The sequence below is a fragment of the Lyngbya confervoides BDU141951 genome, from assembly GCF_000817775.3.
In the GTDB taxonomy this organism is placed as follows: domain Bacteria; phylum Cyanobacteriota; class Cyanobacteriia; order Thermosynechococcales; family Thermosynechococcaceae; genus Lyngbya; species Lyngbya confervoides.
In genome coordinates, this window is sequence record NZ_JTHE03000121.1 from 1 (window position 1) to 53872 (window position 53872).

Sequence of the window (53872 nt, forward strand, 5' to 3'; positions counted from 1 at the left end):
GTTGCGGCACTGGGAGAACGTCATCCCGCTGTTCGATTATCCGATGGAGATCCGCAAGGTCATTTACACTACTAATGCGATTGAATCGCTGAATCGGTCCTTGCGCAAGGTGATCAAGACGAAAGCCGTCTTTCCAGATGAAGAGTCAGTATTCAAGCTGATGTACTTGGCGATGAACAACATTTCTAAACGCTGGAGCCGACCGATCAAGGATTGGCGATCCGCCTTGTCTCATTTTGCTATTCTGTTTCCAGAACGCTTTTCAATCTGACGAAAGAACCTTTACACAAAATTCAGAACACTCTCAGGCTTTTTGAGTTCACCTATACCAGTCTTATCCATTCAAGAGTTGTTGCAGCAAGTCTGACAAACTCCGTCGAACCAGCCGTGAAATGCGCTGACGCAACCTGTTATTCCACCGCTCAATAGGACTGGTTAAACCCGAATCTCCATCCACGGCAAAATGCTGCCCCTGGATGATGAACCGCACTGAACAGGGCGGGCATTGTACAATGCAACTCTTTACCCTCCATCTTCCATGCAGTCACAAGAACTCTCCTCTGCCCCCCCGAAGGCTGATCAATCCAGCCTGGTTGCCATCGCGACCCTCTGCGTTGCCCTACTAGCCGTCTCCTTTGCCCCTATTTTCATCCGCCTGAGTGAAACAGAGCTGGGGGCAAATGCAACGGTTTTAAATCGGCTGCTGGTGTTTCTGTTTGTCTTTGGCCTGGGGCGGCTGGCGTGGCAGCGACTAACCCCTGCGGCCCCAATGGAGGAGGCTCCGTCAGCGCCACCCTTGCAGCAGTGGTTGCTGTTGGGCAGCGTCGGGATTATTTCAATCATCTCCCTGGTTCTGTGGGCCATCTCTCTGCAATACACCACCGTGGCCAAATGCATGTTGCTCAATAACCTGACGCCAATTTTTACCAGTTTGGGCAGCTGGATCCTGTTTGGAAAACGGTTTGATCGCCGATTTTTAATTGGAATGGCGATCGCGCTTTCGGGGGCTATTGCCCTGGGATTTGAAGATTTATCCAAGGCCGAGGGGCTGTTGATTGGTGACCTTCTTGCCCTACTGTCAGCCGTGTTTCTGGGCACTTACTTTCTGGTGGTAGAGCAACTGCGCAGTTCTTTCTCGGCAACCACCATTTTGCTTTGGCGCTGTGCGATTGGCAGTCTGGGATTAATTCCTGTGGTTTTAGTGCGTGAGCCGCAGATGTTTCCCCGCAGCAGCGTCGCTATTTTTGCTGTGCTGGGGTTAGGCATTATCAGCGAAGGGTTTGGGCAGCGCCTGTTGGCAGATTGCATGGATCGGCTTTCTTCAAGTTTTGTGGCCTTATTTTTACTGCTTGAGCCGATCGTGAGCGCGATTTTGGCCTGGCTAATCTTCATCGAGAAGTTAAGTGCCGTCACTTGGGCCGGATTTGCCGTCGTGCTAACGGGAATTTACCTAGCTCAGACCAGTGATGCCGCAATGCATGAAGAATCCTAAAAAAATGATTAAAGGGGCATGACATGCCCCTTTTAGACAAATGGTTCCACGGATTAAAGCTTTGTTCTAAAACTGAGTTGTTAGGGGTGCAACACTAGGATGTACGACCCATTATGGGTTTTTCGTTAATATCCTTAGCCTCAAGCTCAAGATCTTTTATGAGGTGGGGGGGGATCCCAGAGGGGGGATCTTGGGCTTCCACTGCGGACAGTTCATTGCGATATTCAAGCTGCTGAAGGTCCCGCTGCTGCTGCGCCTGGTCAACCGTTTGGTTCTCAATTCGTAGACGCGTACAGGGAATCGTATCGGATAAGATAGCGCTGGCCATCATGCCCGTATGGATCTCCAGTTTGGCTTCCAGGGGAGCCTCGAAAATGAGACGCTGTCCTGGAAACACGACTCGTTCAAAATACCAGTTGGAAATATTCGTAATCCGAGCAATCTGAATGGAGCTTGTGGCATTGATATAGCTAAGGACGGCAAAACCGCGTTCACCGTCCGGTAAAGCATCTAAGGATTGAAACATGATTATTAAGAAAAAACTTTTTTCGAGTGATCCGTCGTATGTTTCTTAAGATAGCAGTTGCTTTCCAAGCGGATTGTCGCAAACAATACGAACCTTGACAGATTGCTGATCATTCTCTTAAACGCCTTGGGCTAAAAACTCGATCTCCAGGTTGGATGATAAGGCTGTGGATTCAGACATTATGCTGGGGCGGATGCCCAGAAAGGGCTGAAATCAAGGCCCAGCCAGTCAATCTGGGGCGATCGCCCCAGATTAGGGCTCTGAGGAGACCGCCCCTCCCTCCGCCTTCAGGAGCCCAATTCCCCCTTGGCGCAGCTGATTTTTTGGATTAGAGGCCAGCCCGTTGCGAGGATGAGGTGGCAATGACCGGAGACCACCTCCGGCCTTGAGCAAGTCTATCGCGGCCCTAGATGTGGTTCAAACCTTCACGATTGATGTTTGGCGGAAAACGGCGAAAATGTTTACAGCGAAGAATGAGAACCCTGGCGATTGTTTTAGTCGCTTGCTGGTTGACCCTGTCCCTATGGCAAGCTCCCAGGGTGCGCCAGCAGAGCGATGGGCAAAGCGAACTTCGTGGCATTTGGCTGACGAACTATGGCGCCCTGCTGACCTATTACACGACGCAGCTAGACGAAACAGTCGCAACCCTAGCCAAACACCATTTAAATACCCTCTATCCCGCGGTCTGGAACCGGGGGAAGGCGCTGCATAGAAGTCGAGTGCTTCAGCATGCCCAGCAAAGAGAGGCCAAGTTTCCTGTCCCCTGGGGAAGCCCGCCGGATCCTCTGGCAGGACTGGTGCATCAAGCCCATCGTCAGCACCTACGCATTATTCCCTGGTTTGAGTATGGCCTTTGGGTTCCCACCAGCTCTGCGATCGCCCAGGCCCATCCCGATTGGTTGACCACCACGCAAACCGGACGTCAGACACTTGATTCCCCCCCCAGCCCTACTGGGTTGCCGCCCTGGTTACGCGCTATGCAACAGGAATGGACAGGCAGTAACCAGGCCTGGCTCAATCCCTGCCACCCAGGGGTGCAGCAGTTTTTAATTGATTTAGTGACGGAAGTGGTTCAAAACTACGAAGTTGACGGAATTCAGCTAGACGATCACTTTGGGCTCCCCCATGAATTTGGCTACGACCCGCTTACCCAAAAGCAATATCGTCAGGAACACCAGGGGCTCCCCCCTCCCCATGACCCCCAAGATCCAGCCTGGGTTGCATGGCGCGCTGAAAAGATCACGCAGCTCATGGTCAAGCTGGTAGAGGCCGTGCGCCAGATCAACCCGCAGGCGGTCATTTCCCTCTCACCCCATCCACCACAGTTTGCCTATCAGCGCTATCTTCAAGCCTGGCCGCACTGGATAGAATTGGGGCTAATCGACGAAGTGGTGGTGCAACTGTACCGTCCCACCCTGTCCAGCCTCAGGGCAGAACTGTCAGATCCGACCCTTTTATCCCTTGCATCTCGGATTCCCCTGAGCGTCGGTCTCTATACCGGTCCAATTCAAAGTCCCAAATCCATCGATCAGATTCAACAAGAGGTTGATCAGGTACGCACAGCAGGCTACCGGGGCGTCGCTTTCTTTTGCTGGGAAACCACGCTCTGGATCTTTAAAGCGAGCTCTGCTACCCGTGTCCAGCAAACCTTTGAACAACTTTTTGCCTCCCCTCACCCCCCGTCTAAATCGACCCTTTCCTAACCCGTGAGGGCACCTAATCCGTAAGAACACCTAATCCGTAAGAACACCTAACCCGTGAGGGCACCTAATCCGTGAGGGCACCTAATCCGTGAGGGCACCTAGGGGAATGAGGTTGCAGTCTAGAATTTTGCCCAGCAGCGGCTCACCGAGCTTGGTAATGACAATGGCGCGTAGTTTTGGATTGGCCTTAACATCGTTGAGAACCTGACTCTCGATGGAGTCCGTATCGCGGTTTGGATTTGCGGAATCAGCTTGGGCGTTATCCAAAAGCGTATTAAAGTCGGCACAGGAGGAAGAGTTGAGTTTTGTTGCTAGCTGGTCACTGAGCTGATTGACCAAGTCAGTGGCCACCTCTTCTGGAAGGGCCGGTTCCTGTGCCAGAAGCATGGAGGTGGGCGAGGCGAGAGTCCGGGGGGTGTCGATCTGCTCCTCCCCGGCTACGGCGGTGCTACTCAGTCCACCCAGAGACAGCCCTAAAGCGGTGATCACAACCCAGAAAGATCGCGGGTTAGCTAAAGATAGAATCGGGCGCATGGTTCATCTCTCCTTGTTCAGAATGATGCTTGGGGATGATTCCGCACACCCACAACGGCCCTGCAAAAACGGCTCTGTGAGCATGGGAGGATTCTCCACATCCTTTTATCATTCTACCGATCCTGTCCTTGATACCAATGGGATAAAGTCACTTGATAGATTTGCTGCCAGGAAAGTTGTTGCTCCTGGGCAATTCGTAAACAATCTTCATATTCAGGCTGTATATTACAGACGCGGCCATGCAGATAGGCCACCTTCACGGCCACGGTTCCGTAAGGCGTTTCGGTGGACTGCATCTCCCGCTTGAGAATGCGGCGGCTCTGATGCGATCGCCGGATACCTAAGGTGGTGGTTTCTGCAAACAAAATGGTTTCGCAAGCCTCTACCTGACTGGGCAGGCACAGGACTGAAATGAGCAGTCCGGGACGCTGCTTTTTCATTCCCACCGCCTGGGTCCACACGTCCAAGGCCCCCAAGGCAAGCAGACGATCGAACACCAGCCCCATGCCCTGGGGGTTGAGGTCATCGACTTGGGTTTCCAGCACAATGACCTCCTCGAGGGCATCCACATCGTCTGCTGGGCTTTCCCCAAGCCAGAGCCGGAGAGCGTTAGGGCAAGGTAAATGGCGTTGACCTGCTCCCAGGCCAATCTCTTGGATCTGCATAGCTGGGGGCGGTCCGAAGGTCTGGGCAAGGGTAACAGCGATCGCGGCCCCTGTGGGCGTCACCAGTTCCCCCTCGATCCCGCTGTGGTAGATCGGCACCGATCGCTGTGCCCAGAGTTCTAGAACGGCGGGCACGGGCACGGGCAGCGTTCCGTGGGCAGCCCGAACGGTGCCTCCGCCCGTGGGCAAGGCCGAGCAGTAAATCTGATCCACCTTCAGCCAATGTAGGCCCAGGCAGGTGCCCACGACGTCAATCATCGCATCCACCGCCCCCACTTCATGGAAATGAACAGCCTCGGGGGGCACCCCATGCACCGATCCCTCTGCGATCGCTAAATTTTGAAAAACCTTTAGACTCCAGGTAGTGACCTGCGGCGGTAGCTGGGCCGACGTCAGGATCTGTTGAATCTCTCCGAGATGTCGATGGGGGTGAGGGCCGCTGGTTTTCACCTGTACCTGGGTTGCCTGCTGTCCCCCACGCTGTACGCGCTTGACGGTTAGTTGATACTCTGAAGAAAGGGAAAGTTGAGCTAACTGAGCCTGGAGGAAGTCCACAGGCACTCCCACGTCAACAAGCGCTCCTAGACACATATCTCCTGCGATTCCCGTTGGGCAATCAAAGTAAACAAGCTTGGGCATGGGGGTCACGGAGACTTTTTATCGTTCACCTTATGATGGCAGATTTTAATGGCGCGTCTTTTCACCTTGCATCCAGAGAATCCCCAGCAGCGCACCGTGGATCAAATCTGTCAAGATTTGGCAGCAGGGGCAGTGATGCTTTACCCCACCGATACCGTCTACGCTATTGGCTGCGATCTCAACTCTAAGTCTGCGATTCAGCGGGTGCGGCAGCTTAAACAGCTCTCCAACGATAAGCCTGTCACCTTCCTATGCTCCTCGCTCTCGAATATTTCCCAATATGCCTATGTCAAGGATCCGGCCTACCGGCTCATGCGGCGGCTCATTCCGGGTCCCTATACCTTTATTTTGCCCGCAACTAAGCTGGTTCCTAAGATTATTCTGAATCCTAAGCGGAAAACAACGGGGATTCGCGTCCCGGATCATGTTCTCTGTCAGTCCTTACTGACCACCCTGGACCATCCCATCGTCTCAACCTCGGCACGGCTTCCAGAGGGCATGCATCACTCCTTTAGCGCCACCCGCAGTCCGGACAATACCGTGGAGCTGTTTGATGCCTTTGACCCCCTGGTCGATATCCTGGTCGATATTGACCAGGAACCCACGGACGCCCCCTCCACAATGGTTGATTTGTGCGGAGATAACCCGATTCTGCTTAGAAAAGGGTTAGGCTGGGAAAAAATAGAGGGACTTGGGATCTCAGAGTAAGAAACTTGAGAGTAAAAAACTTGATGGAGTTCGATCATCCCCAACCCCTCACTTGGTATCCCGCTTGCTGACTGCTTCCTCAACAGTGCCCCTGCGCCCCTATCGATATTCATTTCCCAATGGCCTTGTTTTACTGGTCACCCCCAACCCCGCGGTGGATGTCGTGGCGGCTCGGTTTCTGATGGACGCGGGAATTCGTCGGGAAGACGTCAACGGATGGGGACTCTCTCACCTCGTTGCTAGCGTGATCACCAAAGGCAGCGCTGCTTACTCCTCGGTGGACGTTGCCCAAATTGTGGAGTCCATGGGGGCAAGCCTCGGCACGGACACCGCCCCCGACTACGCGGTGCTGAGCCTGAAGGCCGTCTCTGAGGATTTCGAACCCCTGCTGGCTTTGGCCGCGGAGGTGATGCGATCGCCCACATTTCCAGCCCAGGAACTGGAAATAGAGCGTCAAATTACCCTGCAAGCGATTGCCGCCCGTCAGGAGCAGCCCCTTGCCCTGGCCTTGCGTCCGCTGCAGGAGGCGATCTATGGAACACATCCCTATGCCCAAAGCAGCTATGGCACCTTAGAAACGGTACAAAACTTACAGGTTGACGATTTAAGGTCGTTTCATCAACGGTATTTTCGCCCAGACAAGACCGTGGTGAGTGTGGCTGGTAATATTGACCCTGAACAGGCCTTCCGTTGGGTGGAACGCTACTGGGGAGACTGGCCCCCCCCTCAGCGGGCTGTTCCCGATCCCCCGGTGCCGCTGCCTGCAGCGAGACAAGCACCTGTGGAGATTCTCACCCCCCAACCCACGCAGCAGTCCATCATTGCCTTTGGGTATTTGGGGGTGTCAGTTCACCATCCCGACTACTGGGGATTAAAGCTGCTGCTGACCCATCTGTGCAACGGCCTGTCAAGTCGGCTGTTTCTGGAGCTACGCGAAAGGCAAGGGCTGGCCTACGAGGTTTCTGGGTTTTTCCCAACGCGCCAGGATCCAGCCTCCTGGGTAATTTATTTGGGCACCCGGCCAAGTCAAACTCAAGTGGCTTACGAACAGCTGCGACAAGAGATCACTCAGCTTGTCCAAAACGACCTTTCGAGGGAAGACCTGACGATGGCCCAGCAAAAGCTCATAGGGCAATACACCCTCAACAAACAAACCAATGCCCAACTGGCCCAGCTGTTTGGCTGGTACGAACACCTAGGCTTGGGAGAGGAGTACGATGGAGCCTATGCCAGCTGCATCCAGGCGGTGGATCTGGCGACGATCCAGCGCATTGCCGCCACCTACCTGACAATTCCCGTCTGTTCCATTGTGGGGCCTGAGGCCATTCTGGATAAATTGCAGACCCCCTAAGGGGATTCACCAGCCGAATATGAATCCACAGGCTCGGCATCAATTCGCTCCACATAGTCACCCTGAAGAAGATAGGCTCCCTTTTTAAATCGAATGCTCCATTCGTTGCCAGGCTGTCGTCCCAAAATGACTCCTTCCTCTCCGAGGCTCAAGACCGTCGGTGGGCGCAGCATGGGCATCGGCTCTGCGGTTTTAACGTAAGCGGGCAGCGCGATCAACCGCACGCGATCGCCCGTGGTCAGTTCGTCAGCCATGGAACACCCTAGTCTGGAGCGCGTTGAAAAATCAATCTTTATTTTAAGGCAATTTGCAGGCAGTCCTGCCCCTACGGTGGCTGAGGCCTTGGAGAAATCGGTTGCAGCCGCTCCAGCGGATCGAGTGAATCGAGGCAGAAAACTTGTCTTCCGGTCGCGCTGTTTCGCAAGATAGACACTGTCGCCTGTGCTATTGCCCATGAGCATCTCGCTATCTGTTCTTGGCCAGCGGATTCGTTATTTCCTACAACCCAAGCGGGTTGCTATCCTTGAGGCCTGTCTGATTGGGCTAATTTCTGGATTGGCCGCTGTCATTTTGCAGCAGGGGATTGGCCAACTCGGCAGCTGGCGTATTTATTTAGCGACGGTTGGGCCACCCTACCTAGTCCTGCCCCTGTTTGGGTTACTGGGCGGACTGATTGCAGGGGCAATCGTAGAATATCTTGCGCCCACAGCGAACGGCAGCGGGGTTCCGCAGGTGAAGATTGCCCTGGCTCAGTTACCAATGCCCTTGAATTTACGGGTTGCCCTTGTCAAGCTGCTGGTGACCACCCTAACCCTGGGGTCTGGCTTTATGCTGGGGCGTCAGGGACCCACGGTGCAAATTGGGGCCTCTCTCGCGGCTCAGCTGAGCTACTGGTTGCCCACGGTGCCGGATCATCGCCGTCAAATGATTGCGGCGGGCGCGGGGGCAGGACTGGCGGCGGGCTTTAATGCCCCCCTCGCTGGGGTGTTATTCGTGGTGGAAGGGCTGCTCCAGGATCTATCCGGGTTAACCTTGGGAACGGCAATTATTGCCTCCTTTATTGGGGCAGTGGTGGCCCGGGTAATGGGAGGGCAGGGCTTTACCGTCGGGTTATCCGAGGTGAACACGGGCTTTTCCATTCCCGAAATTCCCTTCTATATTTTATTGGGCGGGGTCGCTGGAGTTTTGGGGGGGCTGTTTAACCAGGGCATGGTGAAGGGGCTGCAACTGTCCCATCAGGGTCTAAAGCTACGGCTGATGTGGCGCATTGCCCTAGCGGGATTAATCTGTGGCATTGTGGTGAGCTGGATGCCAGAGATCTTTCGAAATAATGCCGGATTGCGCAATGTGATCAACTATGGCAATGACCTCGGCTGGCGGTTTGTGGTGGTTGCCTTTGGAGTGCAGTTCCTGCTGAGCATTGTCTCCTACAGTGCTGAGACCCCCGGCGGCATCTTTGCGCCTAGTTTGGTTTTGGGGGCGGCGGTTGGCCATTTAGTGGGTCTGGTGCAGGCACAGTTGCTCGGAACGGGGGCGGTGGTGTCCTACAGTCTCGTGGGGATGGGCGCTTTTTTTGGGGCCGTGAGCCGCGTTCCCATGACTGGAATTGTGATCATTTTTGAGATGACCACAGACTTCAATCTGGTTTTGCCCTTGATGATTAGCGCGGTTGTCGCCTACCTAGTGGCAGAGCGCGTCCAGCCAGGATCCATCTATGATCACCTCTTGACCTCCCAGCGCGATCGCCCGGCGCCCCTGCCCACAGAAAATCTGTTAGATCGCCTGGCAGCTGCGGATATTATGCAGCGCCGGGTGGAAACCTTGCCCAAGGACTTATCCCTCAAAGAAGTACGAGAAGCCTTTGCCCGATCCCACCATCGCGGCTTTCCCGTGATGCACCGGGACCGGCTGGTGGGCATTGTCACCCTTTCCGATCTGACCCCGATTCCCCGCGATCGCTTTGATGAGTCCGATCGGCTTCAGAGCATTATGACTCCGGCCCCAATCACGGTGGCAACTCGCGCCAAGCTTTCTGAAGTGCTGTATCTGCTCGACCACTACAGCCTGAGCCGTCTGCCCGTGGTGGAGGGACGGAAATTAGTGGGTATCATTACGCGGGCCGATATTATTCGGGTGGAATCTAACCATTTAAGCGGCCAAACCTATCGCTTAGAGGCTATTGCCGAACCCTCCTACGTGGTCTACCAAACGCGATCGCCAGCGGTGGGCCAGGGTCGAATTCTCCTGCCGCTCTCCAACCCCAAAACGGCTGATTTTCTGATTCAGTTAGCCATTACCCTGGCCCGCGATCGAAACTATGAGCTCGAATGCTTACAGGTCATTGTGGTGAGTGGGGAGACTCCCCTAACAGAAGCGGCCGTTGATGTTCGTGCGGCCAAACGATTGCTAGAGCGTTCCGTCCGGCGAGCGGAGCAGGCCGGTGTCCCGGTTCATACCCAAATCAAGGTGGCCCGCGAGGTCGCTCAAGCCATTCTAGAAACGGAAAAAGAGCGGCTTATCGATCTGATTTTGATGGGATGGGAGCGACGGCCCGCTCCCCAGGAACGCATTTTTGGCAATGTTGTGGATACCATCATTCGTCAAGCCTCCGGCCAGGTTTTACTGGTGTGTAACTCCCATCGGCCGGACCTTTCCCGCATCCATCACTGGCTGGTTCCCATTGCCGGTGGCCCCAATGGCAAGCTTGCCCTCAAACTGATGCCCAGTCTTTGTCGAATTGATTCTAGTCCCGTTGTGGATCTATGTCAGGTCGTTGCCAGGTCCAGCTCGCCCGTGATTGAGCTATCGGATATGGCGCTGCAGACCGAGGCGCAGGCACTCCAGATGCAGGTGCAGGGGCAGGTTCGATCCCGATCGCTGTGCGCTACGAATGTGGCCGATGCCATCCTGGAACTGGCCCGTCAGGAAAAGGTAGACGTGATTATTCTCGGGGCAACTCGCGAACATCTACTCCAGCAGGTCTTTAAGGGCAATATTCCCGAACGTATTGCCCGCGAAAGTCCCAGTATTGTCATTGTGGTCCGTAGTCCTAATTAGGGGCTGGGCAGGGTTATCGCCCCGCAGAGGCGATCGTGACGGAATCGGGCAAGACGGATGAACCGGGGGTTCGGTATGATGGAGCCGACCCCACGCCACTCGATGGACCCTGCTGATGGCTCAAGTGACTCAAAAATCGCGGTCGAGACTCATTTGGCTGGTGCTGATGCTGGTGAGTTGTTTGTGGGGACTGGGGTTAAGCGCCGTGGCAAGCTGGGCACAGTCCGCCCCGAATCTCGTCCCCTCTGCGATCCCTCAGGAAAATCTGATGGATCGGCTCACCCCGGTGCTTGAGATGGGACAATCTCGCTACTTGGCACGCTGTGGGACATGCCATCTTGCCGTCCCCCCGGCGGTCTTGCCCAGCCAAACCTGGGATCATTTAATTTCGGATTCAGCTCACTACGGCGCCACACTTCCGCCCATTTTTGAGCCGGATTTGTCGCAAATAAGACGCTATCTGATCTTTTCTTCCCGGCCACTCAATCCGGATGAGCCGACGCCGTATCGACTGCGTCAATCGCGCTATTTTAAAGTGCTCCATCCCCAGGTTGAGTTTGCCGCCCCCACAACATTGACCAGCTGCATAGGGTGCCATCCCCAGGCCAACAGGTTTAACTTTCGCCAGAGTATGGAACCACAGAGTCTCGACATACAGAATATTGAACCGCCCCTATCGAGGACCGCGCCAGCGATCGAGGGGCACGCAGTCTAACTCAAACTGGTCGAGGGCACGGGCCACCACAAAGTCCACTAAATCTTCAATGCTTTGGGGATTGTGATACCAAGCCGGAATGGCTGGCACAATTCGAGCACCTGCTTCTGCTAGGGCAGTGAGGTTGCGCAGGTGAATCAAGCTAAAGGGAGTCTCTCGAGGCACCACAACGAGCTTGCGGCCCTCCTTGAGCTGCACATCAGCAGCCCGTTCGAGCAGTCCCCCACTAAGACCCTGGGCAAGTTTGGCGACGGTGCTCATACTACAGGGAATCACGAGCATTCCTAAGGTGCGATAGGACCCGCTGGCAATGCTGGCTCCCACATCACTGGCGGCATGGCAGGTGAGCTGGCCGGTGTCTACCCCAGCTTGCGATCGCCAAAAATCCACTTGTTTTTCCGGATCGGGCGGCATCTTAATCCCCTGCTCCGCTTGCCAAACCTGATAGGAAGCCTTAGACGCAACGAGTTCCACCCTATGGTCAGCAGCCAACAGATATTTCAAGGTTCGCACCGCGTAAATTAAACCCGAGGCACCCGAGACCCCAATCACAATCGGTTTCAACTTAACAGAGGCCTCACATGATTGCTTTATTATTCATCATAAAAAGGGCTCTCTAAGAAAATCAAGGCAGGCTCGTCCTTCCAGAGCTGCGGAGTCTTGTTGGAGCGTTTGTTCTTCCAGGCGATAGCGGGAATGCTATGCACTAGACGAGACAGCAGGTATGTTTAAATATCTGTTTCCTAGACTCTTCCTATCTTTTGCTGCCGCGATCTTGCTGCCATGTTTCTAGTCATACTGCCCTGCTTAGGCTTCTTGGCTTGGATGATCCTAATCTTCAGCCTTTCCACCCCTCTAGGCGGCTGGTCCCATTCGCAATCTCTGATCGAAACGCTGCTCCGGGCTCAGTTTCAATTTCTCAGCCTGGATCAATTGCATCACATCAACCTCTGGGTCCGCAAAGGAGCACATTTTAGTGAATATGCAATGCTTACGGGCTTGGGCTATTGGATGGGGCGGGTCAGTTTCAAGCTGCCCTGGAGACGCGCCTTGATCATGGCCCTCGCCGGATCGATTCTCTACGCCATCTCCGATGAATTTCATCAGTCCTTTGTGCCCGGACGGACCGCCCAGGGGCTAGACGTTTTGATTGATAGTTTTGGAGCATCCACGGTGGTCCTCCTCCTCTACACCTGGGCACGAAAGCCTGAGGGATCGTCCCCCGATGCGGCGTCTGCCTCTTAGGATTCCTGATCACGCCTGCCGATAAAATTTCGTTGGAGTCGATTTCAAGCATGACGGTGACAGAATTTTTACATGCGGCCCTGCCCGTTCAAGACCTGGGGCGATCGCGTCAGTTTTACGAGGGAATTCTGGGGCTTTGCCCTAGCGATCGCCCCCTTTCCTTTCCGGGGCTCTGGTACAGCCTGGGTAAACAGCAGCTTCATCTGATTGAGTCCAGTCTTGCACCAGCCGATGCCCTAAATACGGAACGCTGGGGTCGGAACCGTCACCTAGCGTTTGCCGTGACCGACCTGGGCACCTGCCAACGGCAGTTGGAACTAGCCGGATATCCAGTGCAGCCTAGCGCCTCTGGACGACCTGCCCTATTTACCCAAGACCCCGATGGCCACATCATTGAGTTGAGTCAGCGAGATGCTGATGACGGCTAGTCCGGTGCGATTCTCCGCAAAACTCAAGGGCTGCGGCTCTTGCGTCCTGCGTCCTCCCTTCTCAATTTTCTCTATTCGCTGGATAAAAGCTGTGAGTGTTACCCAAAAAATTCTGACCAGCCTACTGCTGTTTATTCCCGTCTCCCTTGGATCTGCTTTATATCACCTCGATCCTCTGGTCATTTTCCTCACCTCTGCCCTGGCCATTGTGCCCCTAGCAGCCTGGATGGGAACAGCCACGGAGGAGATTGCTGTGGTGGTTGGCCCCTCCCTGGGCGGCTTACTCAACGCCACCTTCGGCAATGCCACGGAACTGATTATTGCGCTAGTGGCCCTGAACGCTGGACTCATTGAGGTGGTTAAGGCCAGCATTACAGGATCCATTATTAGCAATCTTCTTCTGGTCATGGGGCTGGCCATGCTCCTGGGGGGCGTCCGCTTCAAAGAGCAATCCTTTCAGCCGTTGATTGCCCGCGTCAATGCTTCCTCCATGAACCTGGCTGTGGTGGCAATTCTGCTACCCACGGCCATTCACTACACCTCAGTGGGCATTCCCGAACTCTCGATTCGAAATCTTTCCATGGCAGTGGCGGTGGTCTTGATGTTGGTATATGCCCTGACGCTTTTGTTTTCTATGAAGACCCATCGTTACCTGTACGATGCCGGTCTAGCCGACCACGCAACTCCAGAGGGTGAAACCTCCCCTGCCCCAACCAACCCAAAACCGCACCAGCCAAGCTTGAAGCGCTGGACCGTGGTGTTGCTCTTGGCGACGCTGGCCGTTGCTGTGGAATCGGAGCTTCTGGTGCAAAGTTTAGAATCTGCCACAGAGCAGCTCCACCTGACTCCCCTCTTCACCGGGGTGATCCTTCTCCCCATTATTGGCAACGCCGCCGAACATGTCACCGCGGTTACGGTGGCCATGAAAAATAAAATGGATCTTTCCCTGTCGGTGGCGGTGGGGTCTAGCTTGCAAATTGCGCTGTTTGTTGCGCCCCTCTTGGTGATTGCCGGTGGATTAATGGGCCAACCGATGGATCTCGACTTTAATCCCTTTGAGCTGGTAGCAGTGGTGGTGGCAGTGTTTCTTGCCAACTCCATCAGCTCTGACGGTCTTTCCAACTGGCTGGAAGGCACCCTGCTGCTGGCCACCTACCTGGTGTTGGGGTTTGCCTTTTACTTCCACCCGGCCTAGGAGCAAGGTAGGGCACCCAGGGCAATCATCCTTAGGAAGAATTCCTAGGCGATCTTCTGTGGGTGCCCTAGCTGGGGATTTTCTTTCCCTGGAAGGCTTACAGTGCTCCCAGGTAGGAAAAATCAAGCTTACTAAAATGGGTCGTAAAGGCTAAGTTGACTTTTTCTAGGCAGCGCACCAGCCAGCCCACGGCGGCCTGCTTATAGTTTTCATAGTGATTAAACAGCACTGAAATGCGTCGCTCCAGGGATGTACGGACGGATTTTTCTAGAAGCACTAACTTAAGCAGCAGCCCCACCGTTTGGGTACTGCCCAGATTAGAAATGAGATCCATAAAGATAGCGTGCTGAGGCGATCGCCGGCTTTCAATCACCAAGAAATTCAACAGCTGGGTAAAGGTGCGATTCATCAAAATATTGGTCATGGGTTGCCTGTCCTGCTCGGGCGAAATCGTGGCAAGGGTTTGTTGCAGCTGTTTACCAAATCGGCAGTGCACATATTGCGGGTCGAGATCCGCCAGCAAATATTGATAAATATCCTGCTTGAAGTCTGCGAAAGCGGTTTGCGGTTGAACCGTGCGAATAAAGCGTTGAGCACGATGACGATAGCTGCTGCTTCGACCGTTCACAGGTCCGACAAAATGTTTCAGGGTCTGCTGGAGATCCCGGTGGCTTAAAAGCGTTGGGTTTTCTACCTTTCCAGGCATGGGTAAGGGCGCCACCCCGCCCCGGTTTACGGTGGACAGGGCCATGTAGCGAGACAGGTTTTGTTCGAACTCTTTTTGCTTTTCCACCTGAGCAACACGAATGATGCGTTGCTGCTCAGGATCATCTTGTTGACTCAGCAGACAATGGGAATAGAGGTAGGGATAGCGGTGAATTAAGGTGACCAGGGGGGCTTGGTCCGAGGTGCGCCCTGGTCCCCGCACAAACTCGCCAATGCGATTGAGCTGCTGAAAATAGTCGCTCTCTGCAAATTGATAAACCAGCAAACGCAGACGATTGCCGGCATGGCCGCCTCGGCTGGCACGACTGGGGGTTTGGACCTGTTTGATCAGCTCCAGTAGATGAGACACCGCCTGCTTATCCGCCGCCGCCAGTTGCCAGCGATTGACAAGGATATGGCAACAGCGATTAAAAAAGGGCAGCAGCATGCGCGTATTGCTGTGCTGACGCAAGAGCTGTTCAAGGGCCTGACGAATCTTGGGGTCTGGATACTGTTGCCCCAGGATAAAAAGACGATGAAAGCGCTGGAGTACCTGTTCCGGCGATTCAGCTTTGACACAGGCCAGCAGATGGCTATAAATCACCTGTTCACAGCTTTCCAAACCCAAAGATTGGCTCATATCTGAAGCAACGATGAAATTCATTTTGGTTACAGCTCCTGCTGGATTCCCCTCATTCAAGCTGAATTTCGTCAGCTTCATGCCAAGATGCAGGCTAAAGGTGGACCTTTACAGAACGCATCGAGGTCATGAAGCATCGAGTTGAAAAGCCTAGGTTTCCTTTGCAATGTCTCACGCTTCAGTCAGGGGCGCGGCGCACCATTGACGGGTGAAGATGAGCAAGATGGTCAAAGGAGGCCATCCCTCAAAATGCTCAAGGGATAGGCAAAACCTTTGGTGCGATCGCACCTTCATTAAGTCTTCCTAAGCTAATATTTTCCCCCATCCTCTGAGTGTGATCCGCGTCACGGCCGAGGTGATCATATCCGCTGCAATCCGGCGGTAGCAATAGAGTCTACTCGCGTGGCTGGGGCTGAAGCGGGTGGGGATCTGCTCCCTGAACGGGTCTCCTAGGGAGAAAAACCGGAAGCGACGAGATCCAGATTTTGACGCACCGCCTCCGCTGATTTTTGCAGCGCCGCTTGCTCAGTCTCGGTGAGCTGCAGCTCCAAGATTTGTGCGACACCGTCGCGTTTGAGACAAGCCGGCACTCCCAGAAAGATGTCCGCAAGACCGTATTCGCCATCTAGGTATACCGCTGCGGGCACGATGCGCGCTTGATTAAATAAGATGGATTCCACCATCAAGCAGGCAGAGGAAGCCGGAGCAAAATAGGCGCTCCCAGCCTTCATCAAGCTCACAATTTCTGCGCCCCCATTTTTCGTCCGTTCCACCAGGCGATCAATGGTCTCGGCGCTCAATAACTCAGTAATTGGAATGCCATTGACCGTAGAGTAGCGAGGCAAGGGCACCATTAGATCCCCATGGCCGCCCAGAACCGTGGCCGTCACATCCTTAATAGAAACTCGCAACTCCAGGGCAATGAAGGTCTGGAAGCGTGATGCGTCCAGAACCCCTGCCATCCCCATCACGCGTCGAGGAGCCAGCCCGCTGACTTTCCAGGCCAGGTAGGTCATCACATCCAGGGGATTGGTCACCACCAGGACAATGGCATCTGGTGACCGAGCAATCGCCTGCTGGGTCACTTCCATGACAATCTGGGCATTCACCTTCAGCAGGTCTTCTCGACTCATGCCGGGTTTACGCGCCAGGCCTGCAGTGACCACAATGATGTCAGAATCCTGGGTCAGATCGTAATTATCGGTACCCGCAATCGTGCGATCGTGGCGTTCGACTCCCCGAGCTTCCATTAAATCCAGGGCTAGTCCCTGGGGACGCCCAGGATCAATATCGAGCAGTATGACATCGGCAATGTCCTTCTCCACTAAGCGCTGCCCCAAGGTGCTGCCCACATTCCCTGCGCCAATAATCGTGACTTTAGAAGCAGGAGCGGGATGGCAATATTGGACATTCATGGCGCTAGAGAGGGCTAGTGAGGAAAGGGCAAAGGCGGGCCATCTAAAATTGAGTTGAGATCCATCAAGGCTAGACGGCCTCTAGCTGATCAACGGGCAGCCAGACGTTGGGGGTGGGGACTTTAAATTTAACCTGGGCATAGTCACCGCGAATTTCCACCACCTCTCCGGTTCCCTCAAAGACGTAAGGCGGTAGACGGCGATCGCTGGCCAACGCTTCCACGCTGTTGGCAAATTTCTCTTCAATCAGGCGAACGGAGTTTCCTTTTTTAATAGCCATAGTCAAGCAGCAGGGAATGCAAGGATGACTTTATTGTAGGCCATTATTAAGCTGAATCCCGCTGTTTCCTAATGGCCAGCGCTATCGGCCAATCCCGAGCTGCCCAGCCAAACTCGGGGTTAAGGGAATCAGGACCGAGACCGTCAGAAACAGTGCCAGCAATCCCAGGGCGGCACGGGTGTCGTCCACCTCCAGGAGATCATTTTGAGTGGGCCGCTCTAGTTCCCGCTGCAGGAACAAAATGATAATTGCCCAGTAAAGCGCCAGGGGGTTCACCAGGGCCGCGAGAGCCAGAAAAATCAACGTAAACAAGGTGGTGCGTCCTGCAACCCGACGGCCATAAATGGCTTGGATCACCCGTCCGCCATCCAGCTGACCAGCCGGCATGAGGTTAATCGCATTAATGACCAGCCCCAGCCAGCCCACAACAAACAACGGATGAACCGCGACTAAGTCAGCTTGAATTCCGTTGCCTAAGATGACCCGAGCGAGCGAGCCCACCAAGATTGATCCCTGAAACAGAGGGGTAGGGAATGACAGCAGCACGCTGCCTTCGGGAATGGCAGGATTGGGGCTCGACAAAAATAGTCCCAGAATGACCAACAGCAGCGAAACCAGGCCTGACATAGCCGGTCCCGCAAAGGCAACGTCAAACAGCACTGGACGATTAGGGATCAGCGACTCAAATCGATTCAGCGCCCCAAAGGAGCCAATTTGGAGGGTGGGAAAAAAGAACGGAAGGCTAAATCTCACACCATGCCGACGAGCGAGGACCTGATGCCCTATCTCATGAATTAAGAGTAGCCCCACTAGCCCCAGGCCAATGGGCAACGCTTCCTTGATCCGCTCTGGACTAGAGAACAGGTCAAACCCCAACAGAAAGGCGGCAGAAGCCAGGCAGGATACGGTGGTGGCGATCGCTAAAAGGAGCGCAAATCCCTGTTGAAACAGCGACATTGGCTTTGGATCGTTGCGACTGGGGAGCACAATGACCACGGGACGATCCTCTTGGTCTGTCACCAGAAACAGACGATAGCGATCGCCGAGGGCCTCCTCTAGCGCCTCGTTGAGACGGGCGTAGGTGGTCTCCACTTCACCCCGTAGATTCCCCTTGAAGATCACGCCATCCTGGTAGGGGATAGTTTCCGTGGCGAAAAAAGAATCAATCCCAAAAATCCCCTTCATGCGCTGCAGATCTTCATTGGGGACCGGAATGAACGGTTGGGCGGAGTCTGCGCTCTCAGGGGGCTGGTCCTGGGGCGCAGATTCTGAGTTCAACGCTGAGGCGGTTTGGGGCGTTCCAGGGGCGGCAGACAGGGACGGTTTCCCCCCAGACGATCCCGAAGATTGTCGATCGATCAAACCCTCTTGGGTTGCGATCGCCCTCAGCCAGCGACCGAGGGCGATGTAAATCCCAATTGAAATCACGATCAGGGCCAGAATAACGGCCCAGTTCGGAGACAGGCCAATTCCAATTAGGATAAAAAGAATTAACCAGGGGCTCATCAAGACCACAGATTGCAGCCAAGCCACCAATCCTAGCTTGCCCATGGGCCGGGCCCGATAAAACCCCCAACCCAGGGTAGCAATGGCAAGGAGACAGAGGATAAACGTCATCATGGAGGGTGTCCGGCTGCGGGTGAACGGGGCTGGTGCGAAGGAAGGAAGGTTGCACCAGAGATTAGCCACTAGCCTATCGAATTCCCGGATCCTTGTCTTGTCCTTCCTCGAATTAATTTTGCCGCGACTATGGACATTTATCCGGGCCTCCCCTATGATTGTAGATCGCTGCCAAAAAGGATACTGATTCAACCTTGATTCAAGTCCTGGCAACCGTTGGATCGCTGTTCCGAAGCTTTAGAGCAGACTTCAATCCAGCAAGCAATGTTATGACCTCGTGCCTCACATCGCTGTGAAGCGCTGCGCTGCATGAACCAACGCTATGTTGGTGGTTTGAGCCTGTCCTAGCAAGGCCTTTCAAAACATCACCCCTTTGTTGTTCTGGAAGTTTCTTGTGTAGCAGGTAGGTTCAATATCCTGGCGCCATGGCTTTGCGAATCCCTGTGTTTTGTGTTGAGAGGGAGACCCTTTACCGTGTCAGTTGGCATACTTGGAACCAAGTTGGGGATGACCCAAATCTTCGACGACGAAGGTCGATCGATTCCCGTAACTGTTGTACAGGCTGGACCCTGTCCAGTGACTCAGATTAAGTCTGCACAGACGGACGGCTACAGTGCCATTCAAATTGCCTACGGCGATGTTGCAGAGAAGGCCCTGACCCGACCAGAGCTGGGGCATCTGCGGAAAACAGAAACCGGGGCAAAGCGTCATCTACGCGAATATCGCGTGTCCGATGCCGGCGAGTTTGAACTGGGTCAGGAAATTAAGGTGGATCGTTTCGATGCCGGTCAACTGGTGGATGTAACAGGGACCAGCATTGGGCGTGGATTTGCTGGCTACCAGAAGCGCCATGGATTCCGCCGGGGTCCGATGTCTCACGGTTCCAAAAACCATCGCCTGCCAGGTTCGACAGGAGCTGGCACAACCCCAGGTCGAATTTATCCTGGGAAGCGAATGGCAGGTCAGTACGGAAACAGCAAGGTGACGATTCGCAAGCTCACGGTGGTTTCCGTTGATGCAGATCGCAATCTACTGCTGATCAAAGGGGCGGTTCCGGGGAAAGCAGGGGCGCTCCTCAACATTTGCCCCGCCACCATCGTGGGCAAGTCTTAAGCGATTTAAGTGGATTGATCTGTTGGAGTTAAAGCATCATGGTTAGTTGTACAGTCCGGGACTGGCAAGGAAAAGAAGCTGGTCAAGCGGAGTTTGAGGTAAAAGTGGCGTCGGAGGAGACGGCAGCGGGGCTGGTGCATCGAGCCCTGACTCGGCAAATGGCCAATCAGCGCCAGGGAACCGCCTCCAGTAAGACTCGATCCGAAGTGCGCGGCGGCGGGCGCAAGCCTTGGCGTCAAAAGGGCACCGGACGGGCTAGGGCCGGGTCCATTCGTTCTCCCCTCTGGCGTGGCGGCGGCGTTATTTTCGGACCGAAACCCCGCGATTACTCTGTGCAAATGAATCGCAAGGAGCGGCGGCTGGCCTTGACCACGGCCCTGAGCAGCCGGGCAGAGAGTTTGATTGTGGTGGAAGACTTCAGCGCTCAGCTTTCTCGGCCTAAGACGAAGGAAATTATTGCAGCGTTGGGGCGCTGGGGCGTTGCGCCTGAGGCTAAAACCCTACTCATTGTGTCCGAGAAACATGAAACCCTCTACCTGTCGGTTCGCAATATTGAAAACGTCAAGCTGCTCTTGGCTGATCAGTTAAATATCTATGATTTGCTAGCGGCGGATTCTATTGTGGTAACCCAATCTGCGATCGCAAAAATTCAGGAGGTCTACGGTGGCTAGAATCAACCCCACATCCCTAGCCGATTTAATTCGGCGCCCCATCGTGACTGAAAAAGCCACGATGCTTCTGGAAAATAACCAATATACCTTCGAAGTCAATTCCAAGGCCACCAAACCACAAATCAAAGCCGCCATCGAAGAGCTGTTTGGTGTCAAGGTGACCGGAATTAGTACCCAAAACCCACCTCGAAAAAAGCGCCGATTTGGCCGCTTCATGGGAAATCGCTCTCTCTACAAGCGAGCTGTCGTCACCCTGGCCGAAGGGGATCTGATTAATCTTTTTCCGGAAGTCTAGACCCACTGGGTTTCCCTCTGAATTTTTCCATTGCAAGTTGTCCTGAGTAAATCATTATGGGTATTCGATACTATCGACCCTACACACCGGGGTCTCGCCAGAAGACCACCTCTGACTTTGCCGAAGTGACGGTGGATCGGCCAGAAAAAAGTCTGGTTAAGGGTCGTCACCGCCACAAAGGTCGCAACAATCGGGGCGTCATCACCAGCCGTCGTCGCGGGGGCGGCCACAAGCGTCGCTACCGCATCGTTGATTTCTATCGCAGCAAGCTCAACGTACCGGGCAAGGTCGCCACGGTTGAGTACGATCCCAACCGCAACGCTCGCATCGCGCTGATTCACTATCTAGATGGAGAGAAGCGCTACATTCTGCATCCCCGAAACCTGGAAATTGGGGCCACTATTCAGGCGGGTCCTGAGTCTCCCATTGAAATTGGCAATGCACTTCCCCTAGCCAACATTCCTCTGGGTACAGAGGTACACAACGTTGAGCTGGTTGCCGGTCGCGGGGGTCAGATTGTCCGGGCAGCTGGCGCGTTGGCTCAGGTGGTTGCCAAGGAAGGAGATCTGGTCACGCTCAAACTGCCCTCCGGTGAGATGCGAATGTTCCGTAAAGAGTGCTACGCCACCATTGGTCAGGTGGGCAACGTGGAGGCAAGCAACCTGTCCGTGGGCAAGGCCGGACGTAATCGCTGGAAAGGTCGTCGTCCTAAGGTTCGAGGCTCGGTGATGAACCCGGTGGATCACCCCCACGGTGGGGGGGAAGGCCGAGCTCCCATTGGTCGCAGCGGACCTGTGACGCCTTGGGGTAAGCCAGCCCTCGGATACAAGACTCGGAAGAAGAAGAAGCAAAGTAATGCGTTGATTGTGCGCCGCCGCCGTCGGTCCTCCAAGCGGGGCCGCGGAGGTCGAGATAGCTAGTCTGTTCCCACTGCAAACCTATCGTTGTCTGGATATCACCCAAAATTATGGCTCGCTCTCTAAAAAAAGGTCCTTTTGTTGCGGATCACCTCATGAGTAAGATTGAGGCCCTGAATACCAAGGGGGAAAAGCAGGTAATTAAAACTTGGTCACGAGCGTCGACCATTTTGCCCCAGATGATTGGCCACACCATTGCTGTTCATAACGGGCGGCAGCACGTTCCGGTCTACATTACAGAGCAGATGGTGGGGCATAAGCTGGGAGAGTTTGCGCCCACGCGAACTTTCCGCACCCATGTCAAAGGTGACAAGAAAGCCCGCATGTAGTGAGTGGTTCGCGCCCTAGACTGGGCATCTCTCAAGTCCAATCTCCCTCGTGAGTGAATCTTAAGTAAGGTAATGAACAGTCAGTTAAAAGCAATTACAGGGGCCTATGCCACTGCGCGGTATGTACGCATGTCTCCGCGCAAGGTCCGTCGAGTTCTTGACCAAATCCGAGGTCGGAGCTACCGCGAGGCCCTCATTATTCTTGAATTTATGCCCTATCGAGCCTGCGAACCCGTTCTCAAGCTCTTGCGGTCTGCCGCCGCTAACGCCGAGCACAATGACGGGTTTGAGCGTGCCTCCTTGATCATTAAGGAAGCCTATGCCGACCAGGGACCCTCCCTCAAGCGGTATCGTCCAAGGGCACAGGGTCGAGCCTATCAGATTCACAAGCCAACTTGCCACATCACGATTGCCGTGAGTCCGGTGAATGCGGAATAGTGGCTTGATGTAAACCATTTCGATTGCTGTTTTTAACTGCTTTTCAGTAAAAGGATTCATTGTCGTGGGACAAAAGATTCATCCAACCGGATTTCGTCTGGGTATTACCCAGCCTCATCGCTCTTGCTGGTTTGCTGACTTTGATCGGTATCCCGAACTGCTGCAAGAGGATCAGAAAATCCGCAACTATGTGTATAAAAACTTAAATAATGCTGGGATTGCGGGCGTCCGGATTGAGCGGAAGGCGGATCAGGTTGATTTAGAAGTGCGCACCGCTCGTCCAGGCGTTGTTGTGGGTCGTGGCGGTAGCGGTATTGATGCCCTGCGTCAGGGGCTTCAGAAGGAGATTGGCAGCGATCGCCCCATCCGAATCAACGTAGTGGAAGTGGCGCGTGTGGATGCAGAGGCCAGCCTAATTGCGGACTATATCGTTCAGCAACTCGAGCGTCGAGTTTCCTTCCGCCGCGTCGTGCGGCAAGCCATCCAACGAGCTCAGCGCGCCGGGGTTGAAGGAATTAAAATCCAGGTGGCCGGCCGTCTGAACGGGGCTGAAATTGCCCGTACAGAATGGACCCGAGAAGGGCGCGTTCCTCTCCATACCCTGCGGGCGGATATCGACTATTCCTATAAAACCGCTAGCACCATCTATGGAATTTTAGGCATCAAGGTTTGGGTATTCAAAGGTGAAGTGTTGCCCGGTGCCGATCTTCAACAACCTCCCCGAGAGGCGCCAAGTCGCCGTCGTCAGCAGCGTCGCCGCCAGCAGTTTGAAGATCGATCCGAGTCCAAAGAGTCCTAAATCTATTGTGATTCCTTGTTTGTGAGAGTTCTCAACCCTGTTAGTTTATTGATTCGCTACGAGCGTCCATCATGTTAAGTCCAAGAAGAACAAAATTCCGAAAACAGCAGCGGGGGCGAATGCGGGGAAAAGCCACCCGCGGCAACACGATTAGCTTTGGTGATTTTGGCCTGCAAGCCCTTGAGCCCTCCTGGATTACCTCGCGCCAGATTGAAGCCGGACGGCGGGCCATGACTCGCTACATTCGTCGCGGCGGAAAAATCTGGATTCGGATTTTTCCAGATAAACCAGTCACCATGCGACCTGCGGAAACTCGCATGGGATCAGGTAAAGGAGCCCCGGAATATTGGGTTGCGGTGGTGAAGCCGGGTCGGGTTATGTATGAGATTGCTGGGGTTCCCGAAGCCACTGCCCGAGAAGCGATGCGTCTGGCATCATTCAAAATGCCGATTAAAACCAAGTTCATCATTGCTGACAAACAGGAGGACTCCTAGATGGCACTGTCCAAAATGTCTGATCTGCGAGAGCTCTCCACAGAAGAGATTGAAACCGAGATTCAGCAGCTCAAGCGCGAGCTATTCGATCTGCGATTTCAACAGGCCACCCGCCAAACTGTTAATCCTCACGAGTTCAAGCACCGGCGACATAAAATTGCCCAGCTCATGACGCTCCAGCATGAGCGTTCAAGGCAAAGCTAGTTAAAAATATCCCCATGAGAGAGCATTCGTAGGAGAACTATTCCCTAATGGCAGTTAAAGAGCGAGTTGGCACTGTTGTCAGCGATAAAATGGATAAAACGGTGGTGGTTGCGGTGGAAAACCGTGCACCTCACCCCAAATACGGCAAAATCGTTGTCAAAACCCGTCGATTTAAAGCCCACGACCCGGAAAACACTTGTCACACAGGCGATCGCGTTCGCATTCGCGAGACCCGACCTCTTAGCCGCACCAAGCGCTGGGAAGTTGCCGACATTCTGTCCAAGGCGAATCAAGCATAGGAGTGGCGCCACATGATTCAACAGGAAAGTTACCTCACCGTTGCCGACAACAGCGGTGCGAAGAAGTTACTCTGCATTCGCGTCATTGGCGGTGGTAATCGAACCTACGGCGGCGTGGGAGACATTGTGATTGCAACGGTTAAGGATGCTATTCCCAATATGCCCGTTAAAAAGTCCGATGTCGTTCGCGCAGTCATTGTGCGCACGAAAAAAGCCATTCGTCGTGAAAGTGGCATGACCATCTCCTTTGACGACAATGCAGCCGTGCTCATTAATGCCGATGGCAATCCCCGCGGTACCCGCGTATTTGGTCCTGTGGCCCGTGAGCTACGCGACCGGAATTTCACCAAGATTGTGTCCTTGGCTCCGGAGGTTCTCTAGACAATGGTTAAGCGTCAGCAGACAAAACAAGTGCGGCATCGCATGCACGTTAAAAAGGGAGATACCGTTCAGGTGATCTCAGGCAAGGATAAGGCAAAGGTCGGTCAGATTCTTCAGGTTTTTCCCAAGAACAGCACCGTCATTGTAGAGGGCGTCAATCAAAAGACTAAGCACCTCAAGCCTCAGAAAGAAGGTGAATCTGGACAAATCACAGTGCGTGAGTACCCAATTCACTCGTCAAATGTGATGCTCTATTCCACCAAGGAAAACGTAGCCAGCCGCATTTGCTACACCTTTGATGAGTCCGGACGCAAGGTTCGTAAGCTCAAGAAAACAGGTGAAATCATTGACTAATATCTTCATCGGTTCTCTGACCCAGACCAGAGAACATCAAAAGGAGTAAGCCCACTATGTCTGTCAGACTCAAACAATTTTACTTTGATACAGCGGTTCCTAAGTTACAGGAACAGTTTAAGTATCAAAACATTCACCAGGTTCCCAAGGTTCTCAAGGTCACCATTAACCGGGGATTAGGAGAAGCAGCCTCCAATGCTAAGGCCTTGGAAGCGTCTCTCAGCGAGATTGCCCTGATCTCCGGCCAACGCCCGGTGGTCACCCGCGCCAAAAAGGCGATCGCTGGCTTTAAAATCCGCCAGGGTATGCCCATTGGGGTCATGGTCACCCTGCGACAGGACCGGATGTATTCCTTCCTCGATAAGCTAATCAACCTGACCTTGCCCCGTATTCGTGATTTCCGGGGCGTCAGTCCGAAGAGCTTTGATGGTCGGGGCAATTACACCTTAGGACTGCGTGAGCAGCTCATCTTTCCAGAGGTGGAGTACGACAGTATTGACCAAATTCGTGGCATGGACGTATCCATCACCACATCTGCCAACACAGATGAAGAAGGCAGAGCCTTATTAAAAGTATTGGGAATGCCCTTTCGGGAGAATTAGTTTATCTGAGGGGCGGTTCATAAGGAGTAACTATGGCGGTTAACGACACGATTGGAGATATGCTGACACGAATTCGCAATGCGAATATGATGCGGCATCAAACAGTAGAGGTTTCTTCTACCAAGATGACGCGCAGCATTGCGCTCGTTCTGAAGGAAGAAGGCTTTATTGCTAACTTTGAAGAAGCTGGAGAGGGCATTAAGCGAAAGCTAGTGCTGACCCTGAAATATCGCGGAAAAAATCGCCAGCCCATCATCAATACCCTAAAGCGAGTCAGCCGACCAGGACTACGGGTCTACGCCAATCGACGCGAACTGCCCAGGGTACTCGGGGGTATTGGAATTGCCATTATTTCCACATCCAGTGGCATCATGACGGACCGCGAAGCCCGTCGCACGGGTGTGGGTGGTGAAGTGCTGTGCTACGTCTGGTAGGTCTAGTAGAAGGCTTTGGAGGTTGCCTCCAGCCATAATGTCGGTTTGTTCTGGAGTAAATTCATGTCTCGTATCGGTAAACGCCCGATTCCTATTCCCGATAAGGTCACAGTTTCCATTCATGGATCAACGGTTACCGTTAAAGGGCCAAAGGGAGAGCTGTCTCGGACCCTCACGCCTCAAGTGTCCGTGGAGCAGGAAAGTGATCAGCTAGTGGTCAACCGGGTGAACGAATCCAGGGTTGCCCGCCAGCAGCATGGCCTATCACGAACCTTAGTTGCCAACATGGTCGAAGGCGTATCCCAAGGTTTTGAAAAACGTCTTGAAATCCAAGGGGTGGGATACCGTGCCGCCGTTCAAGGGAAAAATTTGACCTTAAACGTCGGGTACAGCAACCCCGTGGTGATTGAGCCGCCCACTGGAATTCAAGTGGCCGTTGAAAATAATACCAATGTCATTGTCAGCGGCATCGACAAGGAAATTGTAGGCAATATTGCCGCAAAGATTCGTGCAGTGCGACCGCCTGAACCCTATAAGGGAAAGGGGATTCGCTACGCTGGTGAATTTGTCCGACGTAAAGTGGGTAAGGCAGGTAAGAAATAATGAAAGCGTCACGTAAAACCTTGACAAATCGGCGGCACCGTCGAATTCGTCAAAAAATCCATGGAACTGCTGATCGGCCGAGACTGTGTGTGTTTCGATCGAACCAGCATATCTACGCTCAGGTGATTGATGACGACAAGCAGCATACCCTTGCTGCCGCATCCACCCTCGATTCTGATCTCAAGCAAGAGATGGCGGGCGGGAATACCTGTGAAGCATCGGCTTGGGTAGGGAAGCGAGTCGCCCAGCGAGCAACTCAGCAAGGAATTCAGCAGGTGGTTTTTGATCGCGGCGGCAACTTGTACCATGGCCGTGTCAAGGCGCTTGCAGATGCCGCAAGGGAAGCTGGCTTAGAGTTTTAACCCCCTAGAATGCCGGGTTCCTGGGCCTGTGCTCACTCCATCAGCATATAAATTTAGGTAATCAGCGATATGGCAAATCGTCGTAAAAGTAACCGTAGTCGGGAAAAAGATACGAATTGGCAGGAACGAGTCGTTCAGATTCGCCGCGTTTCCAAGGTGGTTAAGGGAGGTAAAAAGCTTAGCTTCCGGGCCATCGTCGTAGTGGGGAACGAACGTGGCCAAGTGGGTGTGGGCGTGGGCAAAGCCAGTGACGTCATCGGAGCCGTTCGCAAGGGGGTGGCAGATGGGAAGAAGCAGCTGGTGGATGTTCCCTTGACAAAGGCAAATTCCATTCCCCATCCCTCCACAGGATTTGGGGGGGCCGCCAAGGTGATGCTGCGTCCGGCTGCGCCCGGTACAGGCGTCATTGCGGGGGGCGCTGTGCGCACGGTTTTAGAACTGGCGGGCGTCCGCAATGCCTTAGCCAAACAGCTCGGGTCCGACAATCCCTTGAATAACGCAAGGGCTGCCATCGATGCCCTTGACTCCCTGCGCACCTTTGCCGAGGTTGCAGAGGAGCGTGGGATTGCGATTGAAAAACTATACGGTTAGAGGTTGACAAGGTGAGATTAGAAGACGCAATTCCCCAAAAAGGATCTAAGCATCGCCGCCGTCGCGTGGGTCGAGGCATTGCCGCGGGCCAAGGGGCCAGTTGTGGGTTTGGGATGAGAGGCCAAAAGTCTCGATCGGGGCGCCCTACCCGTCCTGGCTTCGAGGGGGGGCAAAATCCTCTCTACCGTCGGTTGCCTAAACTGAAGCATTTTCCCCTGGTCAATCCTAAAGCGTTTACAGTGGTAAATGTAGAAAAGCTGAACAGTTTGCCTAAAAATACAGAGGTTACGCTGGACTCCTTAATGGAGGCCGGAATTGTCACCGCCAATGATGGTCCGCTCAAAATTTTGGGTAATGGTGAATTAACAGTAGCCCTGACCGTTAAGGCGGCTGCAGCCTCGAAGTCTGCGATCGCCAAGATCGAAGCAGCGGGTGGCAGTTTTGAAGTGCTTTAGGGTTTGCGCTCTAGGGTTTCAACCTGTCTCCCGCGTCATCATTTCACGTTGAGTAGGGCTTGAACACGATGGTTGTAAGTCGAGGAAAAGCGCCGAGCGCGCAGGAAACATTTGCGCAAATGGCGCAAGCGGCAGGATTGCGAGGCCGAATTTTTATCACCATTGGCCTTTTAATCCTGGTGCGGTTCGGCATCTATCTACCTGTACCTGGGATTAATCGGGAAGCGTTCGCCACGGTTATTGCAGATAACCAGGTCTTTGGTTTTCTTGACTTCCTGTCTGGGCGTGGCTTTTCAGCCCTTGGCATCTTTGCCCTGGGAATTTTGCCCTTTATCAACGCCTCAATTATTATGCAGCTGCTAACGGCGGCGTTGCCCTCCCTAGAGCGGCTGCAGAAAGATGAAGGAGAGGCCGGACGACGCAAAATTGCCCAAATCACCCGCTATGTTGCCTTAGGCTGGGCTATTCTCCAAAGTACAGGCTTTGCTCTATTTGTGAATTCGGCACCGGGTGTGGCTGATAACCCCGGCCCATTTTTTATCGTGCAGATGGTGGTAGCCCTAACTGCGGGCGCCATGTTTGTCACGTGGGTTGGGGAAATCATTACGGAACGGGGCGTTGGAAATGGGGCATCCCTGCTGATTTTTCTGGGGATTGTTTCAGTTTTACCGCGTTCCATCACTCAAACCATTGATTTTGCCCAGGGCGGTGGGAGTATTGGCAGCGTGATCATCCTCCTGGCCGTTTTCCTGGTGATGATTGTGGGCATTGTGTTTGTGCAAGAGGGCACCCGGCGCATTCCCATTGTCTATGCCAAGCGTCAGGTGGGCAGACGCATGTATCGGGAGCAAACGAGTTATCTGCCGCTGCGTCTCAATCAGGGCGGTGTGATGCCCATTATCTTTGCCTCCTCCGTGCTGATCTTGCCCTTGACCATTGGCGCAAACTTTCAAAATCCCACGGTTCAAAGGATTACCAACTACCTGTCTCCCAATGGGCCAACACCCTGGGTATATGCAGCTTTTTATCTATCGATGATTGTCTTCTTCAGCTATTTCTATGCGTCCTTAATCATCAATCCGGTGGATCTATCGCAAAACCTGAAGAAAATGGGCGCCAGTATTCCTGGAATCCGTCCGGGGAAAGCCACCTCTCAGTATATTGAGCGGGTTCTGAATCGACTGACGCTGCTGGGAGCGGTTTTTCTAGGGGCTGTGGCTATTGTTCCCACGGTCGTAGAGAATGCCACGCGAGTCACCACTTTTCAAGGCTTAGGAGCGACTTCGTTACTCATTTTGGTGGGGGTGGCCATTGATACGGCCAAGCAGATTCAAACCTATGTGATTTCGCAGCGCTACGAAGGCATGGTCAAACAGGACTGAAGATTGATCGGGAGAGTCATCACCAGGAGAAGGAGGACGGCATGGCGCGTCTAATTTTATTTGGGCCCCCAGGGGCAGGCAAAGGAACGCAGGCGACCTCCTTGTCGCAATTGCTGGCAATTCCCCATATTTCCACAGGCGATATTTTTCGGGCCGCCATTGCCAACCAATCTCCCCTTGGAATTCAGGCTCAATCCTATATGGATCGAGGAGAACTGGTACCCGATGAAGTGGTCATCGGCATGATCCGAGAGCGTCTGGCTGAGCCTGATACCCAGGCAGGATGGTTGCTTGATGGATTTCCCCGCACCCTTGCCCAGGCCGACGCCCTGGATCGACTGTTGGCGGAGTTGAACCAAGGGTTTGACTCTGTGGTGAGCCTAATCGTTCCAGAAGATGCCTTGGTGACTCGCATGTTAGGCCGGGGCCGCAAGGACGACACCGAAGAGGTAATTCGGCGTCGCCTGCAGGTGTACCAAGAGCAAACAGCCCCCCTCATCGACTATTACGCTAAGCGCCGCTGCCTTAGGGAAGTGGATGGCCTAGGGGAGGTCAGTGCCGTAACGGACCGAATTGTTGCTCAAAGTCTACAACCACAAGTAAAGGAGACCTAACGATTGGCTAAGGAAGATGCAATTGAGATGGAAGGGACAGTCACTGAATCCCTCCCCAACGCGATGTTTCGAGTAGATCTAGACAATGGTTTCAATGTGTTAGCCCACATTTCCGGGAAGATTCGCCGAAACTACATCAAAATTCTGCCCGGCGATCGCGTCAAAGTGGAACTCACTCCCTACGACCTGACGAAGGGTAGAATCACCTACCGTCTCAGAAAGAAATGATGCGAAGTCGTCATTTGTGATACAATCTTACATTTGGAGTCTTAAGTAATAAAAATGAAGGTTCGTTCTTCAGTTCGCAGAATGTGTGACAAGTGTCGCGTCATTCGCCGTCGTGGGCGAGTGATGGTCATCTGTTCGAATCCCAAGCATAAGCAACGGCAGGGATAGAAACGAGCAAAGTTTTAGTGGCGATACATTCAGGAAAAGGGAGATAAGGTTGTGGCGCGCATTGCCGGGGTTGATTTACCTCGTGACAAACGAGTAGAAATCGCATTGACATACATCTATGGAATTGGTTTGAGCCGTTCCCAGGAAATTTTAGAAAAAGCCGGCGTTAATGCCGATATTCGAGTTAAGGATCTGTCCGATTCTGATGTGGCGTCCCTGCGGACTGCGGTAGACACCTATCAAGTTGAGGGAGACCTGCGTCGCTGGGAAGCGATGAACATCAAGCGGTTGATGGATATTGGTTGTTACCGAGGACGACGTCATCGTCTTGGTTTGCCCGTGCGCGGTCAGCGAACCCGTACCAACTCTCGGACGCGCCGCAGCGGAAAGCGCACCGTCGCTGGCAAGAAGAAGCCACCGAAGAAGTAGGCCTTTCCCTTCTCGTTCATCACAGTCGATTTATTTGATATTCAGGTATGGCTCAACAATCATCGAAACGGTCTAGCGGTCGTAAGCAAAAGCGGAATGTGCCCAGCGGCGTAGCCCACATTCAGTCGACCTTCAACAACACCATCGTGACGATTTCCGACACTAAGGGAGAAGTCATTTCTTGGGCTTCTGCTGGCTCTAGTGGCTTTAAGGGCGCAAAAAAAGGAACGCCCTTTGCGGCACAAACAGCGTCTGAAAGTGCTGCGCGTCGCGCCATTGACCAAGGCATGCGTCAAATTGAGGTGATGGTCAGTGGTCCGGGAGCGGGACGGGAGACCGCGATTCGAGCACTTCAGGGAGCTGGCTTAGAAATCACCTTGATTCGCGACGTGACCCCGATTCCTCACAATGGGTGCCGTCCACCCAAGCGCCGACGTGTTTAGGACAACATCATCTTAGGACAACATCATCTTCAGAAATTGGCGAGGACATGCTCGTTTGTATTTCTGGTGATGTTTAAGGTCACCACGTAATAGAGGCTATCGACTAGGGAGGACTGTAGTGGGGCAATTTCAGGTTGAATGTGTTGAGTCCGTTGTTGACAGTGATTTCAGTCAGTACGGAAAGTTTATTTTTGAGCCGTTAGACCGAGGCCAGGGCATTACCGTTGGCAATGCTTTGCGGCGTGTGCTGCTGGCGAATCTTAAGGGTGCGGCGATTACATCGGTGCGAATTGCCGGGGTGACCCACGAGTTTGCCACCATTCCGGGGGTTCGTGAAGATGTGCTGGACATTTTGCTGAACCTCAAGCAGCTGGTCCTTCGCAGTCACAGTCCGGAGCCTCAAATTGGTCGCTTGATCATGCGCGGACCCGCAACGGTCAAGTCCGGGAACTTCGAGCTTCCCCCTGATATTGAGGTCATTAACCCTGAACAGTACGTTGCCACGCTCTCCGATGAGGCGACCCTGGAGATGGAAATCAAAATTGAACAGGGAAGAGGGTATCAGCCCGTAGAGAAGAATCGAGATGAGTCATCGGCGCTTGATTTCATGCAAGTGGATGCCGTTTACATGCCGGTCAAGAAGGTCAACTACGCCGTTGAAGATACGCGGGTTGGCGGCAACCTTGAAAAGGATAAGCTGACTCTAGACGTTTGGACCGATGGTAGCTTAACGCCGCAGGAAGCCCTGGGACAGGCCGCAACAATTTTGGTAGACCTGTTTAATCCCTTGAAAGATGTCACCTTTACCCCGGTCGAGGATCAAGAACTTGAGGAGGAGGATGAGAGCAATCAAATCCCCATTGAGGGTCTGAATCTATCGGTCCGGGCCTACAACTGCCTGAAGCGGGCTCAAATTAACAGCGTTGCTGACCTGTTGGAATATACCCAGGAAGATTTGCTCGAAATTAAAAACTTTGGTGCAAAGTCTGCTGAAGAGGTGATTCAGGCACTCAAGGATAACTTGGGAATTACCATGCCCACCGAGAAGTCTAAGAAGGCGTAGCGCCCTCTGACTTGCGTTGATATCCATTTGTTGAGTTTGTTACTTTGAGAGAAAAACCATGCGTCATCGTTGCCGTGTCCCCCAATTAGGAAAGCCTGCTGACCAGCGCAAGGCCCTTCTGCGATCGCTGACCACTGAACTGATCCGTCACGGTCGGGTGACAACGACCAAGGCTAGGGCTAAGGCGGTTCGCTCTGAAGTCGAGCACATGATTACCCTGGCCAAGGACGGGTCCTTAGCGGCCCGTCGCCGGGCTCTGGGCTATATGTATGATAAACAGCTGGTCCATGCCCTGTTTGCCCAGGCTCAGGATCGCTATGGCGATCGCCAGGGGGGCTATACTCGCATTATCCGTACGATCCGGCGGCGCGGGGATAATTCAGAAATGGCCATTATCGAGCTGGCCTAGATTTTACTGAGCCGTAGGTGTGATGTCCGCTGTTTCCTCCAATCTCTCAACAAGAGTTGCCCTCGTGATTCAATACGTGGGCACTCATTTTCATGGCTGGCAGCGGCAGCCCCAACAGCGGACAGTGCAGGAATCCCTCGAAAATGCGATTTTAGCAGTGGTGGATCATCCGGTGACCGTCTGTGGGGCGGGGCGAACCGATGCGGGCGTTCACGCTGCAGCCCAGGTGGCTCACTTTGATACGACAGCTCCCATTCCGGCCAGTCGCTGGGCCAGTGTCCTCAATGCCCGGCTTCCCGATGATATCTTGGTGCGCGGTTCAGCCCAGGTATCCCAAAGCTGGAATGCTCAGTATTCGGCCAGTTGGCGGCGCTACCGCTACACCCTTTACACCGATGCCCGGCCCAATTTGTTTCTACGTCCCTTTGTGTGGCATTACTACTATGAGCCTTTAGATATTGCCCAGATGCAAGCCGCCCTGAATCCCTTATTGGGGCGCCATCATTTGTCGGCGTTTCATCGGGCTGGTTCTCAGCGTCGCCATTCCTGGGTGGAGGTGCAGGAGGTGTTCTGCGATCGCCTTCGTTTGGGGTCCTCTCACATCTCTGAATCTTTGATTCAGGTGGAGGTACAAGCTAAGGGATTTTTGTACGGCATGATGCGGCTGCTGATGGGGCTCTTGGTTCAAGTGGGCCGAGGCTTGCTTTCACCCGATGGGTTTACTGAGCTTTGGAAAAACGAGCGGCGTGATCAAGTGAAGTATTCCGCCCCTGCAAAGGGGCTGTGCCTGCTGCGGGTGGGCTATGCAGATTTCCCGTTCAAGCCAGAGGTCTGGTTTGACACCTTTCCGAGGCTGGTGCTTACCCCACCGCCCTCCGACTTGACCCAGGTTAGTCCCATGGCGTCGCCATCCTGACCTATTCTCCTTTGCCTTCTTTATTCCTCTTGATGTGAAACACCATGGAAAAGACCTATCTTCCTCAGAAAGACTCCCTCGAGCAAAAGTGGTACGTGATTGATGCCCAGAACCAGAGATTGGGACGCCTAGCCACCCAAATCGCCATGATTTTACGTGGCAAAAATAAGCCCACCTACACCCCATTTATGGATACTGGTGACTTTGTCATCGTCGTTAATGCCGATAAAGTGGAAGTGACCGGGCGCAAGCGGGAACAAAAGCTATATCGTCGTCACTCTGGCCGTCCGGGTGGGATGAAGGTGGAAACCTTTAGTCAGCTCCAAGCTCGAATTCCGGAGCGGATTGTTGAGACGGCTGTGAAGGGAATGCTTCCGAAAAATGCCCTCGGGCGTCAGCTGTTTACAAAGCTTAAGGTTTACGCCGGGCCAGATCATCCCCATCAAGCTCAGAAACCTGAAGTCCTTACCGTTAACACTATTGCTGGAGAGAAAGCCTAATGCAAGCCACTGATTCCAATCGAGTGAATTACTTTGGTACCGGACGCCGGAAGTCATCGGTTGTCCGAGTGCGATTAGTACCCGGATCAGGACAGATGACCGTCAACGGACAGCCTGGAGAGGAATACCTGCAGTTTAATCCAGCATACTTGGCGATCGCTAAAGCACCTCTGGAGTCCTTGGGGTTAGAGAACGAGTATGACATTATTGCCAACGCACGAGGGGGCGGCTTGACTGGTCAAGCCGATTCGATTCGCCTCGGCGTGGCTAGGGCGCTGTGTCAGCTCGATCCAGAAAACCGCAAGCCCCTTAAGCTAGAGGGTTATCTAACCCGAGACCCTCGCTCTAAAGAGCGCAAGAAGTACGGCCTCAAGAAGGCACGAAAAGCGCCACAATATTCAAAGCGCTAACGCTCTATTTCTGTCCACAATTTTCTATTTTGTAGCCATGGCGAAGTCTGATATTCATCCCGAGTGGTATCCAGAAGCAAAGGTTTATTGCGACGGGGAGGTAGTTATGACCGTTGGGTCCACAAAACCCGAACTTCACGTTGATATTTGGTCTGGGAACCATCCCTTTTACACCGGTACCCAAAAGATTATTGATACCGAAGGTCGAGTTGAGCGCTTCCTGCGCAAGTATGGTATGTCTGCGGAGAGCAAGTAAGTAGCTTCTGCTAGCGCTTCGGGGCGTGCCCATGCCGCGATTTCTTCACCTAGCGGATGTGCATCTTGGGTTTGATAAGTACGGGACGGTCCAAAGGACCCGAGACTTTTATGAAGCCTTCAATGATGCGTTGACTCAGTATGCCGTTCATCCAGCGGTCGACTTTGTGCTGATATCTGGCGATCTGTTTGAGTACCGCCAGGTTTTGCCGTCGGTGCTCAATCAAGCTAAGTTGTGCCTGGGTCGCCTTTCGGAAGCTGGCATTCCTGTCTTTGCCATTGAGGGAAATCACGACTATCGTCCCTACGGAACTCGCACAAGCTGGCTCAGGTATCTGGCCGATTGGGACTATCTCATCCTGCTGGAACCTGACGAAGAGGGAAGACTAGTTCCCTGGTCCGCTGAGACCAAGTCAGGCGGATACTTTGACCTGGACTGCGGGGTCCGGGTGATTGGGTCCCAGTGGTATGGTGCAGCAGCGCCCCTCGCTATCCAAACGTTGGCTCAGCAGATTGATCGTCTACCGCCTGGACCGGAGCATACGGTGATGATGTTTCATCATGGCTTAGAGGGGTACGTGTCACGCTACGCAGGCGCGCTCCGCTATCAGGATTTTTTGCCGCTGCGAGAGGCCGGAATCGACTATTTAGCCTTGGGGCATATCCATCGAGCCTACAGTGTTGAAGATTGGATTTATAATCCTGGGTCCATTGAGGCCAACAGTATTATTGAAAATCAAGAACAAAATCCGCGTGGCGTCTATTGGGTTGAGATCGATCGGAGCGGGGTCACGGCTCAACTCAAGCGGACCTATCGGCAACGACCGATTTATCGATTGAGCTACAGGCTCACGGCCCAGCAAACGCGGACAGAATTTGTCAATGCGGTGAATGCCTTGGTGCAAACTCACGCTGAGCAAGGTAGGACCCAGTCGGCAATTGTAGAGCTAAAAATTACCGGCAATGCCGGATTTGACCGTTTCGAGATTAACCTACGCGAGTGGCAGGGGCAATTACAGCAGTGCACTCAAGCCTTGATTTTTCTGCTCAAGTATGAGGTTACTGCGGTTGAATATGAAACCTACATTGATCAAGCCGATCATTTACCCCCGCGCCTAGAGATTGAGCGGACGATTTTCCAAGATTTTGTGGCGGCCCATGCCCAGTATCGGGATCAAGCTGAGTTTTTCTCCCAGGGACTCATTGATCTAAAGCATCAAATTTTATCCCAAGCTCCGGATGCTGATCTCTATCAGTTCGTAGAAACCCTTCTTCAACCTCAGTCTCCTTCATCTCAAGAAGCCCCCTCGTTAATTTCCCCACCAGAGCCGAGTTCCTAGAGGGTTAGGGCTAAATCCAGGATACGATGCGCCAGGGACAGCTTGCTTTGGGTTGGTATAACCACTGGAGGAAGCTGAGGGGTCATCCAAACGGCGCGATTGCGATCGCTTCCGAATCCTGCCTCTGGCTGATCGATCGGATTGGCCACAATCGCGTCTAAACCCTTTTGCACCAGCTTTTTCGCCGCTGGTGCCACCATATCCCCAGTTTGCGCCGCAAAGCCGATCAGCTTTTGATGGGGCTTTTTTTGCGCAGACAACATCTGTAGGAGATCCGGCACAGCTTCCAGCTCCAGGCGATCGGCGATCGCCACCTTAGGCAGCTTGGTGGGATGGTAGGTTGCAGGCTTAAAATCCGCAACAGCAGCTGCCATCAACAGCCAGTCTGCTTGGGGAAAAAGGCGTTGCAAAGCCTGCTGCATTTCAGCAGCGCTGGTAATGGTGGTCCCTTGAATTGACAATCCAATCGGCACCTCAACCCTAGGGCCGACAACCAACTGGACCGTTGCACCTCGATGCGCTGCAGCCAAGGCAAGGGAGAGGCCCATTTTGCCCGTTGAGGGGTTGCCAATGAAGCGCACCGGGTCTAGATATTCCCGTGTGCCTCCGGCGGTCACCAGAATATGTTTCCCGCTCAAGTCTCGCTTTCCCCCCGAATAGCCTAGGGACTCTAAATAGGCAAAAAGCTGTTGGGGATCCACCATCTTACCGGGTCCGACAGCGTCACAAGCGAGCACGCCAAAGTCTGGACCAATAGAATGGAACCGAGGTTGTTCCAGGAGGCGTCGAAAGTTCTCCTGCACCACAGGCTGCTGCCACATGGTTGTATTCATCGCCGGTGCCAATAACACAGGGGCACTAGAGGCTAAAACCGTGTTGCCCATCAAGCTAGTCGCAAATCCGTGACTGAGTTCTGCCAGGGTGTTTGCTGTGAGTGGCGCAATTAACAAGGTTGTGGCCCACTCTCCCAACTCGATATGGAGCGGTCGCGCCTGCGAAGGGGACCACAAGTCAGCTTCCAGATAAACAGGAGATCGACAAAGAGTAGACAGGGTCAGCGGCGTGACAAACTTAGCCCCTTGGGGGGACAAGATAGCTCGCACCGCCTCCCCAGTCTTCGCCAGAGCTGAAATCAGGGAGCAAACCTTATAGGCGGCAATACCGCCGCCAATTCCAATTAAAACGTTGTTCAACAGAGTGCGAATCCCAACGAAGGTGTTTAGAAGATCGCTCTAAACCTTTAACATGCCTAGGACTCGTCAAAGGCCTCTAGATCTAGCAGGTAAACATAGGGATCGACGAGTTCTGGCCGTTGAAACGCTAGGGCACGGAGCAAATGCCAATCCTCTAGCGCTGCAAAGGGCGTCTCATAGTCATCGTTTTCAAGTCGTTGAGCGAGGCGATTTACCTCTTCTTCCGTGAAACGTTCAAAGTTCACTGCTTCGGGGTTACCCATAACGCACCGCTCCTCTCCAGGCTGGCTGCTTTAAACCTGGGTCCACTGCAGTCGTTCACTGTACGTCCACAAGGCAAGCCCAGATCCTGAGATCAGTCTAACCTAAATTCTTCCACCCCAAGCTCACTGCCTAGGACGCCCGGTCTGAACGATTTTCTGAACGATTAAACAAGGTATCTAGGTAGACCCGGGCGGCCCGGCGATCGCTTCCGTTGTTTTGCATCAGAAACAGCGAGAGCGCCGCGACGAACACCCGATCCTGATCCCAGTCAGGATGGTCGACTAGGTAACTCTTCAGCGTTTCATGAAGCTCCTCTGGAATTTCGGCAACAATGCTGACGGCAGAGTTCATGAGCATTCGTAAACGACCCTAATGTATGGTTGGACACCCCGAACAGTTAGCACCCTTTCAGCCACCAACTTTGCTCGGGTCGCCCCATTGTCGGGGATCGATGGGGAGGGTTGTCAATGCTCTACGCCGGTAAAAAACCGGCAAAATTTCACTCCTGTCCAACGGAGTTTCAAGCAATTTCTCGAATTTTTGTGATGAAAATTAATATTAAGGCCAGATGCGGGCCTCTTGGCCTCGTAATCCCCAGGAATCAAGCGAGCCCCCACTTCACCGTAAAAGGCTGTGGAAAACGGCCGCCAAACTGTGGAAAACTTCCCCTGCCCTGTGGAAAACCTGTGGAAAACCTGTGGAAAACGGGGGCGAATCCGGCACCGCCTGACTGACTGATAAAAATATTTTATGGATTGAACCAGACCCCAAATTTTCTGCAGGGGACTTTGAATCGAACCTTGGAGAAGGCCCCTCGCTAAAGCCTTCCACTAGAGAATCCCCTTCGGATGAGAGTCCTTCACGCTTGTAAATTAAGTTTTATGAGATTTCGAGGGGCTGAGGAAGGGGGTTTGCTAGGCTCAAATTACCTTGATTTTTGCTGCTCCAGACGTTGCTATTCCGATGATTTGGCATCTGTGGGCGTAGCGAGTTGGCATTGAGGGTTGAATCAAAAGAGATAAAACAGAAGATATGATGTCCCATCCCATTTATCAGTATTTAAATCGCTGGTGCCAAGACCATGGATGGACCGACTTGTTTGTAGAGCGCTATCAGTTTTGGGCCTTCCCCCCTGGGAGTGTCATGCCGCTTCCGCTCCCAGCCCAGGCTATTGAATCTTTTTACCTGCAGCAGCGCTTGAGCGGCAAGCGTCAGATCTGCCTGGGGCTGGCGCTGGTGGCCACTGCCTTGGCCGGGGTTCTCACGACGCTTTCCCATTCGCCAATGCCCCTAATTGCCGCCTTTGCATGCGCTGCAATCGCGGTGGGTCTGTTAGACGATGCCTAGCAGTCAGGCCCCGCTCACCGGGTGAGCGGGAGGATCGTACGTCTGGCAGAGGACAACTCAGGCAAAACTCGCAAGGCAAAACTCACAGAGCAAAAAAAAGCCCCCTGCACAGGGGACTCCCAAGGAAGTTAATGGCCTTTCATAGTAACGAATCTTGGCAACAGTCTTGGCAACAGAGCATCTCATGAGAGGGATTGGATAGGCCCTTAATAGGCGTCCTGTAACTCATAAAAGTCTGGGCTGATGTAGTCCTTCCGCAGGGGCCAGCCCACCCAATCCTCCGGCATCAAGATACGAGTTAAGTTAGGGTGTCCTTCATAGACGATTCCATACATGTCATAAGTCTCTCGCTCCTGCCAATCAGCCGTCTTCCAGATCCAGTAGGCGGACGGCATGCGCGGATCTTCGCGGGGTAAAAATACCTTAAGACGCACTTCCTCGGGCTGCTGAGTACCCTCCGCAACTTTAATAAGGTGATAAACACTGACCAGATCTTGTCCTGGACCTTGATCGTATCCGGCTTGGCACTGCAAGTAGTTAAACCCCTGACGGTAGATCGCCTGAGCCACGCTTATAAAATGCGCTCTTTCCACGCGAATTTGCTCGACTCCGAGGTGATCCACTGCCTCTGAGGTATGTACCAAACCCTCCTGCGATAAAATTTGGCTCACCGGACCTGCAGTAACAAGGGCATTTTCCTCAGACTCCGCCGATCCGGATTGGGGCTGAGATGATGGTGACTCACTCATGATTTCTCTCTAGTAGACAGCTAGGACCACTCCAGTGCGCCTTTACGCCAGGCATACACCAACCCCACAATCAGGATGGCGATAAAAATTAAGGCCTCGATGAAGGCAAGAACCCCCAATTTATGGAATGCAACTGCCCAGGGATAAAGGAACACTGTCTCAACGTCAAAAATGACGAAGACCAAAGCAAACATATAATAGCGAATATTGAACTGGATCCATGCCCCCCCCACTGGTTCCATGCCAGACTCGTAGGTGGTGAGTCGTTCTGGTCCTCTTGTGCTGGGGCGAAGCAGCTTAGATGCGCTCAAGGCTAGGCCAGGAACGAGGGCACAGACCATTAAAAAGCCCAAGAGATATTCGTAACCGCTGAGAACAAACACGTTTTCTTTTGCCTAATTTTGAAACATCGCGGACATCTACTTTTCAGCCTTAAAGAGGGCTTCCCACGCATCCAACCCAGCCAGACAAGCCTCAGGGGGGCTAGAGCAATTCAGGAGTTAACTTCCAGGCTTGTGAGCTTGTAGTTGACCGGTGCAAGTCCGGGACCCCACTTCTATTCCCCCACTATACCGAAGCGCCAGATTAATCATCTGGAGCGACCTTAAGAAGTAAGTATCCCAACCCGAGGCCAACCATGACCAACGCCGGAATAATAATTGCCGTGGTAATAATTTCACTGCCCATTGTTTAGAAACCTGCCTTTAAGCCCAGTTTAAAAAATAATTGATCCTCCTAACTTGATTACTGGTTCTTGGGGCGCTCTGTCAAGCAGAATCAAACGGTTTGAGCGCTCAATGGCCCCGAGGTCTTGCCGGAGATGCTGAAGGCCGAGATCCGAGTGTCAACTCTCCATCGAGATGGTGTGGGACTATGTCATAATAGTTTACAAAGTTTTAAACTTACGGTAGCAATCGTCATGTCAGCCGAAGTTGATGTTTCCTCTCCCCTCGATCGATACGAATGTCGTGTTTGTGGTTACCAGTACGAACCCACAAAGGGGGACAATCGCAGTCAAATCCCTGGAGGGACAGCCTTTAAAGACTTACCGGAAGATTGGCTGTGCCCCGTGTGTGGGGCTGCGCCTTCAAAGTTTAAAAATGTAGGGCCAGCAGGTAAGCCCTCGGGATTTGAAGAAAATTTGCGCTATGGCATTGGCGTAAATACCTTGACGCCGGGCCAGAAGAACATTTTGATATTCAGTGTCCTTGGGGCTTTGGTTCTTCTATTGCTGAGTTTTTATGGGTTTAGCTAAGTTTTATGATCAGCTCCTTTCAAAAGTTTGTCCGCTTTGCCTTAGTCACCCTCGCGGTTCTTGCTTTTTGTACTGCATGCTCCGCTCTGCCCTCCCTTGAGTCGAGCCCCTGGGTGCCGGTGGCATTAGAAACGGACGCCACAATTCAGGACCTTAGTTTTATTGACCACAACCACGGCTGGTTGGTGGGCAACCATTCCACCCTGATGGAAACTCAGGACGGAGGACAAACATGGTCCTTGAGAACCCTGGAGACCGATGGACCGGAGTATCGATTCAACGCCATTAGTTTTTCTGGTAATGAAGGTTGGGCTGTTGGGGAGCCCTCCATACTGCTCCATACGGAGGACGGAGGTCAGAACTGGAATCGGATTTCTCTGAGTTCTAGATTGCCGGGGAACCCAGTCAAAGTGGTTGCAGTCGGTCCGCAGTCCGCGGAAATGGTGACTGATGTGGGGGCTATTTACAGCACTCAAGATGCTGGACAGAACTGGACTGCATTGGTGAAGGAAGCCTTTGGAGTAACACGCAACGTCAATCGCTCGGTCGACGGTCAATACGTTGCCGTCTCATCGAGGGGAAGCTTTTACTCGATTTGGCGCCCTGGTCAGGACTCCTGGGAGCCTCACAACCGCAATAGTTCAAAGCGCGTCCAGAACATGGGTTTCGCCCCCGATGGCAAGATGTGGATGCTCAACCGAGGTGGACTGATTCAGTTTTTAGACAATTCCACCAGTGATGACTGGAGTAATCCTGAAAATCCAGCCCCGGCCAGCGGGATTGGTCTGTTGGATATTGGATATCGTACCCCGAACGAGCTTTGGGTCAGCGGCGGATCAGGGCGCCTGCTCTGTAGCAAGGATGGAGGGGAAAGCTGGAGCGTAGATCCGTCTGTGGAGAACGTTCCCTCGAATCTCTATCGGGTTCTATTCTTTGATCAAGATTTGGGGTTTATCACCGGTCAGGATGGTACCTTGCTGCGATATGTTGAACAAGCCTAGAAGCGCTGGTCAGCTTGTGCAGAGATCCCCTGGTTTCGTATGATGAGGAAAAGCGCCTCGTTTAAGAATTGCGTCTAGAGCATCCATTTGACTCTATATTTAATTTAACTGTGTTGATTAGGAGGGCATAACATTGGCAGGTTCTACCGGCGAACGTCCATTTTCAGACATTATTACAAGCGTCAGATACTGGGTGATCCACAGCATCACTATCCCCGCACTATTTATTGCAGGGTGGTTATTCGTAAGTACAGGTCTTGCCTACGATGCCTTTGGGACACCTCGACCTGATGAGTACTTTAGTCAAGCTCAGCAGTCTGCTCCCATTGTGTCGGACCGATATGAAGGAACTGAGCAAATCACCGATTTTGTAAAAGGACTTCAGTAACAACCATGACAAGTACCCCGAATCAACCGATTTCCTACCCGATTTTCACGGTTCGCTGGCTGGCGGTTCACACGTTAGCCGTTCCCTCTGTGTTTTTCCTAGGGGCCATTACTGCGATGCAGTTTATTCATCGGTAGGAGCGTTTTGATGGAACCAAATCCGAATAAGCAGCCAGTCGAATTAAATCGCACGTCCCTCTATTTGGGACTGCTACTCGTGTTCGTGTTGGCGCTACTATTTTCTAGCTATTTCTTCAACTAATTGAACTTCAACTCATTGAATCAGGAGGATAAGTCTGTGTCTGAAGGAGGAAAAATCCCCCTCTGGTTGGTGGCAACCGTTGCAGGGACCGGAATTCTGGTGGTCCTCGGCGTATTTTTCTATGGATCCTATGCAGGGATCGGAGCGGGAATCTAAGCTGCTTTAAAGCTGGACAACCAATTAAACCGGAGGAAGCCCAATTTAAATCGAGCTTCCTCCGGTTTTTAATCTTTTGACACTCAACCCATGGAATTTAACAGGAACGGTCACAAATTTTTCTGGCCATCGACCTGGCGGTTGAGGGTTTATTACAATTGTTAATGAAGGGACGAATCGTTTCCAAACCCATATCTGAAAGCCCACCATGACTCAACCTACAGGACCAATTAAGAATCGAAATGCAATTATCTTTGGATTTTCTCCTCAGGCCGAAATTTGGAATGGTCGGTTTGCCATGATTGGTTTTATTGGTATTCTGCTGGTGGAGTTCTTTGCGCATCAAGGAATTCTGCATTTTTGGGGAATTCTGTAGGCTTTAAGGGGCACCACGCCTCTTTCAGGAGGATGAAGTCTTAGTTTTCTTGATTTTGGACCCTCAGTTCAAGGCTGTGGGGTGTAGATCCATTGACTCATTTGACATGCTGCCTATTGATCATCGTGACTGTGGCTCTTTAAATGCAGATTTGCTGAAGCTACAGCGTGAAGCCTGTCGCTATCCCGCCGGGCATGTGCAGCGTCAGCTACGGCTCACTCGGATTATTCGTCAAGTCACCGCGTCAGGTCGCCTGTGGCATGAGTCCTCCCCCTACTATGAAGATGCGTTGCAGCTAACCTGGCTATACTTTTGCCAGAATATCTGTGAGGCGGGAAGTGGCGCAGCCTATGATGCGACTCGCGGTTCAATTTTGACTTGGCTGAATCGATATCTAAAGTGGCGGCTACGGGATTTGGCCGCGGCACATCATGATCAGCTCAAGCAAGTCGATCTCTCTCAGATTCATGAACCTGTAGGTCTTGAAGTCCCGCCGATTCTGGAAGAGGTGCGATCCTGGGCCGAGAGCGATCCTGAACTAGTCCAGATTTACATTCAAGACCGACCCGATCTCAATTGTCGGCGGCTCATCTTAGAGCGTCTGCCTCCGGAGCAAAGTTGGAAACAGCTCTCGGCCCAGTTCAATATCTCAATTTCAACCTTAAGCAGTTTTTATCAGCGCCAATGTTTACCCCGCTTGCATAAGTTTGGGCAATTTCAAGGATATCTATAATAGAAGTCCATTCAAAACTTGCAATGATGTCCTCCCTGAGTTCTAGAAGCCTGTCACTCCCCATCACCCTGGCTGACAGAGCCTTTGCAGCGCGGCTGGCGTCCGATCAAACCCTGCCTGAGTTGGTCCGGCGAGTCAATGATAATGCACTATCAGTGGCTGCGGTGGCTGGTTTTTTACGGCTCATGGCGATTGAGTCTACGTCTGCCAATACCGATCTTCTCAATCCGGTGGTGCAGCTGTGCGCTGATGTAGCGGACCTGCAGGTGGTGGGACTGGGGCGTTTAGAATGTCGGGTGGTTTTGCCAGGGGCCAATCTCAGCTCTATTCCGCCAGAGGTTTGGGGCGATCGCATTGGATATGTCTTTGTGGAAATCAATCCGGCACGGTCCCAAGCTTTGATTCACGGATTTTTGAGATCTGTGAATCAAGAAACGGTCGATTTGTCTACACTTCAGCCCGTGGAAGCCCTTCTGGAATGTCTGAGCGAATTAAAGGCGCAGCGGCTGGAGTTCGTCTCTACCTCGCCGCCTGTATCCCCGCCCCGGTGTTGTCTCCAGGACTGGCTCAGGGGAATAGTGAGCCATGAATGGCAAGCGGTGGATGCCTTGATCGCGTCCACGGTTTTTACCTGGAATCTCGGGTTTCGCGGCGATCAAAATACAGCATTTGCCCCAAAACCCCGATCACTGGCTCAAGGTGCGCAAGAGAACGCTTCCCCATCGGTCAGTGGGCCGAGAGAAGGGGTGATTCGACGGGCAAAGCTGTTGGAGTGGATAAACCCCACCCATGAGGAGGATTTAGCGCTGATCCCCTCCCTCGTTTTGGTGGTGGAGGTTACTCCTGAGGCGGAGCGAGGAGCGCAAATTTGTTTACAACTGCATCCGCAAAACTCCCCCGCTTGCCTGATGCCCAATGTAAAATTTGCCGTCCTGGATGGAGCGGGGGCTGGGTTTATGCAGGCAACGTCTCGTCAGGAGGACAACTATTTGCAGCTTCAGTTTCGTGGACAACCTGGGGAGAGATTCACCGTGCAAGTGACCGTTAACGAATTTGTGAGTCGCGATTTTTTTCAGGTTTGAGCAGAATCGGCCCTCCAACTTTGCTCTGATCAAATCCATATTCTGCAGCGCAAGCCTCTCTTGACCCAGACGTAACATTCTCGCCCAGATCTCTGGGGGACCCTAGGCGCAACATCGATGGTGGTCACACAGGCAATTCTTCAATTCTCGGATGGAAACTATTCGCAAGGATTTACCGCTTCCTTGACCTGGACAGATCTGTCCCAGGGACAAACCGGCTCTAGCCAGGGGAGGTTGCCGCCCAACGAAGCGCTTGAGCAGATATACCAATCTTGGCAATTGAGCTATCGATGCTGGGGGGGATCTCATCGTCTAGAACCCCTAGAGGGAGAGCCCACTAATATTTCCCATCGCGAGAACTGTCAGCGTGACTCTCAGGCCTTGCAGGAGGCGTTTAATCAGTGGTTGAGGGCTGAGGCGTTTCGACCCATTCGTGAGATGTTGCTGCGCTTTCTCAATCCCCAGGACGGGGGGCGAATCTTAGTGCAGTCATCCAGCGTGGACCTACAGCGTCTTCCCTGGCAGAATTGGGAAATTCTGGCAAATTTTCCGCACCTGACCCTGGTGATGGTGCCAGGACGCTACGAGTCTTTGCCGTTGCACCGAACCCAGGCCCCCCAGGCGCAGGTTCGTATTCTGGCGGTGTTGAGTCCGGATGCCCACATGGATCTGCAGGGAGACCTTGCTGCTTTGAAGGATCTCCCCAGGGCTGATCTGCACCTCATTCAAGCGCCAACCCAGCAGCTGTTGACCGATTCACTCTGGGCTCAACCTTGGGATATTTTCTTTTTTGCTGGGCATAGCCGGGGCCAGGCGTCCCAGGGCGAAGTGGTCCTTGCAGCCCAACGCTGGACTCCGATTGGACTGATGCGCTACGCCCTCCAGAGATCGGCCCGTCAGGGATTACGGCTGGCGATTTTTAACTCCTGCGATGGGCTGGCCATTGCTCAAGAGTTTGTGCAGCATAAAATCCCCTTCATTATCACCATGCGCGAAGCGGTTCCTGACCCTGTGGCCCAGTCTTTTCTGCGCTATTTCCTGTTGGCCTACGCCACTGGAGAGGCGCTGGAGGTCGCCTTTGAGCAGGCTCGTCAGCGCCTGGAGGCACTAGAGGCAGATTATCCCTGTGCCACCTGGTTACCAGTCCTCATGTGTAATCCCAGCTGCCCGGCCCCGACTTGGCCGCTGCCGCCTTCCCCTGAGGATTCAATTGGTCTGCAGGACTCGCCGCAGCCCTCGAGGGACGCCGCGCAGGAGGCGATCGCCTCTGGGAGTGTGCTGCCGAAGCGGGGGCAGGGGCTATGGACAGTACTCGTTGTGGGACTGATGATATTAGCAATCCGTACCCTGGGAAGTTTACAAAGCTTAGAGCTATGGACCCTGGACCAGCTGATGCGTCGAAGGCTTCCCGAGACGGGTGATCCGCGCCTGGTGATTGTTGAGGTGGATGAGGCGGCGGTACAGCAGGCTCGCGCCGAGCAAGGATCCATCACGGAGACAGACCTCCTGCAGCTCGTTCAGACCCTGCATCGTTACCAACCGCGAGTCGTGGGGCTGGATATTTATCGAGATAATCCCCTGCAAAGCCCAGAACTCACCCAGTTCTTTGCTGACCACACTGAATTTATCGGCGTTTGTAAAAGCCCGGATCCACAGGTGGATGTATTTGGGGTTGCCCCGCCGCAAGGATTTCCCCACCATCGCATCGGTTTTAGCGATTTTCTGGAAGATGAGGATGGGGTTGTGCGTCGGCAGCTGTTGTTTATGACACCCGAATTGAGCCAAATCTGTGCCACTCCTTGGGCACTCTCATCCCAGGTCGTCTTGCACTACCTCCTGAAGATGGGTATTCAACCACGCTTCTCCCCGAGGGACAGGACAGGGCGCTTCATGCTGGGAGGCAGAAGCTTTACCCCGCTTCGATCCCATAGCGGAGGCTATCAGGGCATTGATGCCCGAGGACACCAAATTTTACTCAGTTACCGTGCGCTGGACGACCTCAAAGCTATTGCCCCCCGAGTCACCCTGAAGCAGGTGATTGCAGAGCAAATTCCGCCGCAGCTGTTCCGCGACCGCCTGGTTCTGGTGGGGGTAACAGCCCAAACCAGCAGCGATTTTTGGGAAACGCCCTACGGCGCACCTGAACATCACAGGATCCCTGGCGTGTTTGTGCAAGCGCACATGGCAAGCCAGCTGCTCAGCGCGACTCTGGACGATCGCCCGCTGCTAAGACCACTCCCCCTCTGGTTAGATGGCCTCTGGATTTTAGGGTGGGGCAGCCTAACCCTATGGAGACCCAGGCGGCCTATTCCTGCCGGTATGGGGATTGGCATCATCCTGGGGGGGCTGATCCTCATCAGCTATGGCAGCTTGTTGGGCGGGCTTTGGGTTCCTTTGGCACCCGCAGCGATCGCAGTGCTGACCGTTGCTACCGTCAGCAGGTTGGGATTTTCTCTGGGGCCCAGCGGTCGTCGGGGGAGCTGATTGCCCCCAGGCCAGGCAGAGTTTACATAACTTTATAAAAACAGCTGAACTTTTCCGTATCGACGCCCAGGGCAGATCCGCCGATGCTGAAGTTGGTCTGCGGGCTTGAGCCTTGGGTCTCGGGTTGGACCTGTAGTTTCCGCGATGCTACCAATGTTGAAACAGCTTTGGATACATACAGCTTGGATCAGCCTGGCATGGGTAGGCATGCTGTCCCTTTGGCCCTCAGCTTCGGAGCAATGGGCGCTAGAGTCCTCGCGGTCCCCCTTCGCGATCCCTGGGAGATTACGGAAAGCGGATGACCTGTTCCGTCCCACGACCCCCGGGAGTTCGGCTTCGAACCGGAGCCATTGGCTCTCCCCATCAACGACTCTGTCGAGTTCGATGATTCCTGACCGCGGACGACCCACTGGCCGGTTACGGGGCGGCAGCAGTCGCTAGAGAACTCGCAAAACGCTATCGATACAGTTGACCGCAGCCAGGCGATCAATCTGGTCCAGGGCTTGACGGAACTGGCCTTCCTGGACATGGTGCGTCACCACGACAATTTCTGCTCGGTCTTGCTGGGTATCGGTTTGCACAATAGATTCCAGGCTGACGTGGTGCTCTCCAAACGCCGTGCCAATGCTGCCAATTACCCCAGGATGATCATGGGTGATTAGACGTGTAAAAAAGCGGGTTTTAATGCCGGCAATGGGGGCAATCTCCGAATAGTGCTTGTGGGAGCAGGCGAGCAGTGGATGCATGTAGCCCTGGGTGTCTGCATCAGGATGGGCATGGATCAGCGCTGCAACGTTAATGACATCAGCCACCACCGCGCTGGCTGTGGGGCCAGCCCCGGCCCCTGGGCCGAAAAACATGACCTGTCCAAGGGGGTCAGCTTCAATCAAAATGGCATTGAACACGTCATTGACACTGGCCAGGGGATGTTCCTTGGGGACCAAGGTGGGATGCACGCGAACATCTAACATTTGGGGATCCTCCATGGGGGAAACCCCGCCGGCGGAGGGATCTACGGTTGCCTTGGCGATCGCCAACAGCTTAATGACGAATCCCAGCTTATCGGCATAGGTAATATCCGCGGCAGTGATGTGGCGGATACCTTCCCGATGCACCTGATCGAGCTTAATGCGTCCGCCGAAGGCCAGAGAGGCTAAAATCGCAATCTTATCGCCCGCGTCCAGGCCATCGATATCTGCGGTGGGGTCTGCTTCGGCATAGCCCAGCCTTTGCGCCTCTGCCAGGATTGCATTGAAATCTCCTCCAGATTCTTGCATCTGGGTCAAGATGTAGTTGGTGGTTCCGTTTAAGATTCCGGTCACGGAACGAATTTGATTACCACCAAGGGACTGTTTCATCGGTTGAATAACAGGAATGCCCCCAGCAACCGCTGCCTCCAACATGACGTAAACCCCTGCATCGTTGGCCGCGGTAAAAATTTCATCCCCGTAGCGGGCAATGACGGCTTTATTCGCGGTCACCACATGTTTGCCATGTTCAATAGCTTTGAGAATGAGCGATCGCGCTGGTTCAAGGCCGCCAATGACCTCCACCACAATGTCGATCTCAGGGTGGGTGACAATCGCTGCCAAGTCGGTGGTCAGCAGCCCTGAGTCCAGGGCCACCGATCGGGGCTTCTCGAGGGAGCGCACGCCCACGGCAGCAAGCTCTAGCCTTTGCAAGATCGGATGACGACCTTGAGGGGTCTGGAGAATCTGTACAATTCCAGTTCCCACTGTCCCTAATCCCAGCAGTCCAACTTTGAAACCCACGGCGAAGTGCCCCAATCGATCTAAATAAACATGAACTAAACGGTATCAATGCAGCGGGAACTCGTGATGGTCTACCCTTGATGGTTGACCGGACCCCGCGCATTCACCACCCTCATTGTGACATTCTCAATCGCAATCTTGAGGGAAACCTGGAGAAGAAATTCTAGAGGGTCGGGGACAGGGAGCAGGGGCAGGGAGCAGGGGTTTTGAGCGGGCGGATTCTCAAAGTCGTCCTGAAAGTTGGTTAAAATAAGCTCCGGTCTCAGGCACGGTGCAACGGCTCACACAAATTCTTATGGACTTCATTCAGGCTTCTCGAGGAACCCGCGATATCTTACCGGATGAAACTCTTTATTGGCAGCACGTGGAGGCAGTAGCCCGTCAAATTTTGCAGCGTGCGGCCTACCGGGAAATTCGCACCCCCATATTTGAGCAAACGGGCCTGTTCGAGCGCGGCATTGGGGAAGCCACCGACATTGTCGGCAAGGAAATGTACACCTTCGACGATCGCGGACATCGCTCAATTACGCTCCGGCCAGAGGGGACTGCGGGAGCCGTACGGTCCTTAATCGAGAACAAACTCTATGCCCAAGGAGGGGTGCAGCGCCTTTGGTACACCGGACCCATGTTTCGGTACGAACGACCCGGGGCCGGACGCCAGCGCCAATTTCACCAGATTGGCGTGGAGCTATTCGGGAGCCGTAATCCACGTGCCGATGCAGAGGTCATCGCCCTGGCTGCGGATTTATTACAGACCCTAGCCCTGGAAGACTGGGTACTGGCCATTAATTCTCTGGGGTCCTTTGAAGACCGCCAGGACTATCGTAGTGCCCTGGTTCGTTATCTGGAGCCGTACAAAGACGATTTAGACCCCGATTCCCAACAGCGGCTGTATCGTAACCCACTGCGCATCCTCGATAGCAAAGACCCCAACACGCAGGCCATCGCTCAGGATGCGCCTAAGCTCCAAGCCTTTTTAAGTTCAGAGTCGCGGGAGTATTTTGAGCAAGTGTTACATCTGCTGGAGGCTTTGCAAATTCCCTATCAGTTAGATCACTGCCTGGTACGAGGGCTGGATTACTATACCCACACGGCCTTTGAGTTCAAACTCGTAGAACTGGGAACGCAAGGGACTCTCTGTGGAGGAGGGCGATACGATCGCCTCGTTGCGGAATTGGGGGGGCCTGAGGTGCCAGCGGTGGGGTGGGCCATTGGCCTTGAGCGGTTAATTAGCCTATTGCAGGGGCGTCTTGATCTAGACCCGGTCAGCCCCGATGTTTACCTGGTGGCACGGGGACAGGTCGCCGAAGAGCAGTCACTGACCCTTGCCAGGGCGCTGCAGCAGCGCCATTTTGCCGTTGAGCTGGATTTGAGCGGCAGCGCATTTGCCAAACAGCTGAAGCGCGCAGATCGCAGTGGTGCTCCCCTGTGCTTAGTGGTGGGTGAAGCGGAGGCGGAAGCTCAGCAAGTGCAGCTGAAATGGCTGGCTTCTGGTGATCAGCAGATGCGATCGCAGGCTGAACTGATGGAGCAAGCGAACATCCTCCGTGAAAAAATTAATTTAGCGAAATCTCCAAAAAGGCTATAAAGTACATCCAGTTATTGGGCCGGCTCAGACAATGATTGGGTTTATAGTCTGCCCCCTGTGTGAGGTAACAGCATGATGGACAATTGGCAATTTTTTCTTCAGAAAGAGGGAGACTACGCCTGGCTACCTTTAGAAACGCCGCAAGTGGAAATTCTAGAAGGTCGCTACCAATTGATTGCCCATACCCAAGCCGTGGGGAGATCAGTCCGAATTCAGTCTCGTTACTGCTATGAAGCCGGTGACTTTCCCCAGGAAGATCTTCAAGAAACTGTTCGCGCTGTAGAGGTTTCGGGGCAAGTTGAGGTGTTACCGCTGCTCTATTTAGGAACCGGAGACTGGTTCATCACCTGTGATTTTATAGATGCCCCAGAGGGTGTATCGGAGGGTGTATCGGCAAATGCAAGGGACCGTGCTGAGACCCGTCATCATTGTCTTGAAATTCAGGTGCTGCCCCAGGAGTTTGAGGCGTTTGCGCAATGGGACCTCACGTTTCCTCCGTCCCCAGAGGAGGTCGACCCAGGGGATTCCATTCAGCTCGATCAGGCCAGAGAACCCCAGATCTCAACCTTAGAGGGTCTTCTTGACCCATCGCTAAGAGACTGGAGCGCGCAGGTAGCAGCACCGCTGGACTCTTCTTCTACTCCCCTCCCCTCAGAACCTCAGAGCAATCTGGATTCACATTCTACGCCGGTGCTGCCTGAGGTGACTCCGTTGACGCTGCCTGTGTTGCCTAAAACGAACCCCCAAGTTTATTTCCGAACAGTGGAGGCCCGGCAGATGCCCCAATGGGTTTGCGACCAGATGCCAAGGAAAAATCATCCGGGGCAGTCTCCCCAACTGCCCACTTTTGCGACGGGACGATCGGCGATCGCCTTGAGAGATCTCGATAGAGTGCGAACTTTAAACCGCATGAAGGTTCTGGCCACCGTAGTGAGTCAGCAGCCTCCCGCCTTAGAAATTTCTCCCGAAACGCTATCGGCGCGCTTGCACTCTACCCTGCATCGCCTTGCCGATTCCTGTGCGGTATCCTGAGGTGGAGTCGCGGTCGACCCCCACCTTTCCCCCAACGCAGCGGTGCCTCCGTGCGCGATCCCCAGGGAATCAACGTCACCCGACTAGACATTGAGCAAGCAATGTGTGCCTCAAGCCCATGGAGAAATCACAGTTGTCTCGGCATTTACTCCTCCAGCCAGCCAGTTGGTTGGTCTTGTGTGGGCTGGTGAGCTGCCGTTCTCTCCAGCAAGAGTCTGTGACTCCAGCTCCCTCCATCAATCCTTCCCCTGTCCTTCGGCCTAGCCCCGTGCCTGCCGCCGGGGCTCAGTCCGTTTCCTTCACGGTGGAGGTGGATAGTCCCGCAGATTTAGCCGTAAAACCAGGGGATTTTGTGAAAAAAGGGCAGCTGATTGCCCATCGGGAGGCAACACGTCTGGCTCTAGCGCAGCAGCAGAAAGCGATTCAAGCCCGCCTCGCCTCCCTGAGCAGCGACGTAGAACACATCAATCCCCAACTTGAAGAACGCTCTCTTGTTCAGGCCCAAGAGCAGCGGGCGGTAGCGCAAACAGCCCTGGAGCAATACCGCCGCGATTCACCCTGGACTGACTATGCCAGGGATACCCTACCCTTAGCGCAGGAGGAAGCAGAGCAGGCACAGCTAGAGCAAAACCTGCGCGATGCCCAGACCCGGGTAGAGGTTGCCCAGCGTCAGCTCCAGGCAACCCAGCTCAAAATCCAGGATTATCGTCAGCGTCAGGCACAGCTTCGCACCCAACTTCAGCAGCAAATGTCCCAGGTGCAGTCTAGGCTCAGAGCGCTGAGTTCAACCCCAGCCCCGACCACTGGCGTGATCACTGCTATCCAGCCGTCTCCCGGCCAGCAGAGCCCGATGCAGGTTCAAATTACGATGAGGCCAGCAGCAACAGCGCCTCAAAATCCTCCATCTCAAGATCCACCGCAACTGCCCCCAACCAATCCATCTCCTTCAACGTCGGGACAAGGGTTAACCTTTCCGGTGCTGCCGGGAGAGGGCTAGCGTTAACCGCTATACTGGGAAACCAATAGGGTCTATGACACATTTAAGATGGCAGAAATTCAATTTATCCGTGGTCAAGCTGAGGAAGTGATTCCAGACGTGAGGGTCACCCGCTCGAAGGGAGGCAAGAGTGGCCGGGCGATTTTCTACTTTGATAATCCTCAAGTTTTGCAGGAAAACAGCTTTGAAATTTTAGGGATGTTTTTGGTTGACGAAGAGGGCGAGCTGATGACCACAGATGTGAATGCAAAGTTCATCAATGGTCAACCCACAGCTATTGAAGTCTCCTACGTCATGAAAACTGCCGAAGAGTGGGATCGCTTTATTCGATTCATGGATCGCTATGCAGAGTCCCATGGGCTTGGGTTAGACCGGGCGCAGTCGTGACCGCCGAGTTTGCCTTGACTTCAGGCAACTGGACGATGTGCGGCTGAGTTTTTGACACTAACGGTTTGAAGAGATGACTGCGACACCTTCTGCTAACGTATCCGGGCGTCGCCAGGCCAATGATTGGCAACTCTTTAAGAGTATTCTTCCCTACGCCTCTCCCTACCGAAATCCGGTCGGTCTGGCGGCGCTTCTGCTCATTCCCTTAGCGCTAGCGGGTGCGCTTCAACCCCTGCTGGTCGGCCAGGCGATTTCCCTGCTCAGGGGCGAGGATTCAGCCTATGATTTTTTGAAGGCGATCCCCTTGGGGACGGGGCTGAATGTCCTCAGCGGCCTTTTGCTGGTTACAGTGGTAACTCGCTTTAGTTTACAAGCGGTTCAGGGATTTTGG

At 53.6% G+C, this 53872-nt stretch carries 73 protein-coding genes (1 of these 73 cut by a window edge); 57 read left to right on the forward strand and 16 right to left on the reverse strand.

The genetic code is table 11. The annotated features are described in order from the left end of the window. A partial coding sequence (locus QQ91_RS20940) for a transposase (RefSeq protein WP_166278119.1) occupies positions 1-271 on the forward strand: 271 nt, incomplete at its 5' end. Positions 272-538: 267 nt separating this feature from the next. After that, entirely contained in the window at positions 539-1492 is a 954-nt protein-coding gene (locus QQ91_RS20945; RefSeq protein WP_166278122.1) for a DMT family transporter, read from the forward strand. Between the two features lie 94 nt (positions 1493-1586). Here QQ91_RS20945 and QQ91_RS20950 read toward each other — a convergent pair whose 3' ends face one another. Continuing rightward, a complete protein-coding gene (locus tag QQ91_RS20950; RefSeq protein ID WP_166278125.1) occupies positions 1587-2018 on the reverse strand; it encodes a DUF1830 domain-containing protein in 432 nt (143 codons plus the stop codon). Between the two features lie 473 nt (positions 2019-2491). Here QQ91_RS20950 and QQ91_RS20955 point away from each other — a divergent pair, with 473 nt between their 5' ends. Then, positions 2492-3721, forward strand: a complete 1230-nt coding sequence (locus tag QQ91_RS20955) for a glycoside hydrolase family 10-like protein (protein ID WP_201277228.1) — start codon at positions 2492-2494, stop codon at positions 3719-3721. 81 nt (positions 3722-3802) lie between these two features. Here QQ91_RS20955 and QQ91_RS20960 read toward each other — a convergent pair whose 3' ends face one another. Both QQ91_RS20960 and larC read right to left on the reverse strand, forming a co-directional pair. Then, complete coding sequence (locus tag QQ91_RS20960; protein WP_166278130.1) at positions 3803-4255, reverse strand: hypothetical protein; 453 nt, start codon at positions 4253-4255, stop codon at positions 3803-3805. A 113-nt stretch (positions 4256-4368) separates the two neighbouring features. After that, positions 4369-5559, reverse strand: coding sequence for a nickel pincer cofactor biosynthesis protein LarC (gene larC / locus QQ91_RS20965; RefSeq protein WP_166278133.1), 1191 nt, complete (start codon positions 5557-5559; stop codon positions 4369-4371). A 48-nt stretch (positions 5560-5607) separates the two neighbouring features. Here larC and QQ91_RS20970 point away from each other — a divergent pair, with 48 nt between their 5' ends. Then, complete coding sequence (locus QQ91_RS20970) at positions 5608-6267, forward strand: L-threonylcarbamoyladenylate synthase (protein WP_166278136.1); 660 nt, start codon at positions 5608-5610, stop codon at positions 6265-6267. Positions 6268-6331: 64 nt separating this feature from the next. Next, the gene (locus tag QQ91_RS20975; RefSeq protein WP_201277229.1) at positions 6332-7618 is read left to right on the forward strand and encodes a M16 family metallopeptidase; all 1287 of its coding nucleotides are present in this window, start codon (positions 6332-6334) and stop codon (positions 7616-7618) included. Here QQ91_RS20975 and sipA read toward each other — a convergent pair. Further along, on the reverse strand, positions 7615-7872 hold the full coding sequence (gene sipA, locus QQ91_RS20980; RefSeq protein WP_166278139.1) for a regulatory protein SipA: 258 nt from the start codon (positions 7870-7872) through the stop codon (positions 7615-7617). The two genes, QQ91_RS20975 and sipA, sit on opposite strands and share 4 nt — an antisense overlap. Positions 7873-8071: 199 nt before the next feature. Between sipA and QQ91_RS20985 the strand changes: the two genes are divergently transcribed. Together QQ91_RS20985 and QQ91_RS20990 are read left to right on the forward strand one after the other, a co-directional pair. Beyond that, positions 8072-10675, forward strand: a complete 2604-nt coding sequence (locus QQ91_RS20985; protein ID WP_166278142.1) for a chloride channel protein — start codon at positions 8072-8074, stop codon at positions 10673-10675. A 115-nt stretch (positions 10676-10790) separates the two neighbouring features. Further along, positions 10791-11390, forward strand: a complete 600-nt coding sequence (locus QQ91_RS20990) for a cytochrome C (protein WP_166278145.1) — start codon at positions 10791-10793, stop codon at positions 11388-11390. On the opposite strand, the gene QQ91_RS20995 is transcribed toward QQ91_RS20990, so the two are convergent. Continuing rightward, complete coding sequence (locus QQ91_RS20995; protein ID WP_166278147.1) at positions 11349-11954, reverse strand: flavin prenyltransferase UbiX; 606 nt, start codon at positions 11952-11954, stop codon at positions 11349-11351. The two genes, QQ91_RS20990 and QQ91_RS20995, sit on opposite strands and share 42 nt — an antisense overlap. A 219-nt stretch (positions 11955-12173) precedes the next feature. Here QQ91_RS20995 and QQ91_RS21000 point away from each other — a divergent pair, with 219 nt between their 5' ends. From QQ91_RS21000 to cax, 3 genes are all read left to right on the forward strand, one after another. Beyond that, on the forward strand, positions 12174-12635 hold the full coding sequence (locus QQ91_RS21000) for a VanZ family protein (RefSeq protein WP_166278150.1): 462 nt from the start codon (positions 12174-12176) through the stop codon (positions 12633-12635). 50 nt (positions 12636-12685) lie between these two features. After that, on the forward strand, positions 12686-13063 hold the full coding sequence (locus tag QQ91_RS21005; RefSeq protein ID WP_166278153.1) for a VOC family protein: 378 nt from the start codon (positions 12686-12688) through the stop codon (positions 13061-13063). Between the two features lie 91 nt (positions 13064-13154). Then, positions 13155-14258: a calcium/proton exchanger gene (gene cax, locus QQ91_RS21010; protein WP_250833433.1), complete on the forward strand. Its 1104-nt coding sequence runs from the start codon at positions 13155-13157 to the stop codon at positions 14256-14258. Between the two features lie 97 nt (positions 14259-14355). On the opposite strand, the gene QQ91_RS21015 is transcribed toward cax, so the two are convergent. The 4 genes from QQ91_RS21015 to QQ91_RS21030 all read right to left on the reverse strand — a co-directional run bounded on the left by QQ91_RS21015 (position 14356) and on the right by QQ91_RS21030 (position 18918). Then, positions 14356-15627: a Sll1247 family protein gene (locus QQ91_RS21015; RefSeq protein WP_166278156.1), complete on the reverse strand. Its 1272-nt coding sequence runs from the start codon at positions 15625-15627 to the stop codon at positions 14356-14358. A gap of 425 nt (positions 15628-16052) precedes the next feature. Further along, positions 16053-17018 (reverse strand): malate dehydrogenase, encoded by a 966-nt coding sequence (mdh, locus tag QQ91_RS21020; RefSeq protein WP_166278159.1) that lies wholly within the window; start codon positions 17016-17018, stop codon positions 16053-16055. Between the two features lie 70 nt (positions 17019-17088). After that, a complete protein-coding gene (locus tag QQ91_RS21025; RefSeq protein ID WP_166278162.1) occupies positions 17089-17298 on the reverse strand; it encodes an NAD(P)H-quinone oxidoreductase subunit O in 210 nt (69 codons plus the stop codon). 81 nt (positions 17299-17379) lie between these two features. Next, positions 17380-18918, reverse strand: a complete 1539-nt coding sequence (locus QQ91_RS21030) for a site-2 protease family protein (protein WP_166278165.1) — start codon at positions 18916-18918, stop codon at positions 17380-17382. 474 nt (positions 18919-19392) lie between these two features. Here QQ91_RS21030 and rplC point away from each other — a divergent pair, with 474 nt between their 5' ends. The 31 genes from rplC to QQ91_RS21185 all read left to right on the forward strand — a co-directional run bounded on the left by rplC (position 19393) and on the right by QQ91_RS21185 (position 36416). Continuing rightward, positions 19393-20031, forward strand: coding sequence for a 50S ribosomal protein L3 (rplC, locus tag QQ91_RS21035; protein WP_166278168.1), 639 nt, complete (start codon positions 19393-19395; stop codon positions 20029-20031). 38 nt (positions 20032-20069) lie between these two features. Beyond that, the gene (gene rplD, locus QQ91_RS21040) at positions 20070-20702 is read left to right on the forward strand and encodes a 50S ribosomal protein L4 (protein ID WP_166278171.1); all 633 of its coding nucleotides are present in this window, start codon (positions 20070-20072) and stop codon (positions 20700-20702) included. After that, positions 20695-20997 (forward strand): 50S ribosomal protein L23, encoded by a 303-nt coding sequence (locus tag QQ91_RS21045; protein ID WP_166278174.1) that lies wholly within the window; start codon positions 20695-20697, stop codon positions 20995-20997. Before rplD ends, QQ91_RS21045 begins: the two co-directional genes overlap by 8 nt. A gap of 56 nt (positions 20998-21053) precedes the next feature. Further along, positions 21054-21917, forward strand: a complete 864-nt coding sequence (gene rplB / locus QQ91_RS21050; RefSeq protein WP_166278177.1) for a 50S ribosomal protein L2 — start codon at positions 21054-21056, stop codon at positions 21915-21917. 47 nt (positions 21918-21964) lie between these two features. Then, on the forward strand, positions 21965-22243 hold the full coding sequence (gene rpsS / locus QQ91_RS21055) for a 30S ribosomal protein S19 (protein ID WP_166278180.1): 279 nt from the start codon (positions 21965-21967) through the stop codon (positions 22241-22243). 72 nt (positions 22244-22315) lie between these two features. Beyond that, positions 22316-22681: a 50S ribosomal protein L22 gene (rplV, locus tag QQ91_RS21060; protein WP_166278183.1), complete on the forward strand. Its 366-nt coding sequence runs from the start codon at positions 22316-22318 to the stop codon at positions 22679-22681. 64 nt (positions 22682-22745) lie between these two features. Further along, positions 22746-23480, forward strand: coding sequence for a 30S ribosomal protein S3 (rpsC, locus tag QQ91_RS21065; protein WP_166278186.1), 735 nt, complete (start codon positions 22746-22748; stop codon positions 23478-23480). 71 nt (positions 23481-23551) lie between these two features. After that, a complete protein-coding gene (gene rplP / locus QQ91_RS21070; RefSeq protein ID WP_166278189.1) occupies positions 23552-23974 on the forward strand; it encodes a 50S ribosomal protein L16 in 423 nt (140 codons plus the stop codon). Beyond that, complete coding sequence (gene rpmC / locus QQ91_RS21075) at positions 23975-24178, forward strand: 50S ribosomal protein L29 (protein ID WP_166278192.1); 204 nt, start codon at positions 23975-23977, stop codon at positions 24176-24178. 47 nt (positions 24179-24225) lie between these two features. Continuing rightward, complete coding sequence (gene rpsQ, locus QQ91_RS21080) at positions 24226-24477, forward strand: 30S ribosomal protein S17 (RefSeq protein ID WP_166278195.1); 252 nt, start codon at positions 24226-24228, stop codon at positions 24475-24477. A gap of 12 nt (positions 24478-24489) precedes the next feature. Further along, entirely contained in the window at positions 24490-24858 is a 369-nt protein-coding gene (gene rplN / locus QQ91_RS21085; RefSeq protein WP_166278198.1) for a 50S ribosomal protein L14, read from the forward strand. Positions 24859-24900: 42 nt separating this feature from the next. Continuing rightward, on the forward strand, positions 24901-25212 hold the full coding sequence (gene rplX, locus QQ91_RS21090) for a 50S ribosomal protein L24 (RefSeq protein WP_201277240.1): 312 nt from the start codon (positions 24901-24903) through the stop codon (positions 25210-25212). Between the two features lie 56 nt (positions 25213-25268). Further along, positions 25269-25814: a 50S ribosomal protein L5 gene (gene rplE, locus QQ91_RS21095; RefSeq protein WP_166278203.1), complete on the forward strand. Its 546-nt coding sequence runs from the start codon at positions 25269-25271 to the stop codon at positions 25812-25814. 32 nt (positions 25815-25846) lie between these two features. Then, complete coding sequence (rpsH, locus tag QQ91_RS21100) at positions 25847-26248, forward strand: 30S ribosomal protein S8 (RefSeq protein ID WP_166278206.1); 402 nt, start codon at positions 25847-25849, stop codon at positions 26246-26248. Positions 26249-26311: 63 nt separating this feature from the next. Beyond that, on the forward strand, positions 26312-26851 hold the full coding sequence (rplF, locus tag QQ91_RS21105) for a 50S ribosomal protein L6 (protein WP_166278208.1): 540 nt from the start codon (positions 26312-26314) through the stop codon (positions 26849-26851). Beyond that, a complete protein-coding gene (gene rplR, locus QQ91_RS21110) occupies positions 26851-27213 on the forward strand; it encodes a 50S ribosomal protein L18 (protein WP_166278211.1) in 363 nt (120 codons plus the stop codon). The genes rplF and rplR overlap by 1 nt, the downstream gene beginning before the upstream one ends. A gap of 69 nt (positions 27214-27282) precedes the next feature. Further along, positions 27283-27804: a 30S ribosomal protein S5 gene (rpsE, locus tag QQ91_RS21115; RefSeq protein WP_166278214.1), complete on the forward strand. Its 522-nt coding sequence runs from the start codon at positions 27283-27285 to the stop codon at positions 27802-27804. 11 nt (positions 27805-27815) lie between these two features. Continuing rightward, positions 27816-28259 carry a 50S ribosomal protein L15 gene (rplO, locus tag QQ91_RS21120; protein ID WP_166278217.1) on the forward strand — a complete coding sequence of 148 codons (444 nt, stop codon included), beginning with the start codon at positions 27816-27818 and terminating at the stop codon, positions 28257-28259. 68 nt (positions 28260-28327) lie between these two features. Then, positions 28328-29641: a preprotein translocase subunit SecY gene (gene secY / locus QQ91_RS21125; RefSeq protein ID WP_166278220.1), complete on the forward strand. Its 1314-nt coding sequence runs from the start codon at positions 28328-28330 to the stop codon at positions 29639-29641. A 41-nt stretch (positions 29642-29682) separates the two neighbouring features. Beyond that, positions 29683-30255: an adenylate kinase gene (locus QQ91_RS21130; RefSeq protein ID WP_166278223.1), complete on the forward strand. Its 573-nt coding sequence runs from the start codon at positions 29683-29685 to the stop codon at positions 30253-30255. A gap of 3 nt (positions 30256-30258) precedes the next feature. Next, a complete protein-coding gene (gene infA / locus QQ91_RS21135; RefSeq protein WP_166278226.1) occupies positions 30259-30483 on the forward strand; it encodes a translation initiation factor IF-1 in 225 nt (74 codons plus the stop codon). A gap of 54 nt (positions 30484-30537) precedes the next feature. Beyond that, complete coding sequence (gene rpmJ / locus QQ91_RS21140; RefSeq protein ID WP_010480573.1) at positions 30538-30651, forward strand: 50S ribosomal protein L36; 114 nt, start codon at positions 30538-30540, stop codon at positions 30649-30651. A gap of 51 nt (positions 30652-30702) precedes the next feature. Further along, on the forward strand, positions 30703-31080 hold the full coding sequence (gene rpsM / locus QQ91_RS21145) for a 30S ribosomal protein S13 (RefSeq protein ID WP_166278229.1): 378 nt from the start codon (positions 30703-30705) through the stop codon (positions 31078-31080). Between the two features lie 47 nt (positions 31081-31127). Further along, positions 31128-31523 carry a 30S ribosomal protein S11 gene (gene rpsK, locus QQ91_RS21150; RefSeq protein WP_166278232.1) on the forward strand — a complete coding sequence of 132 codons (396 nt, stop codon included), beginning with the start codon at positions 31128-31130 and terminating at the stop codon, positions 31521-31523. 118 nt (positions 31524-31641) lie between these two features. Next, positions 31642-32586: a DNA-directed RNA polymerase subunit alpha gene (locus QQ91_RS21155; protein WP_166278235.1), complete on the forward strand. Its 945-nt coding sequence runs from the start codon at positions 31642-31644 to the stop codon at positions 32584-32586. A gap of 58 nt (positions 32587-32644) precedes the next feature. Further along, positions 32645-32995: a 50S ribosomal protein L17 gene (gene rplQ / locus QQ91_RS21160; protein ID WP_166278239.1), complete on the forward strand. Its 351-nt coding sequence runs from the start codon at positions 32645-32647 to the stop codon at positions 32993-32995. 22 nt (positions 32996-33017) lie between these two features. Continuing rightward, entirely contained in the window at positions 33018-33911 is an 894-nt protein-coding gene (gene truA, locus QQ91_RS21165) for a tRNA pseudouridine(38-40) synthase TruA (RefSeq protein WP_166278242.1), read from the forward strand. Positions 33912-33955: 44 nt separating this feature from the next. Continuing rightward, positions 33956-34411: a 50S ribosomal protein L13 gene (rplM, locus tag QQ91_RS21170; protein WP_166278245.1), complete on the forward strand. Its 456-nt coding sequence runs from the start codon at positions 33956-33958 to the stop codon at positions 34409-34411. Next, positions 34411-34821, forward strand: a complete 411-nt coding sequence (gene rpsI / locus QQ91_RS21175; RefSeq protein WP_166278248.1) for a 30S ribosomal protein S9 — start codon at positions 34411-34413, stop codon at positions 34819-34821. The genes rplM and rpsI overlap by 1 nt, the downstream gene beginning before the upstream one ends. A gap of 37 nt (positions 34822-34858) precedes the next feature. Further along, positions 34859-35077 (forward strand): 50S ribosomal protein L31, encoded by a 219-nt coding sequence (gene rpmE, locus QQ91_RS21180; RefSeq protein ID WP_166278251.1) that lies wholly within the window; start codon positions 34859-34861, stop codon positions 35075-35077. Positions 35078-35108: 31 nt separating this feature from the next. Next, positions 35109-36416, forward strand: a complete 1308-nt coding sequence (locus QQ91_RS21185) for a metallophosphoesterase family protein (protein WP_166278254.1) — start codon at positions 35109-35111, stop codon at positions 36414-36416. Here QQ91_RS21185 and coaBC read toward each other — a convergent pair. The 3 genes from coaBC to QQ91_RS21200 form a co-directional block, all read right to left on the reverse strand. Beyond that, the gene (coaBC, locus tag QQ91_RS21190; protein WP_250833431.1) at positions 36413-37609 is read right to left on the reverse strand and encodes a bifunctional phosphopantothenoylcysteine decarboxylase/phosphopantothenate--cysteine ligase CoaBC; all 1197 of its coding nucleotides are present in this window, start codon (positions 37607-37609) and stop codon (positions 36413-36415) included. The genes QQ91_RS21185 and coaBC overlap by 4 nt on opposite strands. Before the next feature lie 56 nt (positions 37610-37665). Continuing rightward, positions 37666-37872, reverse strand: a complete 207-nt coding sequence (isiD, locus tag QQ91_RS21195) for a protein IsiD (RefSeq protein WP_166278257.1) — start codon at positions 37870-37872, stop codon at positions 37666-37668. A gap of 130 nt (positions 37873-38002) precedes the next feature. After that, positions 38003-38224 carry a DUF2811 domain-containing protein gene (locus tag QQ91_RS21200; protein ID WP_166278260.1) on the reverse strand — a complete coding sequence of 74 codons (222 nt, stop codon included), beginning with the start codon at positions 38222-38224 and terminating at the stop codon, positions 38003-38005. Between the two features lie 681 nt (positions 38225-38905). Between QQ91_RS21200 and QQ91_RS21205 the strand changes: the two genes are divergently transcribed. Then, on the forward strand, positions 38906-39220 hold the full coding sequence (locus QQ91_RS21205) for a slr1957 family protein (RefSeq protein ID WP_166278263.1): 315 nt from the start codon (positions 38906-38908) through the stop codon (positions 39218-39220). Between the two features lie 206 nt (positions 39221-39426). Here the strand turns inward: QQ91_RS21205 and QQ91_RS21210 are convergent, their stop codons facing one another. The 3 genes from QQ91_RS21210 to petM all read right to left on the reverse strand — a co-directional run bounded on the left by QQ91_RS21210 (position 39427) and on the right by petM (position 40656). Beyond that, positions 39427-39969: an NAD(P)H-quinone oxidoreductase subunit J gene (locus QQ91_RS21210; protein WP_166278266.1), complete on the reverse strand. Its 543-nt coding sequence runs from the start codon at positions 39967-39969 to the stop codon at positions 39427-39429. Positions 39970-39989: 20 nt separating this feature from the next. After that, positions 39990-40310 carry an NAD(P)H-quinone oxidoreductase subunit 3 gene (locus QQ91_RS21215; protein WP_201277241.1) on the reverse strand — a complete coding sequence of 107 codons (321 nt, stop codon included), beginning with the start codon at positions 40308-40310 and terminating at the stop codon, positions 39990-39992. 244 nt (positions 40311-40554) lie between these two features. Continuing rightward, a complete protein-coding gene (gene petM, locus QQ91_RS21880; RefSeq protein ID WP_166278272.1) occupies positions 40555-40656 on the reverse strand; it encodes a cytochrome b6-f complex subunit PetM in 102 nt (33 codons plus the stop codon). A gap of 232 nt (positions 40657-40888) precedes the next feature. Here petM and QQ91_RS21225 point away from each other — a divergent pair, with 232 nt between their 5' ends. From QQ91_RS21225 to QQ91_RS21270, 10 genes are all read left to right on the forward strand, one after another. Then, positions 40889-41224 (forward strand): rubredoxin, encoded by a 336-nt coding sequence (locus QQ91_RS21225; protein ID WP_166278275.1) that lies wholly within the window; start codon positions 40889-40891, stop codon positions 41222-41224. Between the two features lie 5 nt (positions 41225-41229). Next, complete coding sequence (locus QQ91_RS21230; protein WP_166278278.1) at positions 41230-42225, forward strand: photosynthesis system II assembly factor Ycf48; 996 nt, start codon at positions 41230-41232, stop codon at positions 42223-42225. Positions 42226-42358: 133 nt separating this feature from the next. Beyond that, the gene (gene psbE, locus QQ91_RS21235) at positions 42359-42613 is read left to right on the forward strand and encodes a cytochrome b559 subunit alpha (RefSeq protein WP_166278281.1); all 255 of its coding nucleotides are present in this window, start codon (positions 42359-42361) and stop codon (positions 42611-42613) included. Between the two features lie 5 nt (positions 42614-42618). Next, entirely contained in the window at positions 42619-42750 is a 132-nt protein-coding gene (gene psbF, locus QQ91_RS21240) for a cytochrome b559 subunit beta (protein WP_166278284.1), read from the forward strand. 10 nt (positions 42751-42760) lie between these two features. Next, positions 42761-42874 carry a photosystem II reaction center protein PsbL gene (psbL, locus tag QQ91_RS21245; protein ID WP_166278287.1) on the forward strand — a complete coding sequence of 38 codons (114 nt, stop codon included), beginning with the start codon at positions 42761-42763 and terminating at the stop codon, positions 42872-42874. A gap of 36 nt (positions 42875-42910) precedes the next feature. Beyond that, entirely contained in the window at positions 42911-43030 is a 120-nt protein-coding gene (locus QQ91_RS21250) for a photosystem II reaction center protein J (protein WP_166278290.1), read from the forward strand. 208 nt (positions 43031-43238) lie between these two features. Continuing rightward, positions 43239-43406: a CAB/ELIP/HLIP family chlorophyll-binding protein gene (locus tag QQ91_RS21255; protein WP_166278293.1), complete on the forward strand. Its 168-nt coding sequence runs from the start codon at positions 43239-43241 to the stop codon at positions 43404-43406. A 106-nt stretch (positions 43407-43512) separates the two neighbouring features. After that, positions 43513-44139 (forward strand): sigma-70 family RNA polymerase sigma factor, encoded by a 627-nt coding sequence (locus QQ91_RS21260; RefSeq protein WP_166278296.1) that lies wholly within the window; start codon positions 43513-43515, stop codon positions 44137-44139. Positions 44140-44162: 23 nt separating this feature from the next. After that, positions 44163-45221 carry a DUF1822 family protein gene (locus tag QQ91_RS21265; protein ID WP_166278299.1) on the forward strand — a complete coding sequence of 353 codons (1059 nt, stop codon included), beginning with the start codon at positions 44163-44165 and terminating at the stop codon, positions 45219-45221. Positions 45222-45404: 183 nt separating this feature from the next. Further along, positions 45405-47705 carry a CHASE2 domain-containing protein gene (locus tag QQ91_RS21270; RefSeq protein WP_166278302.1) on the forward strand — a complete coding sequence of 767 codons (2301 nt, stop codon included), beginning with the start codon at positions 45405-45407 and terminating at the stop codon, positions 47703-47705. 437 nt (positions 47706-48142) lie between these two features. Here the strand turns inward: QQ91_RS21270 and QQ91_RS21275 are convergent, their stop codons facing one another. Next, entirely contained in the window at positions 48143-49477 is a 1335-nt protein-coding gene (locus QQ91_RS21275) for a homoserine dehydrogenase (protein ID WP_166278304.1), read from the reverse strand. A 295-nt stretch (positions 49478-49772) separates the two neighbouring features. Between QQ91_RS21275 and hisS the strand changes: the two genes are divergently transcribed. The 5 genes from hisS to QQ91_RS21300 all read left to right on the forward strand — a co-directional run. Continuing rightward, on the forward strand, positions 49773-51065 hold the full coding sequence (gene hisS / locus QQ91_RS21280; RefSeq protein WP_166278307.1) for a histidine--tRNA ligase: 1293 nt from the start codon (positions 49773-49775) through the stop codon (positions 51063-51065). Positions 51066-51137: 72 nt separating this feature from the next. Continuing rightward, positions 51138-52097 (forward strand): hypothetical protein, encoded by a 960-nt coding sequence (locus QQ91_RS21285; protein WP_166278309.1) that lies wholly within the window; start codon positions 51138-51140, stop codon positions 52095-52097. Positions 52098-52230: 133 nt separating this feature from the next. Further along, the gene (locus tag QQ91_RS21290) at positions 52231-53094 is read left to right on the forward strand and encodes an HlyD family secretion protein (protein ID WP_250833432.1); all 864 of its coding nucleotides are present in this window, start codon (positions 52231-52233) and stop codon (positions 53092-53094) included. Positions 53095-53142: 48 nt separating this feature from the next. Then, on the forward strand, positions 53143-53481 hold the full coding sequence (psb28, locus tag QQ91_RS21295) for a photosystem II reaction center protein Psb28 (RefSeq protein ID WP_166278314.1): 339 nt from the start codon (positions 53143-53145) through the stop codon (positions 53479-53481). A 73-nt stretch (positions 53482-53554) separates the two neighbouring features. Beyond that, on the forward strand, positions 53555-53872 hold the 5' portion of the coding sequence (locus tag QQ91_RS21300) for an ABC transporter ATP-binding protein (RefSeq protein ID WP_166278317.1). The gene runs 1503 nt beyond the window's last position; 318 of the gene's 1821 nt are visible here — the first part of the coding sequence; the start codon lies at positions 53555-53557; its stop codon lies off the right edge, out of view.

What these genes read in the sequence shown, in the direction of transcription:
- QQ91_RS20945 (WP_166278122.1), top strand. Translation starts at nt 539, where the DNA reads ATGCAGTCACAAGAACTCTCCTCTGCCCCCCCGAAGGCTGATCAATCC.
- QQ91_RS20950 (WP_166278125.1), bottom strand. Translation starts at nt 2,018, where the DNA reads ATGTTTCAATCCTTAGATGCTTTACCGGACGGTGAACGCGGTTTTGCC.
- QQ91_RS20955 (WP_201277228.1), top strand. Translation starts at nt 2,492, where the DNA reads ATGAGAACCCTGGCGATTGTTTTAGTCGCTTGCTGGTTGACCCTGTCC.
- QQ91_RS20960 (WP_166278130.1), bottom strand. Translation starts at nt 4,255, where the DNA reads ATGCGCCCGATTCTATCTTTAGCTAACCCGCGATCTTTCTGGGTTGTG.
- larC (WP_166278133.1), bottom strand. Translation starts at nt 5,559, where the DNA reads ATGCCCAAGCTTGTTTACTTTGATTGCCCAACGGGAATCGCAGGAGAT.
- QQ91_RS20970 (WP_166278136.1), top strand. Translation starts at nt 5,608, where the DNA reads ATGGCGCGTCTTTTCACCTTGCATCCAGAGAATCCCCAGCAGCGCACC.
- sipA (WP_166278139.1), bottom strand. Translation starts at nt 7,872, where the DNA reads ATGGCTGACGAACTGACCACGGGCGATCGCGTGCGGTTGATCGCGCTG.
- QQ91_RS20985 (WP_166278142.1), top strand. Translation starts at nt 8,072, where the DNA reads ATGAGCATCTCGCTATCTGTTCTTGGCCAGCGGATTCGTTATTTCCTA.
- QQ91_RS20990 (WP_166278145.1), top strand. Translation starts at nt 10,791, where the DNA reads ATGGCTCAAGTGACTCAAAAATCGCGGTCGAGACTCATTTGGCTGGTG.
- QQ91_RS21000 (WP_166278150.1), top strand. Translation starts at nt 12,174, where the DNA reads ATGTTTCTAGTCATACTGCCCTGCTTAGGCTTCTTGGCTTGGATGATC.
- QQ91_RS21005 (WP_166278153.1), top strand. Translation starts at nt 12,686, where the DNA reads ATGACGGTGACAGAATTTTTACATGCGGCCCTGCCCGTTCAAGACCTG.
- QQ91_RS21015 (WP_166278156.1), bottom strand. Translation starts at nt 15,627, where the DNA reads ATGAATTTCATCGTTGCTTCAGATATGAGCCAATCTTTGGGTTTGGAA.
- mdh (WP_166278159.1), bottom strand. Translation starts at nt 17,018, where the DNA reads ATGAATGTCCAATATTGCCATCCCGCTCCTGCTTCTAAAGTCACGATT.
- QQ91_RS21025 (WP_166278162.1), bottom strand. Translation starts at nt 17,298, where the DNA reads ATGGCTATTAAAAAAGGAAACTCCGTTCGCCTGATTGAAGAGAAATTT.
- QQ91_RS21030 (WP_166278165.1), bottom strand. Translation starts at nt 18,918, where the DNA reads ATGATGACGTTTATCCTCTGTCTCCTTGCCATTGCTACCCTGGGTTGG.
- rplD (WP_166278171.1), top strand. Translation starts at nt 20,070, where the DNA reads ATGGTTAGTTGTACAGTCCGGGACTGGCAAGGAAAAGAAGCTGGTCAA.
- rplB (WP_166278177.1), top strand. Translation starts at nt 21,054, where the DNA reads ATGGGTATTCGATACTATCGACCCTACACACCGGGGTCTCGCCAGAAG.
- rpsS (WP_166278180.1), top strand. Translation starts at nt 21,965, where the DNA reads ATGGCTCGCTCTCTAAAAAAAGGTCCTTTTGTTGCGGATCACCTCATG.
- rplV (WP_166278183.1), top strand. Translation starts at nt 22,316, where the DNA reads ATGAACAGTCAGTTAAAAGCAATTACAGGGGCCTATGCCACTGCGCGG.
- rplP (WP_166278189.1), top strand. Translation starts at nt 23,552, where the DNA reads ATGTTAAGTCCAAGAAGAACAAAATTCCGAAAACAGCAGCGGGGGCGA.
- rpmC (WP_166278192.1), top strand. Translation starts at nt 23,975, where the DNA reads ATGGCACTGTCCAAAATGTCTGATCTGCGAGAGCTCTCCACAGAAGAG.
- rpsQ (WP_166278195.1), top strand. Translation starts at nt 24,226, where the DNA reads ATGGCAGTTAAAGAGCGAGTTGGCACTGTTGTCAGCGATAAAATGGAT.
- rplN (WP_166278198.1), top strand. Translation starts at nt 24,490, where the DNA reads ATGATTCAACAGGAAAGTTACCTCACCGTTGCCGACAACAGCGGTGCG.
- rplX (WP_201277240.1), top strand. Translation starts at nt 24,901, where the DNA reads ATGCACGTTAAAAAGGGAGATACCGTTCAGGTGATCTCAGGCAAGGAT.
- rplE (WP_166278203.1), top strand. Translation starts at nt 25,269, where the DNA reads ATGTCTGTCAGACTCAAACAATTTTACTTTGATACAGCGGTTCCTAAG.
- rpsH (WP_166278206.1), top strand. Translation starts at nt 25,847, where the DNA reads ATGGCGGTTAACGACACGATTGGAGATATGCTGACACGAATTCGCAAT.
- rplF (WP_166278208.1), top strand. Translation starts at nt 26,312, where the DNA reads ATGTCTCGTATCGGTAAACGCCCGATTCCTATTCCCGATAAGGTCACA.
- rplR (WP_166278211.1), top strand. Translation starts at nt 26,851, where the DNA reads ATGAAAGCGTCACGTAAAACCTTGACAAATCGGCGGCACCGTCGAATT.
- rpsE (WP_166278214.1), top strand. Translation starts at nt 27,283, where the DNA reads ATGGCAAATCGTCGTAAAAGTAACCGTAGTCGGGAAAAAGATACGAAT.
- secY (WP_166278220.1), top strand. Translation starts at nt 28,328, where the DNA reads ATGGTTGTAAGTCGAGGAAAAGCGCCGAGCGCGCAGGAAACATTTGCG.
- QQ91_RS21130 (WP_166278223.1), top strand. Translation starts at nt 29,683, where the DNA reads ATGGCGCGTCTAATTTTATTTGGGCCCCCAGGGGCAGGCAAAGGAACG.
- rpmJ (WP_010480573.1), top strand. Translation starts at nt 30,538, where the DNA reads ATGAAGGTTCGTTCTTCAGTTCGCAGAATGTGTGACAAGTGTCGCGTC.
- rpsK (WP_166278232.1), top strand. Translation starts at nt 31,128, where the DNA reads ATGGCTCAACAATCATCGAAACGGTCTAGCGGTCGTAAGCAAAAGCGG.
- rplQ (WP_166278239.1), top strand. Translation starts at nt 32,645, where the DNA reads ATGCGTCATCGTTGCCGTGTCCCCCAATTAGGAAAGCCTGCTGACCAG.
- truA (WP_166278242.1), top strand. Translation starts at nt 33,018, where the DNA reads ATGTCCGCTGTTTCCTCCAATCTCTCAACAAGAGTTGCCCTCGTGATT.
- rplM (WP_166278245.1), top strand. Translation starts at nt 33,956, where the DNA reads ATGGAAAAGACCTATCTTCCTCAGAAAGACTCCCTCGAGCAAAAGTGG.
- rpsI (WP_166278248.1), top strand. Translation starts at nt 34,411, where the DNA reads ATGCAAGCCACTGATTCCAATCGAGTGAATTACTTTGGTACCGGACGC.
- rpmE (WP_166278251.1), top strand. Translation starts at nt 34,859, where the DNA reads ATGGCGAAGTCTGATATTCATCCCGAGTGGTATCCAGAAGCAAAGGTT.
- QQ91_RS21185 (WP_166278254.1), top strand. Translation starts at nt 35,109, where the DNA reads ATGCCGCGATTTCTTCACCTAGCGGATGTGCATCTTGGGTTTGATAAG.
- isiD (WP_166278257.1), bottom strand. Translation starts at nt 37,872, where the DNA reads ATGGGTAACCCCGAAGCAGTGAACTTTGAACGTTTCACGGAAGAAGAG.
- QQ91_RS21200 (WP_166278260.1), bottom strand. Translation starts at nt 38,224, where the DNA reads ATGAACTCTGCCGTCAGCATTGTTGCCGAAATTCCAGAGGAGCTTCAT.
- QQ91_RS21205 (WP_166278263.1), top strand. Translation starts at nt 38,906, where the DNA reads ATGATGTCCCATCCCATTTATCAGTATTTAAATCGCTGGTGCCAAGAC.
- QQ91_RS21210 (WP_166278266.1), bottom strand. Translation starts at nt 39,969, where the DNA reads ATGAGTGAGTCACCATCATCTCAGCCCCAATCCGGATCGGCGGAGTCT.
- QQ91_RS21215 (WP_201277241.1), bottom strand. Translation starts at nt 40,310, where the DNA reads ATGGTCTGTGCCCTCGTTCCTGGCCTAGCCTTGAGCGCATCTAAGCTG.
- petM (WP_166278272.1), bottom strand. Translation starts at nt 40,656, where the DNA reads ATGGGCAGTGAAATTATTACCACGGCAATTATTATTCCGGCGTTGGTC.
- QQ91_RS21225 (WP_166278275.1), top strand. Translation starts at nt 40,889, where the DNA reads ATGTCAGCCGAAGTTGATGTTTCCTCTCCCCTCGATCGATACGAATGT.
- QQ91_RS21230 (WP_166278278.1), top strand. Translation starts at nt 41,230, where the DNA reads ATGATCAGCTCCTTTCAAAAGTTTGTCCGCTTTGCCTTAGTCACCCTC.
- psbF (WP_166278284.1), top strand. Translation starts at nt 42,619, where the DNA reads ATGACAAGTACCCCGAATCAACCGATTTCCTACCCGATTTTCACGGTT.
- psbL (WP_166278287.1), top strand. Translation starts at nt 42,761, where the DNA reads ATGGAACCAAATCCGAATAAGCAGCCAGTCGAATTAAATCGCACGTCC.
- QQ91_RS21255 (WP_166278293.1), top strand. Translation starts at nt 43,239, where the DNA reads ATGACTCAACCTACAGGACCAATTAAGAATCGAAATGCAATTATCTTT.
- QQ91_RS21260 (WP_166278296.1), top strand. Translation starts at nt 43,513, where the DNA reads ATGCTGCCTATTGATCATCGTGACTGTGGCTCTTTAAATGCAGATTTG.
- QQ91_RS21265 (WP_166278299.1), top strand. Translation starts at nt 44,163, where the DNA reads ATGATGTCCTCCCTGAGTTCTAGAAGCCTGTCACTCCCCATCACCCTG.
- hisS (WP_166278307.1), top strand. Translation starts at nt 49,773, where the DNA reads ATGGACTTCATTCAGGCTTCTCGAGGAACCCGCGATATCTTACCGGAT.
- QQ91_RS21285 (WP_166278309.1), top strand. Translation starts at nt 51,138, where the DNA reads ATGATGGACAATTGGCAATTTTTTCTTCAGAAAGAGGGAGACTACGCC.
- psb28 (WP_166278314.1), top strand. Translation starts at nt 53,143, where the DNA reads ATGGCAGAAATTCAATTTATCCGTGGTCAAGCTGAGGAAGTGATTCCA.